The sequence below is a fragment of the Ottowia cancrivicina genome, assembly GCF_029813755.1.
GTDB classification, from domain to species: domain Bacteria; phylum Pseudomonadota; class Gammaproteobacteria; order Burkholderiales; family Burkholderiaceae_C; genus Ottowia; species Ottowia massiliensis.
The window spans coordinates 54,598-109,933 of the sequence record NZ_JARVII010000004.1 but is presented as its reverse complement, the minus strand read 5'-3'; the positions used below and the strand labels follow the sequence as shown (position 1 = coordinate 109,933).

Sequence of the window (55,336 nt, the reverse complement as noted above, 5' to 3'; positions counted from 1 at the left end):
CGGGAAAGAGGATGACGTCGCGGATGCTGGGGCTGTCGGTCAGCAGCATCATGGTGCGGTCTATGCCCACGCCAATGCCGCCCGTGGGGGGCATGCCGTATTCGAGGGCGCGCACGTAATCGGCGTCGTAATACATGGCTTCATCGTCGCCCGCGTCTTTGGCGCTGGCTTGCTGCTGAAAGCGTGCGGCCTGGTCTTCGGCGTCGTTGAGTTCGCTGAAGCCATTGGCCATTTCGCGGCCGGTGATGTACAGCTCGAAGCGCTCGGTCACTTCGGGGCGCGCGTCGTTGGCGCGGGCCAAGGGGCTGATTTCGGTGGGGTGCTCCATGATGAAGGTGGGCTGCCACAGCTCGGACTCCACGGCTTCTTCAAAGTACATCACTTGCAGCGCGGGCAGGCTGCGCCGGGAAAGCTGGTCTTTTTCTTCGCTCAGGCCCAGCTTTTTCAGGCGCGAGATGAGCGCGGCGGCGTCATCAACGTGCGCGCCAATGTCGGTGTGCGCGTGCAGCGCTTCGCGGATGGTCATGCGGGCAAAGGGCTGGCTCAAGTCCACGCTGCGGCCCTGGTAAGTCAGTTGCAGCGTGCCCAGCAGCCGCTGCGCGAGGGTGCGGAACAGGCGCTCGGCGCAGTCCATCTGGTCCAGATAGTTCCAGTAGGCGGCGTAAGACTCCATCATGGTGAATTCGGGGTTGTGCCGCACGCTGACGCCTTCGTTGCGAAAGCTCCGGTTGATTTCAAACACGCGCTCGAAGCCGCCGACGATCAGGCGCTTGAGATACAGCTCGGGCGCGATGCGCAGAAACATGTCTTGCTCCAGCGCGTTGTGGTGGGTGACGAAGGGCTTGGCGTTGGCGCCGCCCGGAATGGGGTGCAGCATGGGCGTTTCCACTTCCATGAAGCCTTCATTGACCATGAATTCGCGCAGCACGGCCAGCGCGCGGCTGCGCAGGGCAAAGCGCTGGCGGGCGCTTTCGTCCATGATGAGATCGACGTAGCGCTGGCGGTATTTCAGCTCCTGGTCCTGCATGCCGTGGAATTTGTCGGGCAGCGGGCGCAGGCTTTTGGTGAGCAGGCGCAGGCGCGTGGCGTGAATGGAAAGCTCGCCTTTCTGGGTTTTGAAAACATAGCCTTCGGCGGCGATGATGTCGCCCAAATCCCAGCGCTTGAAGTCGGCATAGGCTTCTTCGCCCACGTCTTCGCGCGTCACATAAATCTGAATGCGGCCCGTGGCGTCTTGCACGGTGGCGAAACTGGCTTTGCCCATCACGCGCTTGAGCATCAGGCGGCCGGCGATGCTGGCGCTGATTTTTTCGCCCGCCTGCAGCTCATCGCCCGTTTTGCCGCCGTGCGCGGCCTGCAAGGCTGCTGCGCGGTCCTGCGGCTTGAAATCATTGGGAAAAGCCACCGCGCCGCCAGCGGCCTGGCGCTCGCGCAGGGCCTTGAGCTTTTCACGGCGCTCGGCAATGAGCTTGTTTTCGTCTTGCGGCTGTTCGCGGGCGGGCGCGGCATTGGCGTGATCGGCTTGGGTCATGGCGGCGGTCGGTTCTTGCGAAGGAAAAACGGCGAATTTTAGGAGGGCGTTCAGGAAAGGCCGCTTTGGCGGCAGCCTTGGGCGGGCGGCGATGGCATTCGCCCTGCACGTCCGCAGCGCGCGTATTTTTCAGGGTTTTCACCAGGCGGAGCGCCGTTTGCGCCTCTTCCTTCCGTATAAACCCGCCCGTGTTTACCCGCCCGGTGTTTACCCGCCCGGTGTTTACCCGCCCGGTAATTACCCGCCCGGTATTTTCCCTTCCCCTCGTTTTCATGGATTCCGCCAGCCTTGCGGATTTCTAGAATGGTTTGGCGCGGGCTGATGAATGCACATGAGCGCCCGCGCGTTTCGTCCATGAAACCAGGAGACACGCGATGAATGATTCCATGGCCGCGCGCATCAGCCGCAGCCCCAAATATCAGAAGCTCAAGCGCACGCGCAGCCGCTACGGCTGGGCGCTCAGTATTCTGATGCTGATCGTTTTTTACGGCTATATCTGCCTGATTGCATTTGACAAGGCATTTTTATCGCGCCCCATTGGCAGCGGCGTCATGAGCATTGGCATTCCGCTGGGTCTGGCCGTGATTGTTTTTTCCGTCGCCATCACCGGCCTGTACGTGCGCCGCGCCAATGGCGAGTTTGACCGGCTCACGCAGGAAATCATTCGTGAAAGCCAGGAGGAGGGCGCAAAATGAAAAACCGGTTTTCCACCCGTTCCATTATCCATTTTGTTTTTGCCGCGCTGGCTTTTCTTGCAGCAGGCGCGGCCCATGCGGCTGGCGATGTGGGCGAGACGGCCAAGCAGGCCACCAACTGGACGGCCATCATCATGTTCATGATGTTCGTGCTGGCCACGCTGGGCATCACCAAATGGGCGGCCAAGCGCACGCGCTCGGCGTCTGACTTCTACACCGCAGGCGGCGGCATCACTGGCTTTCAAAACGGGCTGGCCATTGCGGGCGATTACATGTCCGCCGCCGCCTTTCTGGGCGTTTCGGCCGCCGTGATGAGTTCGGGCTATGACGGGCTGATTTATTCCACCGGCTTTCTGGTGGGCTGGCCCATCATGACCTTTTTGCTGGCCGAGCGGCTGCGCAATCTGGGGCGCTTTACGTTTGCCGACGTGGCGGGCTACCGCTTCAGGCAGGGGCCTTTCCGCGCCTTTGCCGCCAGCAGCACGCTGGTGGTGGTGGCGTTTTATCTGATTGCGCAAATGGTGGGCGCGGGCCAGCTCATCAAACTGCTTTTCGGGCTGGATTACTGGATTGCCGTGGTGCTGGTGGGCACGCTGATGATGGTTTATGTGTTTTTCGGCGGCATGGCGGCGACCACCTGGGTGCAAATCATCAAGGCCGTCATGCTGCTGGCGGGCGTGAGTTTCATGGCTTTCATGATCATGCTGAAATACGGTTTCAACCCCGAAGCGCTTTTTGCCGATGCCGTGCGCGTGCGAACGGATATTGCCTCGCGATTGCCGGGCGCCACGCCCGAATCGGCGCAAAAAGCCGGGCTGGCCATTATGGGGCCGGGCGGATTCATTAAAGACCCCGTATCGGCCATCAGTTTCGGCATGGCGCTCATGTTTGGCACGATGGGGCTGCCGCATGTTTTGATGCGCTTTTTCACCGTGCCCAATGCCAAAGAGGCGCGCAAAAGCGTGCTCTGGGCCACGACCTGGGTGGCTTATTTCTTCATTCTGATTTTCATCATCGGCTTTGGCGCCATTACCCTGGTTTTGACCAATCCCGAAATGGCCAATACCGAAACCGGCATGATTCACGGCGGCGCGGGCGCATCCAACATGGCGGCGGTGCTGGTGGCCAAAAGCGTGGGCGGCAATATGTTCTACGGCTTCATTTCTGCCGTGGCTTTTGCCACCATTTTGGCCGTGGTGGCGGGGCTGACGCTTTCGGGCGCCACGGCGGTGTCGCATGACTTGTACGCCACGGTGTTCAAGGGCGGCAAAGCCCGCGTGGCAGACGAGCTGCGCGTCACGCGCATCACCACGGGCGTGCTGGGCGTGATTGCCGTGCTGCTGGGCATTTCGTTTGAAGGGCAGAACGTGGCCTTCATGGTGGCGCTGGCCTTTGCCATTGCCGCTTCGGCCAACTTTCCGGTGCTGCTGCTGTCGGTGATATGGCGCGGCTGCACCACGCGCGGCGCAGTGGCCGGGGGCTTTCTGGGCCTGATTTCGTCGGTGGCGCTCACCGTCGTCTCGCCCTCGGTGTGGGAGAACGTGCTGGGCAACCCGCCCGGCTCGGCGCTGTTTCCCTACTCGTCGCCCGCGCTGTTCAGCATGAGCCTGGGCTTTATCGGCGTCTGGCTGTTTTCAGTGCTGGACGGCAGCGCCCGCGCGCGTGAAGAGCATCAGGCCTTCGAGGCGCAGCAGGTGCGCTCCGAAACCGGCCTGGGCGCTGCGGGCGCCACGGCGCATTAGCGCCCTGCGCCGCGCCCCTTGCTCTCGGCGGGCGAGCCAGCCTGCCCGCCCGCCGGAGAACATCAAAAACAGAAGCAAATATGAGGGGTTGAAAATGCCGTCCTGCGCTCTTTTCACTAGGACATCACGCTATGAATAGAGGAGCGAAATAGCGCCGCAGCCTTGGCCTGCTTCGCGCCAGGGCTGCGGCAACGGCTTGGGAAAGCGGCTTTCCGCGCGGCGGGCGGCCTGAGGTTTTCAGAACCCGTTGTCGCCATCCAGCAGGCGGCCCAGGCCGCCGAGCACGGAGCCTTCGCCCACGTCCTTGCCGCCCGTCTGCGGGGCGGCGGCCAGCATGCGGCCCGCCATGCGCGAGAAGGGCAGCGATTGCAGCCAGACTTTGCCGGGGCCGGTCAGCGTTGCCAGAAACATGCCTTCGCCAGCGAACAGCATGCTCTTGATGCCGCCGGCGGCGCGCACGTCCATGCTCACGCCGGGGTGGAAGGCGACGACGCAGCCGGTGTCCACGTCAATGCGCTCGCCTGCGGCCAGATCGCGCTCGACCAGCGTGCCGCCCGCGTGCACGAAGACCCAGCCGTCGCCTTCAATCTTTTGCATGATGAAGCCTTCGCCGCCGAACAGGCCCGTGAGGATGCGTTTTTGCAAAAACACGCCCAGCCGTACGCCGCGCGCGCCCGCCAGAAAGCTGTCTTTCTGGCAGATGATGCAGCCGCCGTGCTCGGCCAGCCGCAGCGGCAGCACGGTGCCGGGGTAGGGGGCGGCAAAGGCCACGCGCGCCTTGCCGCGCCCCTGGTGGGTGAAGACGGTGGTGAACAGGCTCTCGCCCGTGACGATGCGCCGCCCGGCGGACAGCAGCTTGTTCATCAGGCCGCCTTCCTGCCGGGAGCCGTCGCCGAAGACGGTGCCCATTTCAATGGCGGCGTCCTTGTACATCATGGCTCCGGCTTCGGCCACGGCGCTTTCGCCGGGGTCCAGCTCCACCTCCACGAAGGGCATGTCGTTGCCCACGATGCGGTAGTCGATGTCGTCGCTTTGCATGCGCGCCAGCTGCTCGGGCAGCGGAATGGGCGGCATGTCTTGCGGCAGGCCGCTTTCAAAGGCTTCGGCGAATTCGGGCATGGCGCGGGCGGGCTGCCAGCCCGAGAGGCCCTGCCGCCAGCACAGGGCGGCCGGGTGCTGGCGCACATAAGCGAAGGCCTGGTCGGCGTCAAACGGCCCCAGGCGCTCGCTTTGGCCGGGCTGGATGAAGTACCACTGAGACAAGGGAAAGCTCCTTTCGTTGAACAAGCCAAGCTGATTGGCGTGAAGGGCCGATTGTTGGGCCTGTGAGCGCAGTTCAGCGCTTGCCCGTGGGCGCCAAAAGCGCGGCTCCGGGCGGGCTTGCGGGCGATTTGAACGGATGCCGCCTGCCAGAGAGCATCAGAAACAGGAGCGAATTCAGGGGGCCATAAATGCCGCCTTACGCAATCTCCACTAGGACATCACGCTATTGATAAAGTAGCGAAAATAACTTGCCTGTCCGCTTTTTTGAGGTGGGGCCAGGAGCAAGTTCTCAAGCCGCCCGGCCAGCGCTGCCGCGACGGCAGGCGTGATTCCGAACAAGGCCCGGGCAGGGCGGCGCCGGCAGGAGCGTTCATGGGCGCTGATGGCGGCCAGCCAGCCGCACAATGCCGCTTTTCCCTGCCACTCTTCTTTTGAAAGGAGCTTCCCATGCTGGACAAGCAAGCCATTCTGGATGCCTACCAGTTTCGCCACGCCTGCAAGGCGTATGACCCGGCCCGCAAGATCAGCGACGACGATTTCCGCTTCATTCTGGAAACGGGGCGGCTGTCGCCCAGCTCCTTTGGCCTGGAGCCTTGGCGCTTTGTGGTCGTGCAAGAGCCGCAAACGCGCGCGCTCATCCGCGACATGGCCTGGGGCGCGCGCGAAAAGGTCATGGAGTGCAGCCACTTTGTCGTCATCCTCGCGCGCCAGCCCGCCATGCTCTCGCCCGATGGCGACTATTTGCCACGCTTCATGCGCGAAGTGCAGCATTTGCCAGAAGAGGCGGTGCAGATGCGTCTGCGCTTTTTCCGCAATTTCAGCGAGAAAGACTTTGAGCTGGCCGGCCACCCGCGCGCTTTTTACGACTGGGCCTGCAAGCAAACCTACATCGCCCTGGGCAACATGCTCACGGCGGCGGCCATGATTGGCGTGGATTCCACCGCCATCGAAGGCTTTCCGCTGGAGGCCATGAACAGCGCACTGGCCGGGCGCGGCCTGTATGACCCGGCCCAGTTCAAGCTGAGCGTGATGGCCGCCTTTGGCTACCGCCTGAACGCCCCGCAGCCCAAGACGCGCCAGCGCCTGCAAGACGTGGTGCAGTGGGCGTGAAAGCCGCGCCAGCGCGCGCCTGCGCTGGCCGTTCGTGGAATCCGTGATTGATTTCACCGGCGTGATAGTTAATCTTCAAGCGCGCTGCAAGCCGCCCGCAGAGGCGGCTGCGCATGCAGGAGATACATCATGCCGGCCACCCCCCGAATCACCCCCAACACCTTCCATGCCGCGCCCCATGCGCCCGCCCGCCGCGCGCTGCTGGCAGGCGCTTTGGCCCTGGTCCTGCCGGGGCTGCCTGGGGTCCGCCCTGCGCGGGCCGCTGCGCCCCCGTCTGCCATTCAGTGGACGCTCGCCGCTGGCTACGGCCCCGGCGTTTTCATGACCGACAACCTCCGGCAATTTGCCGCCCGCCTGAGCGAAAGCAGCCAGGGCCGCCTTCAGGTGCAAGTGCAGGCGCTGGGCCAGCCCCACAGCATGGCCGACATCCGCAAGGCCACGGGCGAAGGCGCCATCACCGGCGGCCAGGTGCTGGGCAGCGCCATGAGCGCCGAATTTCCCATTGCGGGCATTGACAGCCAGCCCTTTCTCACGGCCTCTCCCCAGGACGCCCGCCGTCTGTGGAAATACCAAAAGCCCGTGCTTGAGAAAGACTTCGCGGCCCGTGGCCTGAAGCTGCTTTACGCCGTGCCCTGGCCCGGCCAGGGGCTGTATGCCGTCAGCCCCTTGAACACCGGCGCCGACTTGCGCGGCCTGCGCATGCGCACCTACAACATGACCACCGACTCGCTTGCCCAATACGCGGGCGCGCAAGCGCTGGATTTGCCCAGCGGCCCCGCCCTGGAGCAGGCGCTGCAAAGCGGCGGCGTGGACCTCATGCTGACTTCCGGCGCCACAGGCGTTGAGATGAGCGCCTGGCGGCGCTTCAAATACTTCTACGACCTGCGGGCCTACTACCCCAAAACGCTGGTTTTCGTCAGCGCCCGGGCCTTCAACGCGCTGGATGAGGCCCTGAAAAACCTCGTGCTCCAAGCCGCCCGCGCCGCTGAAGACAGCGGCTGGACGCAAAGCGAAAACCAGTCCCGGCAAGCCCTGCAAACCCTGCAGCGCAATGGCATGGAAGTGCTGGCCGCGCCCCCCGGCCTGAAGCTTTTTTTCGACCGCTTTGGCGAGCGCTACGCCATAGACTGGCTCAAGCAAGCAGGCGGCAGCGAAGCCAGCCTGGTTTTCGCCCCCTACCACGCCAACAAGTGAGCGGCAGCGGGCGCCAGCGCGCGAAAGCCGCCAGCCTTTGGGCCAGCGTTTGGGCTTGCTTGCGCGCCTTGCGCCCATCCTGATGCGCTGCCGCGCGCGGCCAAGGTTTTGGAAACCTGCTCTAAGCTCGGCGCCAGCTCAAGGAGGCTGTAAAGATGGAATCCATTCCCAAAACCGCTCTGGTCGTGGGCGCCACGGGGGCCGTGGGCCGCGAGCTGGTGCGGCAAATATGCGAGATGCGGCCCGATTACGGGCGGGTGATTGCCTGGGTGCGCAAGCCGCTGAATTACCGCCACGCCAAGCTGTTTGTTGAAGAAATCGACTTCGACCACATGGACGCGCTGCCGCCCGAGCAGGTGCATGACATTTACTGCGCCCTGGGCACGACGCTGAAGCAGGCGGGCAGCGAAGAAGCCTTTTTGCAAGTGGATGTGGAATACCCCAAGGCGCTGGCCCAATGGGGCCGCAAGGCGGGCGCGCGCTGCTTCGTGCTGGTTTCCGCGCCCGACGCCAGCCGCAACTCCAAACACTTTTACCTGCGCGCCAAGGCCAAGGCTGAAAAGGCGGTGCGGGCGGCCGGTTTTCGCAGCCTGGTGATTGCGCGCGCGCCGCTGATTGACGCGCAGCGCCAGGACTTTCGCTGGACGGAGCTGCTGGGCATTGCCGCCTTTGGCCTGTTTGGCCGCCTGCTGCCGGGCAAGTACGACAAGTACCGCCCCATGTCCGCCGGGGCCATTGCGCAGGCCATTCTGGCGGCCACGCAGGAGCCGCGGCCCGGCGAGCAGGTGGTGTATCCCTACGAGTTCTTCCTGCCGCCGCGCGCCGATGACAACGCAGACGACGATGACGAGGCCGTGATGGGATGAAGCGGATGGAAGGAACAATGGAGAAAGCGCCAAATTAGCTCCTGAATCAATAGCTGCAGGTCCTAGATGAATAAGCGCAGAACCTATTTCTAGCCCGCCTGAATTTGCTCCTCTTTCTGATATGAAACCCCATGCCGCCCGGCCGGGCGGCTGCAAAGGCTGACCGATGAATCTGGATTACGACACGCTCAGCATCATGCTGTTCGCGCTCTTTGTGGGCCTGCTGGCCGCTGGCGTGCCGCTGGCGGTGACGCTGGGGCTGGCGGGCACGGCGGTGGTGGCGCTGGCCGACCTGGGGCTGTCTTCGGTGCCGCTGAACGTGTATAGCAGCGTCTCCAAATACCCGCTGCTGGCCATTCCGATGTTCGTGCTGGCGGGCATCATTTTCGAGCGCGCGGGCATCGCTGGCTCGATGGTGCGGCTGGCTTCGGCCATCGTCGGCCCGCGCCGGGGCGGGCTGGCCGTGACCACCATTTTGGTGGCGATGGTGCTGGGCGGCATTTCCGGCTCCGGCCCCGCCGCCTCATCCGCCGTGGGGGCGGTAATGATTCCGCAGATGCTGCGGGCGGGCTACCCGCGCGGCTACGCGGCCTCGGTGGTGGCGGCGGGCGCTTCCACTGACATTCTCATTCCGCCTTCCATTGCTTTTGTCATCTACAGCATGCTGGTGCCCGCCGCTGGCGTGCCCGCGCTTTTTGCCGCCGGCCTGCTGCCGGGCGTGCTGGCAGGCGTGGCGCTGATGGCCGGCGCGGTGTGGCTGGCGCGCGCGGGGCGGCTGGGCAACGAGCAGGACCTGCCCCGCCCGCCGTTCTGGAAAAGCCTGCGCGAAGCCATCTGGGCGCTGATGGCGCCCGTCATCATTCTGGGCAGCCTGCGCACCGGCGTGGTCACGCCCACGGAAGCGGCCGTGCTGGCCGTCACCTACGGGCTGCTGGTGGGCGTGCTGGTTTACAAGTCGCTCAACTGGCGCGCCATTTATGAAGTGCTGGTGGAGTCATGCGAAGTTTCCGCTGTCATCCTCACCATCCTGGCGCTGGCCTCGGTGTTTGCCGTGGCGAGCAACGCGCTGGGCACCTTCGAGCACATGGCGGCCTTTCTGGTGCGCTCGGTTTCGTCTGAAACCGCGATGCTGCTGGCCATCAACGTCATCTTGCTGCTGGCGGGCATGTTCATCGACGGCATTTCCATCTTCTTCATCTTCCTGCCGCTGTTTCTGCCCATCATGGCCCACTTCGGCTGGGACCCGGTGTGGTTCGGCGTGCTGATGACGCTCAACATCGCCCTTGGCCAGTTTCACCCGCCCGTGGGCCTGAACCTGGTGGTGACCTGCAAGCTGGCCAATGCCTCCATGGAATCCACCACCCGCTGGGCCTTCGCCCTGGCGCTGTTCATGCTGGCCGTGCTGCTGCTGTGCACCTTCGTGCCCGCCGTGTCGCTGTGGCTGCCGAAGGCGCTGGGGTATTGAGGATGGATACGGTTTTTTCTGCAAGAAGAACACAAATCCATAAGAGCTTGGGCGCACCTGCACGGACATCCATATTGATTCACCATGCCGGAAAATAAGACATTGATAGCGAATTCAGTCTTTTCCTATTACGAACGCAATGGCAACGCGCCAGGTGAAATCGAAGGCCAGGCAACCGGTTTGCATGAAAGCAAAAGAGCTAAAAAAAAATCCAGCCCCCGCCCGCTGAAAGGCCGGCCCAAGCCGTTCAAGACCACATCATTATTCATCCCCACGCTTGAACTGGATTGCCAAATTTCCTTCGGGGCTCGGGATGCGTATAGCGAATGCGTGAAAGAAATGGGATTTGAAACGTTCCAGAGGAATATCGACAGACATTACCTCATGGAAACGCCTTATTTCAAAAGGAAGGTCGCTGCATTTTGCGCCAAGGCAAAAGAGTATGCCGAAAATGAATATCCTGGCGCAAATGTGGAGATTCTCAATATTCTCGAAAAGGCCATGCAGGGCGACCAGACAGCAGCCATCCAGGCGGGCGCTTTGAGTCACTGGCAGACGGTGACGGTGACGGCAGGACTTCCCTTGAGTGAGTTTGATGAAACTTGGCGCCGGTACAGGTGCATAGAGCACTCGATGCGGCGGGCCGAGGCATTGTTTCATCAGGAACGGTATGCCGAAACAGCGGCAGAAATACGAAACCAGCCTGATGCATCCGTCTATTGGCGACATGGCTCGCTGGAAAAACTTGGGGAAGCAAAAGACAAGGCGCAAGCTTTGGGAGCATTGCCGGTTCCATTTTTTGAGCTGCAAATATCACTGGCAGCTGAGAAAGCGGCTTCACATCCCCTATGGCATATGGCGAGAAATGACTTGGGCATGGGGCCAGCCTCGTTCATGGCAACAGGAAGGAGTGGAACCATCAAATTGGCGTCCAAATGGATGAAAGCCTTGCAAAAGGCATGCAAATCAAAGTCGCAGCAGGATCTGCATGAATACATTTCCGAAAAAAGCGGGAGCAAGATCACTACATCCAGTCTGGAAACCTATTATGCCGACAGATATTTTCCGAATGAAGAAAAGGTTAGGGAAATTCTTTTTTTCTTGCGTGAGAAAGTGCAAGGCGATTTGCTGAGTTGTCTTTTCTTTCTGGCCCAGGAAACGCGCAGGGTTCATTTTGTCTTGAGAACCCTGACCTGGCTTGATGACCGGCGAGAAAAACAATCCGAATATTTGCCAAATTATTCGTCTGAATACATGGACGCGCCCAATGCAAGCGCATGGGCGGCGCAGTCATTTGAATACTGGACAAAAAATGGCATCAAGCAGTTACGGCCGCTTGATACTATTATCTGATTTACCTCGCAAAATGAATTTGCGTCGCACCATGAACGCCCCTTTCAGGGCTATTCATGGATGCGCTGGCAAACCTATTTTGCTTTTGGCGGATTATTGCTGCGGCCGCCGCCGGATGGATTGCCTGTTGTGCTGGGCCAGCCGCCGCCATTTCCTCGCTTTGATGCTGGCGGGTTGTTGCTGCGGCCGCCGCCGGAAGGATTACCGGTTTTGCTGGGCCAGCCGCCATTGCTTTGCTTGTAGCTCATAGATTTCCTTTCAGAGTGTAGTTGAAGATTTGTTGCGCAACGGCGCCGATTTTGTCTTCTCCAGAAAGAATATCTATTGCACTATTTATGGCAAAAATGGCGCATGGCATCGGCTGATCTACTGGGCCGCGCACACGGCGTTGATGACGGCGCTTTGGAGGCTCTAGCCCCCTTCAAACCCGGCTGATCGTGCGGCCCGAAAAGCCGAAGGCCAGCGTCAGCAGCAGGCACAGCCAGCAGAAGGTGGCCCAGGGCAGGTAGTCGAGCACGGGCACGCCCAGCGCGTGGCTGATGAACACGCCGCACACACCCCAGGGCACCAGCGGGTTGATGACAGTGCCTGCGTCTTCCACCGTGCGGGCGATGTTGCGCGGGTGCAGGCCCAGCCGCTCGTAAACGGGCTTGAAGGTGTGCCCGGCCAGCAGCAGGCTCAGGTATTGCTCGCCAATCAGCACGTTCACGCCCAGCGAGGTGGCGGCCACGCTGAAGGTGGCGCGTCCGGCCGTTGTCAGCATGTGGCTGATGCCCGCCAGCAGCGCGGGCAGCACGCCCAGCGCGTTCAGCAGCCCGCCCAGGCTCAATGCCAGGATCACGATGGTCTGCGTGAAAAACATGCTCTCGATGCCGCCGCGCGAAAGCAGCCGCCCCACATCGCCCAGCTCCAGCCCTTCGGGCGGGTGGTAGCCCTTGAAGAAAAAGCCGCCCAGCTCGCCCAGCGTCGGCCCGCCGCTGGCGTAAGTGATGAGCAGCGCCACGGCAATGGTGATGCTGATGGCGTAAATCGTGCTCACCCGCCGCAGCGCCAGCGCCACCAGCGCCACAAAGGGCAGCAGCGCCCAGCCGCTGATCAGGCCGCTGGCGGCCAGTTGCTGCTGAAAGAGCTGCACGCCCGCCAGGCCGCCTTCGCCCACTTGCGCAGGCAGCAGCCACAAAAGCAGCGCCGTGAGCAGCCAGGCGGGCACCGTGGTGTAGCTCATGTTGCGGATGTGCTCGAACAAATCGATGCCGACGATGGAGGCGGCAATGGCCGTGGTGTCGGACAGCGGCGACATCTTGTCGCCGAAAAACGCGCCCGAAACCACGGCCCCGGCCACGATGGCCGGCTGCGCCCCCAGCGCCTGCCCCATGCCCATGAAGGCCACGCCCAGCGTGGCGCAAGTGGTCAGGCTGCTGCCAATGGCAATGCCCACCACGGAAGTGAGCACGAAGGCCGACACGTAAAACAGCCCCGGCGCAATCGCCCCCAGCCCGTAGTACATGAGCGTGGGAATGGCGCCTGACATCATCAGCGCCGACACCAGCAGCCCGATGAAGAAAAACAGGTAAATCGCGCCTATGCCAGACATCACCCCGCCGGCCATGCCGCGCTGCATGTCGGCAAAGGCCAGCCCCTTGAGCCGCCCCAGCGCCAGCAGCGCGCACAGCACGAGGATGATGGACACGTGCGGCGCCCAGCCAAAGCCGATCATGGTCACGCCCATCACGGCAATGCAGGCGGCGGCAAGCAGCGCCGCTTCGGCGGGCTGCATTTCAAGCAGGGGTTTGGCGTTCATTGTTTTTGCAAAAGTGTGGAAGCTGTATCCAGCCGCCAAGCATAGTAGGGTGGCAGTGGCGGCCGCAGCTTTTGGGGCCGACTTTATTTGCTCCTGTATCCATAGCATGAGGTCCTAGTGGAATGTGCGCAAGGCAGGTTTAAAGCCCGCCTGAATTTGCTCCTGTTTTTGATCAAAAACGCGCCACGGCAATCCAGCCCGCCCGGCAGGCTTGCAAGACTTTCTGACTGGCGAAGTGCACGGCCTGACCGGGCAAGGCCTGCTGATTGGGCGCGGCGGCGGCGCACTCCAGCGCCAGCTGCCTTGCCGCCGGTGCTCCGGAAAATTTCGCTTTCCGCAGGCTTTCACCTCACGCCCGAGCGGGCACACGGCTTGGGGGCAACGGCATATGACCGCCGGGCAAACAAGGCCCGGGAGACTTTGGACAGACGCCGAGAGGGCAGAAAGCGCCCTGCCGGGTTCAGGCGGCGGCTTCGGGGCTGGCGATGTAGCCGCCCTGGCGCCAGAGGGTTTGGCCGCCGCTGGCTTTGTCGATGCCGGCCAGCATGTTGGCGTGGGCGGCGCGTTCGCTTTCGGTGGCGGCGATGACGGGCAGTTCAATGGCGGAGAGGTCTTCGCCGTCCAGCTCCAGGGTTTGGGCGGCGGCGCTTTCGTGGGCGTCGTCGGCCTGCATGAGCAGGGTTTCCTGGCCGCGCGTGAGGTTGATGTAGACGCTGGCGAGCAGTTCGGCGTCAAGCAGGGCGCCGTGCAGGGTGCGGCTGGAACGGTCCACGTCGAGGCGGTCGCACAGGGCGTCGAGGCTGTTGCGCTTGCCGGGGTAGATCTGCTTGGCCAGAGCGAGGGTGTCGGTGATGTCGCCGGTGTGTTCGGACAAGGGCGGCAGGCCCAGGCGTTCGAGTTCCTTGTTGAGAAAGCCGACGTCAAAGGGCGCGTTGTGGATGATGATTTCCGCGCCTTGCACGTAGTCGAGGAACTGGCGGGCGATTTCGGCGAATTTGGGTTTGCTGCTCAAAAAGGCGGTGCTCAGGCCGTGCACGCGTTCGGCGTCGGGGTGGCTGTCGCGCTCGGGGTTGATGTACAGGTGCAGGTTGTGGCCGGTGAGTTTGCGGTCGATGAGTTCGACGCAGCCGATTTCCACGATGCGGTCGCCGCCGGCGGCGTCCAGCCCGGTGGTTTCGGTGTCCAGAACGATTTGGCGGGCCATCAGTGGTTTTCGCGGGCGTGGTTGATGGAGTAGCGCGGAATTTCGACGGTGAGGTCTTCCTGCCCGACGATGGCCTGGCATGACAGGCGCGATTGCGGGGTGAGGCCCCAGGCGCGGTCGAGCAGGTCTTCTTCGGTGTCGTCGGGTTCGTTGAGGCTGTCCAGCCCTTTGCGCACGATGCAGTGGCAGGTGGTGCAGGCGGCGCTCATTTCGCAGGCGTGTTCGATTTCCACGCCGTGGTCCAGCAGTTCTTCGCAGATGGATTTGCCGGGGGTGGCGTCAAATTCCGTGCCGTTGGGCGCGAGTTCGGGGTGGGGCAGGACGGTGATTTTGGGCATCGTGGGCTTGGTGTGTTTGTGTCAGATGGAGTCAAGCGATTGGCCGGCCAGCGCTTTTTGGATGCCCGCGTTCATGCGGGCGGCGGCAAAGGCTTCGGTGCCCTGGGAGAGGGCGTGGGCGGCGGCGTCGATGGCGGCGGCGTCTTCGCTGTTGGCGGCGATGGCGCGCAGCGAGAGGATGAGGGCGTCGATGTCGGCGCGCTCCTGGGGCCCCAGCAGGTGGCCGTCGGCTTGCAGGGCGCTTTCGGTGGCGAGGATGAGGCGGTCGGCTTCCAGCCGGGCTTCGGCCAGGGCGCGGGCCTGTTTGTCGGCCTGGGCGGTGGCGAAGCTGTCTTGCAGCATGCGGGCAATTTGCTCATCAGAAAGGCCGTAGCTGGGCTTGACGTTGATTTGCGCCTGCACGCCGCTGGTTTGCTCGCGCGCGCTGACGGTGAGCAGCCCATCGGCATCCACGGTGAAGGTGACGCGGATGCGGGCCGCGCCCGCGCTCATGGGCGGTATGCCGCGCAGCTCGAAGCGGGCCAGGCTGCGGCAGTCTTGCACCAGGTCGCGCTCGCCTTGCACCACGTGCAGGGCCAGGGCTGTCTGGCCGTCTTTGTAGGTGGTGAAGTCTTGCGCCATGGCCGTGGGAATGGTCTGGTTGCGCGGGACGATGCGCTCGACCAGCCCGCCCATCGTTTCGATGCCCAGCGAGAGGGGGATGACGTCGAGCAGCAGCAAGTCTTGCCCGCCTTCGGCGCTGTGGTTGCCCACGAGCTGGTTGGCCTGCACGGCCGCGCCCAGGGCCACGACTTCGTCGGGGTTGAGGTTGGTGAGCGGCTCGCGGCCAAACAGGGCGGCCACGGCCTGGCGCACTTGCGGCATGCGCGTGGAGCCGCCGACCATGACGATGCCTTGCACGTCTTGCGGGGCCAGGTGCGCGTCGGCCAGCGCGCGGCGCACGGCGGCCAGGCTGCGGGCGGTGAGATCGGCGGTAGCGGCTTCAAAGTCGCTGCGGCGCACGGTGACTTCTGCCTTGGCATGGGCGGTGGCGAGCTTGATGGAGACGCTGTCTGCGCCAGAGAGTTTTTCTTTCACGGCGCGGGCGGCGTGCAGCACTTGCGCCTTGTCGGCGGGGCCGTCCAGCGTCAGGCCGGTTTGCGCGAGGATCCAATCGGCCAGGGCGCGGTCGTAGTCGTCGCCGCCCAGGGCCGAATCGCCGCCGGTGGCGATGACTTCAAACACGCCCTGCGCTAGGCGCAATATGGAGATGTCGAATGTGCCGCCGCCCAGGTCATAGACGGCGTAGATGCCTTCGGCGGCGTTGTCCAGCCCGTAGGCGATGGCGGCGGCCGTGGGTTCGTTGATGAGGCGCAGCACGTGCAGGCCCGCCAGCTGGGCGGCGTCTTTGGTGGCCTGGCGCTGGGCGTCGTCAAAGTAGGCGGGCACGGTGATGACGGCGCCGTCCAGCGCGCCGCCGAGCGTGTCTTCCGCGCGCTGGCGCAAGGTGGCAAGGATTTCGGCGCTGACTTCCACGGGCGATTTGTCGCCTTGCGCCGTGGCCACGGCCACCATGCCGGGCTGCTGCCTGAGGGCGTAGGGCAGTTTGTCCTGATGGTCAATGTCGGCCAGGCCCCGGCCCATGAGGCGCTTGGCGGAGGCCACGGTGTTGGCCGCATCCAGCACCGCGCCTTCTTGCGCAGCCCAGCCAATGCGGCGCTCGCCCTGCGCGGGGTAGTGCACCACGGAGGGCAGCAGCACGCGGCCTTGCGCGTCGGGCAGGCATTCCGGCACGCCGTGGCGCACGGCGGCCACGAGAGAGTGGGTGGTGCCCAGATCAATGCCCACGGCCAGGCGGCGCTGGTGGGGGTTGGGCGATTGGCCGGGTTCCGAAATTTGCATCAAAGCCATGAGGTGGACGTGGGAGAAGGAGGATGGAAGAAATGGGGGGAACGGGCCGGCAAAAGCGGGCGGGCGCTCAGGCCGAGAGGGCCTCGCGCTTGCGGGCCAAATCAAGGTTGAAGCGGTCAAAGAACATGAGCGCGCGCACGGACTGCACGGCGGCGGGCCAGTCCTGCTGCTGGTCAATCTGGCGGGCCAGATCGGCCAGGATGCCCTGGCGCATCTGCGCGGCCTGCTGTTCCACGCTTTGCAGGCTGGCCAGGCTGCCGGCATCGTCGATTTGCTCGCGCAGCTCCATTTGCAGCATCAAGAAGGCGGGCGGCATGGCCGTGTTGTCTTCGGCGCGGATGGGCGCGCCGTGCAGCTCGCACAGGTAGGCGGCGCGCCGGTGCGGGTCTTTCAGGCGGCGGTAGGCCTCATTGACGCGGGCTGACCACTGCGCCGCCACGCGCTGGGCGGCTGCGCCCTGGGCGGCGAAGCGGTCGGGGTGAACTTGCCGCTGCAACTCTTTCCAGCGCTCTTCCAGCGCGGCGGCGTTTTGCTCAAAGCGCGCAGGCAGGCCAAACAGTTCAAAGTCGGTGGATTGCAGGTCCATGAAAAGCTCGACAAACAAGGCTTGACAAAGGACAACGGCCCGGATGCGGGCCGCTGCCAGAAGAAAGAGGCGTGAGAAGCGAGCGGAAAAGCAGAAGGCAGAACAGGCGCGTGGCGCCCGCACAGCCCGGATGCCTCAAAAATGATAGCTGCCCGCGCTGATTCCACTAGGACAAACGGCCGATTTGGCCCTGAAATCCGGCCTTGTATCCGGCCCCGGAGCCGGAAGCCGCAAACAGGGCGCGCAGGCCGCGCCTTGCCTTCTTCACACCCGGAAGCTTTCGCCGCAGCCGCAGCGGTCGCGTTCGTTGGGGTTCTTGAAGCGAAAGCCTTCGTTCAGCCCTTCGCGCACGTAGTCCAGCTCGGTGCCGTCCATGTAGGCCAGGCTTTTCGGATCGATCATGAGCTTGATGCCGTGGGCCTCGAACAAGGTGTCGCCGGGGGCGATTTCATCCACGTATTCAAGCTTGTAGGCCATGCCTGAGCAGCCCGTGGTTTTCACGCCCAGGCGCACGCCCACGCCCTTGCCGCGCCGGGCGAGGTAGCGCGCCACGTGCTGCGCGGCGGCTTCGGTGATGGTGATGGACATGAGTGTTTCCTTTTGGTGCCGGTCAATAACGAACCGCTTAACGAACCGCTGCCGGGCGGCTTACTGCGCCGCCGCAGCCTGTTTTTGGCGATAGTCGTTCACGGCGGCCTTGATGGCGTCTTCGGCCAGGATGGAGCAGTGAATCTTCACGGGCGGCAGGGCCAGCTCTTCGGCGATCTGGCTGTTTTTGAGCGCGGCGGCTTCGTCCAGCGTTTTGCCCTTGACCCATTCGGTCACGAGCGAGGAGGAGGCGATGGCCGAGCCGCAGCCGTAGGTTTTGAAGCGCGCGTCTTCAATCACGCCGGTGGCGGGATTGACCTTGATTTGCAGCTTCATCACGTCGCCGCAGGCGGGCGCGCCCACCATGCCGGTGCCCACGCTGGCGTCGCCTTTGTCGAAGCTGCCAACGTTGCGGGGGTTTTCGTAGTGGTCGATGACCTTGTCGCTGTATGCCATGTTTGTGGCTCCTGAAAAAAATGTGGGATGAAAAAAGCGGGCGTTTTCAGAACCCCGGACAGGTTCTCAGTGCGCGGCCCACTGCACGCTTTGCAGATCAATGCCTTCCTTGTGCATTTCCCACAGCGGGGAAAGCTCGCGCAGCTTGGCCACGTTTTCACGGATGGCCTCGATGGCGTAGTCCACCTCGGCCTCGGTGGTGAAGCGTCCGACGGTCAGGCGCAGCGAAGAGTGCGCCAGCTCGTCACTGCGGCCCAGGGCGCGCAGCACGTAGCTGGGCTCCAGCGTGGCGGAGGTGCAGGCCGAGCCGCTGGAGACGGCCACGCCCTTGATGCCCATCATGAGCGACTCGCCTTCCACGTAGTTGAAGCTGATGTTCAGGTTCTGCGGCACGCGGTGCTCCAGGCTGCCATTGACGAAAGACTCGTCGATGCTGGTCAGCCCGTCCAGCAGGCGTTTTTGCAGGCGCGCGGCGTGCTCGTTGTCTTTTTGCATTTCAGCCTTGGCGATGCGGTAGGCCTCGCCCATGCCCACGATCTGGTGCGTGGGCAGCGTGCCCGAGCGCAGGCCGCGCTCATGGCCGCCGCCGTGCATTTGCGCTTCCAGCCGCACGCGGGGCTTGCGGCGCACATAGAGCGCACCGATGCCTTTGGGGCCATAGGTTTTGTGCGCGGTCAGGCTCATCAGGTCGATGGGGAGCTTTTTCACGTCGATTTCCACGCGGCCCGTGGCCTGCGCGGCATCCACATGCAGCAGCACGCCGTGCTCGCGGCAGATGGCGCCGATGGCGGCGATGTCCTGAATCACGCCGATTTCGTTGTTCACGAACAGGATGCTGGCCAGGATGGTGTCGGGCCGGATGGCGGCCTTGAAGGCTTCCAAATCGAGCAGGCCGTCGGGCTTGACGTCCATGTAGGTCACTTCAAAGCCCTGGCGCTCCAGCTCGCGCATGGTGTCCAGCGTGGCCTTGTGCTCGGTTTTCAGGGTGATGAGGTGCTTGCCCTTGCTCTGGTAGAAGTGCGCCGCGCCTTTGAGGGCGAGGTTGGTGGACTCGGTGGCGCCGGAAGTCCAGATGATTTCGCGCGGATCGGCGCCAATGAGGTCGGCCACATGGCCGCGCGCCTTTTCAATGGCGGCCTCGGCTTCCCAGCCCCAGGCGTGGCTGCGGCTGGCGGCGTTGCCAAAGTGTTCGTAGAGCCAGGGCACCATGGCGTCCACCACGCGCGGGTCGCAAGGCGTGGTGGCGCCGTAGTCAAGGTAAATGGGGTTTTTCTGTGGGGTGTTGCTCATGGTGTTTCTGGCTTGTCGTTCGGAATGGAAATCAATGTCTCGATGATCGCGGGTTTGCCTGACATTGTGGGCGTTATGGATTTGGCTTTTGCCAATGACGCTGATTGACGCACTCTATTTGGCGGCCGCTCCGCCCAGTGCAAAGACGGAATTGGGCGCCGTCACGCGGATGGGTTTGACAACCGGCATGGCAGAAATGGGCCGCTTGACGGCCTGCCGGTCATCAATGGCAATGCCGTTGGCATGCTGGTCTTCCACCAGCTTTTGCAAGGTGACGGAAGCCAGAAATTCAAGCACATGGGCGTTCAGCGCCGTCCACAAATCGTGCGTCATGCACTGCGTGCCATTGGTGCCGCAGTTGGCCTTGCCGCCGCAGTGGGTGGCGTCGATGGGTTCGTCCACGGAGGTGATGATGTCGGCCACCGTGATGTCCACCGCCTTGCGTCCCAGCGAATAGCCGCCGCCGGGGCCGCGCGTGGACTCGACCAGGTAATTGCGGCGCAGCTTGCCAAAGAGCTGCTCCAGGTAAGAGAGCGAAATGCCCTGGCGCTGGCTGATGGCGGCGAGCGTGACGGGGCCGGTGTCCTGGCGCAACGCCAGATCAATCATGGCGGTAACGGCAAAGCGTCCTTTGGTGGTCAGGCGCATGGTGTTTTCCTTGAAGAGGCGGGGGAAGAGATCGTGGGTGACTCATTCCCGAGTAATTTCCTCAAGTATATCTCATTCCTGACTGAAATGAAGGGGCAATTGCCGTGCAGGCCACGTCATCCGGTGTATTCACATAGGCGCTCCTTCCGGGCGGGCTGGAGAGCGTGGTTTGCCCCGCTCGTTTGCAGGTAAATTGGCATCAAAAAAATGAGCGAATTGATGGCAATGAAACTGGCGCTTGCGCCCGTTCCACTAGGACGTCTTGCTATTGAACAAGGAGCGAATTCGAGGCCCGCTCCGGCACTCCGTCACACCCTGCTGCGCTGCTGGCGGGCGCGCGCCAGGGCGCGGGCGGCTTCGCGCGGGTGCAGGCCATACATCTGCGCAAAGTCTGTTTCGCTTTGGGCGCTGGCTTCAAAAGCGCGCAGCAGCGCTTCGTCTTTGGCCATTTGCGCGGCGGCTTCTTCCAGCGCGGCTTGCAGCATGGCGTTGGCTTGTTCGTTTTTCTTGCTGTGCATGGCTTGCGCGTAGTCGTCGCGCGTGAGGCCGCTGGCCTGCCACGCCTGCGCGATGCGGCGGCGCAGCTTGGGGCCGAGGTCTTCGGCGCTGCGCTGCTGGCGGCGGCGGAACACTTCCAGCAGCGCCTGGTAAATGTGTTCGGGCGCGGGCGCTTCCACGGCCTGGCCTTGCAGGTCGCGGCGCGGCAGCCCTTGCGCCACGGCGTTGAGGTAGCGGGTGGAGCGGGTGTGAATGGCCAGCGCCTGCCCCAGCTCTTCGGCTTTCAGTTCGGCGGCGTGCAGCGCCAGCAGGTCGTCGTAGATGCCGCGCTTGAGCGGCTGGGGCGTTTGGCCGAACAGTCCGGGGTGCCACTGGGCCAGCTGGGCCAGCAGCGGATGGGTGCGGCGCGCGGCGGTTTTGCCGCCGGTCTGCGCTGCTTGGCTTGTCTGGCTTGTTGGGTCGGTGGCAGGTGTTTCGTTGGTCATGGCTTGAAAAACAGAAAACGCCCAAGGCGGGCGTTGCGGAGTGAAGGGCGGCTCAGGCTTGCCGCGAGCGCAAAAAGATGCGCGAGAGGGTGTGGCTGGTTTGGTCGCGGTGCTCGCCGTCGGCGCTGTGCAGTTCGGCCAGGGCGCCGTGCAGCATTTTTTGCGTCAGCCCGCGTGAGAGGGCTTCGAGCACGGCGTCGATGTCTTCGCCTTTGGCCAGCCGCTTGCGGGCGCGGGCCAGTTCGGCGGCGCGCCAGGCGTCGGCTTGCGCGTTGATTTTCTGGATGAGGGGCACCACGCCGCTTGTTGGGCTGCGCTGGTCCAGCCAGTGAACGAAGCTGCGCACGCCCGCGTCGATGATGGCCTCGGCCTGCGCCACGGCGGCCTGGCGGCTGGCGTGGGCGGTTTGCACGACCTGGGCCAAATCGTCCACGGTGTAGAGGTAAACGTCATCGAGCTGCCGCACTTCCGGCTCGATGTCGCGCGGCACGGCCAGATCGACCATGAACAGCGGGCGGTGGCGGCGTTTTTTCAGCGCCCGCTCCACTGCGCCCAGGCCAATGATGGGCAGCTGGCTGGCGGTGCAGCTGACTACGGCGTCAAATTCATGCAGGCGCTCGGGCAGCTCGGCCAGGCGCAGCCCTTCGGCGCCAAAGCGCGCGGCCAGTTTTTCGCCGCGCTCCAGCGTGCGGTTGGCAATGGCCAAGCTTTTGGGGCTGTGCGCGGCAAAGTGCGTGGCGCAAAGTTCGATCATTTCGCCCGCGCCCACGAACAGCACGCGGATTTGCGCCAGGTCTTCAAAGAGCTGCCCGGCCAGGCGCACGGCGGCGGCGGCCATGCTGATGCTGTGCGCGCCGATTTCGGTGCTGCTGCGCACTTGCTTGGCGACGGCAAAGCTGCGCTGGAAAAGCTGGTTGAGCGTGACGCCCAGCGCGCCTGCGCTGTCGGCGGCGCGCACGGCGTTTTTCATCTGGCCCAGAATTTGCGCTTCGCCCAGCACCATGCTGTCCAGCCCGCTGGCTACGCGAAAGGCGTGCCGCGCGGCCTGGTCGTCTTGCAGCACGTAGGCGTGCTGGCGCAGGGCGTCGGCGGGCACGTCGCCCGCGCTGGCCAGCCAGGAGAGGGTGCGGTCGATTTGCGGCGCGTCGCTGGCGCAATAGACCTCGGTGCGGTTGCAGGTGGAGAGAATGGCGGCTTCGGGCTGGCGCGCGTGGAACTGGCGCAGCGCGTCCAGCGTGGGCGCCAGGCGGTCCACGGCAAAAGCAAACCGCCCGCGCAAATCCAGCGGGGCGGTGTGGTGGTTCAGTCCCAAAGCCCAGACAGCCATAAGGCTGCGGATTATAGAAATCGGGCCTTTTTCACGTGGCGCTGGCCCCGGCAGCCAGGGGCCGGCTTGAAACGCATCAAAAACGGTCTGGCCGGGGCGGCGGCTGGATGCTGGCTACGCCGCCGCACAGCATCAAAAAGAAGAGCAAATTCAAGGCACCGCAAAAGCCGTCTACCGCAATGAATACGGGGACCTCATGCTATCGAACAAGGAGCGCCATCAGGAAGTGGCGCCGCCTTGCGCCGCACCGGGTTGCGCATCTGCCAGCGCCTGGCCGCGCGCCGGGCAGAACAGGTCCACGGCATCGCTCACGATGCCATCCGTGCCCAGGCTGATGAGGCGGCGGGCCTCAGCCTCGTCATTGACGGTGTAGCTCAGGCAGCGCAGGCCGAGCGCCTTGGCTTCGGCCACCAGCGCGGGCGTCCAGAGCTGGTGATTGCACACCAGCGCCACGCATTGCAGCGCCTGCGCGGTGGCCTGCCAGCCGGGCGGCAGCGTGTCCAGCAGCAGGCCGCGCGGCAGGCGGGGCGCGGCGCGCTGGGCTGCCTGCAAGGCCGGCACGCTGAAAGACGTGAGCAGCGGCGGCACGGGCGCGTCAGCCCAGAGGGCGGCAGCGCAGGCGGCCACGGTCTGGCCGGTGATTTCGTCCTGCCCCGGCGTGGGCTTGATTTCCAGATCGAGCAGAACGCCATTGGCCAGACACCAGCGCGCCACGTTTTCCAGCGTGGGCAGCGGCTCGCCTGCGTACTGGCGCGAGTGCCAGCCGCCGGCATCAAGCTGCGCCAGCTGGCCCCAGGGCCGCTCGCCTGCCGCGCCGTGGCCGCTGGTCGTGCGCTCCAGCGTGGCGTCATGCATCAGAAAAGGCACGCCGTCTTGCGACAGCTTCACGTCGCACTCGGCCATGCGCCAGCCGTGCGCCGCGCCCAGCCGGAAGGCGGCCAGGGTGTTTTCCGGCGCCAGCTTGCCTGCGCCGCGATGGGCAATCCAGAAAGGGTAGGGCCACATGGAAGAACTCAAAAGGATATCGCTTCAAAAAAGAGAGCGCCCCGCGCTGATTCCACGGGGACTTGCGGGCAATTCGGGCCTGAAGCTGGAGCGGCTCGCAAAGAGCCGCCCAAAGCGCCCTCACTCCTGCACGCGCTTGCCCGTGGCTGCATCAAACCAGTGCAGCCGGTTTTCCAGCGGCGCCAGGCGGATGACGTCGCCCACGGCGGGCGGCGCGTCGGTTTCATTCATGCGCAGAATCGTCCACTCGCCGCCCAGATGGCCATAGATCAGGCGCTCGGCGCCCAGCATTTCCACGGTTTCCACCCTCATTTCCCAGCCATCGGGATGCAGGCGCAGGTGCTCCGGGCGGATGCCGAGAATGCGGCCCTCCGGAATGCCCTCTGCACTCTTGAGCAGATTCATGGGCGGCGAGCCGATGAAGCTGGCCACGAAGGTGCTGGCCGGATGGTGATACACCTCTTCGGGCGTGCCGAACTGCTCCATGCGGCCCGCGTTCATCACGATCATGCGTTGCGCCAGCGTCATGGCTTCCACCTGGTCATGGGTGACGAACAGGCTGGTGATGCCCAGCTCGCGGTGCAGTTTTTCGATTTCCAGCCGCGTCTGCGCGCGCAGCTTGGCATCCAGGTTCGACAGCGGCTCGTCAAACAGAAACACCTTGGGCTGGCGCACGATGGCGCGGCCCATGGCCACGCGCTGGCGCTGCCCGCCCGAGAGCTGGCGCGGCGTGCGCTCCAGCAAGTGCCCCAGCTCCAAAATGGCGGCGGCCTTGTCCACGCGGGCGCGAATTTCCTCTTTGGGCACCTTGGCAATTTTCAGGCCGTAAGCCATGTTTTCAAAAACGCTCATGTGCGGATACAGCGCGTAGTTTTGAAAAACCATCGCAATATCCCGCTGCGCCGGCTCCAGTTGATTGACGACGCGCCCGCCAATTGAAATCGTGCCCCCGCTGATTTCTTCCAGCCCCGCCACCATGCGCAGCAGCGTGGATTTGCCGCAGCCCGAAGGGCCGACGATGACGATGAATTCGCCATCGGCAATATCGGCATTCACGCCATGAATCACCTGATTGGCCTTGGGGCCTGCGCCGTAGCGCTTGATGACGTTTTTGAATTCGATGGATGCCATTTTCTGTTTTGCTTCGGGGCAGAGGTGTGGGTATTGAGGGCCAATGGCTGATTCATTCGCGCGCCGGGAGCGCAAATCATTTTTCGGAATCCACCAGCCCCTTGACGAACCAGCGTTGCATCAGAATGACCACCAGCGCGGGCGGCAGCATGGCGAGCATGGCCGTGGCCATGACGGCATTCCATTCGGTATAGGCATCGCCGCCGGTAATCATGCTTTTGATGCCCATCACCACGGGATACATGTCGCTGCTGGTGGTGACCAGCAGGGGCCACAAATATTGATTCCAGCCGTAAATGAACTGAATGACGAACAGCGCGGCAATGCTGGTTTTTGAAAGGGGCAGCAAAATGTCCTTGAAAAAACGCATGGGGCCTGCGCCGTCAATGCGGGCGGCCTCAATTAATTCATCGGGCACCGTGAGAAAAAACTGGCGAAACAAGAATGTGGCCGTGGCCGAGGCGATCAGCGGCACCGTCAGCCCTGCATAACTGTTGAGCAGGCCCAGATCGGAAACCACCTTGTAGGTGGGCAATATGCGCACTTCCACCGGCAGCATGAGCGTGATGAAAATCGCCCAGAAAACCAGCCCGCGCAGCGGAAAGCGGAAATAGACGATGGCAAAGGCCGACAGCAGTGAAATAATGATTTTGCCAATGGCAATCACCAGCGCGCTGACCAGGCTCACCCACATCATGGGCCAGACAGGCTCGATTTTTGTGCCGTAGCCGCTGACGCCGCCAAACAGCGCCAGGCGGTAGCTTTCCAGCATGTTGCCGCCCGGCGTGAGCGACATGGGCACGTTTTGCACGATGGCTTCTGCCGTCTGGGTGGAGGCCACGAAGGTGATATAGACCGGCAGGGCGATGATGAGCACGCCCAGCACCAGCACAAGGTGCGACAGCAGCGTGGCGGCGGGACGGTTTTCAACCATTTTCTTTTTTCAGTTTTTTTGATGGTGTCTGGCGGCGGTTCATGTGGGCGGCCATAACGTTTTATTGATATTGCACGCGCTTTTCGATAAAGCGGAACTGGAAAATGGTCAGCGCCACGACCATGATCATCAATACCACCGATTGCGCTGCCGATCCGCCCAGATCAAGCGCCTTGAAGCCATCGTGATAAACCTTGTAAACCAGAATGGATGTGTCCTGGCCCGGCCCGCCTTGCGTGGCGGCATCGACAATGCCGAAAGTGTCGAAAAAGGCATAAACCACGTTCATGACCAGCAAAAAGAAAGTGGTGGGCGAAAGCAGCGGAAATTGCACCGACCAGAAACGCCGCCACGGCCCCGCGCCGTCAATGGCCGCCGCCTCGATCAGGGATTTGGGAATGGATTGCAGGCCGGCCAGAAAAAACAGGAAGTTGTAGGAAATCTGTTTCCACACCGCCGCCATCACGATCAGCGCCATGGCGTGGCCGCTGTTCATCAGGTGATTCCAGTCCAGCCCGGCGGCCCGCAGCCAATAGCTGACCATGCCGATGGACGGCGCGAACATGAAGAGCCACAAAACCCCGGCCACGGCGGGCGCCACCGCGTAAGGCCAGATGAGCAGGGTTTTGTAGATGGCCGCGCCCTTGACCACTCGGTCGGCCATCACGGCCAGCATGAGCGAGAGCGCCAGCCCCAGCGCCGCCACGAGCGCTGAAAACAGCAGGGTGATTTTGAAAGAGGCCAGGTACGAGGCGTCTTGCCAGAGGTGGCGGAAGTTTTCCAAGCCCACGAATTCGACGCTGGCGCCGAAAGCGTCTTCCTGCTGCACGCTTTGCAAAAGCGCCTGTCCGGCGGGCCAGAAAAAGAAAATGATGACGATGGCCAGCTGCGGCGCAACCAGCAGCCAGGGCAGCCAGGTGGAGCGGAAAACAACGCGCTTTTCCATGTAAATGAAGCAGGTTTTTTTGTTGCCTGTGTAACTGGCTGGCGGCCAGCCCAAACCGCGCATTCTATGCGGGGCATGCCTGGCACGGGGCCGCCGCGCGGCCCGCGCAAAGAAGGCCAGGAAGGCACAGCGGCAGGCGGCGCAATCCTGGCGGGGCCGCTCTGGAGAGACGCGAAAAACGGGCGGCCCTGCGTTCAGGGCGGCCCCGCGTTCCCTCCCGCCGGGGCGGCGCGCGGGCGCTTCAGGCCCTCACTTGTGTGCTTTCTGGAAGCGCTCCAGCTGCTCGTTGCCGCGCTTGACGACGGCGTCCAGCGCCTGCTTCGGGCTTTGCTTGCCGCTCCACACGCCTTCCAGCTCTTCATCGACGATGGTGCGAATCTGCACGAAGTTGCCCAGGCGGATGCCGCGCGACTTGTCGGTGGTCTGGCGAATCATCTGCTGCACGGCCACATCGGTGCCGGGGTTTTCCTTGTAGAAGCCCGATTTCTCCGTCAGTTCATAGGCGGCGATGGTCACGGGCAGGTAGCCCGTGCGCTGGTGGCTCCTGGCCGCCACTTCAGGCTGCGCGAGGAAGGCGAAGAACTTGCCCACGCCCTTGTATTCGTCAGCCTTCTTGCCGCCCATCACCCACAGGCTGGCGCCGCCGATCACGGTGTTCTGCGGCGCGCCTTGCACGTCGGGGTAGTAGGGCAGGGTGCTGATGCCGCTGGCGAATTTGGCGTTGCGCTTGACGTTGGCGTACAGGCCCGAGGAGCCGGTGGTCATGGCGCATTCGCCCGAGACGAAGGTGGCGTCGGCCAGATTGCCCCGGCCCTTGTAGATCAGCAGGCCGTCCTTGGCCATGCCAGCCAGGTTTTCAATGTGGCGCAGGTGCACCGGCGAGTCCACGGCCATGCGTGCGCCCGTGCCGCCAAAGCCGTTGTTTTCCGTGGCAAAGAGCACGTTGTGCCAGGCCGAAAAGCTCTCCAGCTGCGTCCAGCTCACCCAGCTGGTGGTCAGGGGGCACTTGTGACCGGCGGCCTTGAGCTTTTGCGCGGCCTCCTTCACTTCGGGCCAGGTTTTGGGCGGCTTGTCAGCGTCCAGCCCGGCGGCCTTGAAGGCGTCCTTGTTGTAGAAGAAAACGGTGGTGGAGCTGTTGAAGGGAAAGCTCAGCATCTGCCCATTGGGCGCGGTGTAGTAGCCGGCCACGGCGGGCACGTAGGCTTTGGGGTCGAAGGCCAGGCCCGCTTCTTTCATGACCTCGGCCACGGGCTTGATGGCGCCCTTGCTGGCCATCATGGTGGCCGTGCCCACTTCAAACACCTGAAGAATGTGCGGCGCGTTGCCCGAGCGGAAGGCGGCAATGGCGGCCGTCATCGACTCGCCGTACTGCCCCTTGTAGGTGGGCGTCACGCGGTATTCCTGCTGGCTTTCGTTGAACTCCTTGGCCAGGTCATTGACCCACTCGCCCAAAGCGCCTGACATGGAATGCCACCACTGGATTTCCGTCTGCGCATGGGCGGGCAGCGCGCAGGCAGCGCCCAGCGCCAGGGCGACGGCATGGAATTTGGCGCGGAAATGCAAGGACATGAACAAAGTCTCCGGTTGAAGTGAAAAAGCGCAACAGGGCAGGCCAAGCTGCCCGGAAACGGGTTCCAAAGCGGAAATATGTCACAGCCCGTTGCAGCAAAAGCACGGATTGTCACGCAATGCGCGAAGGCGCGGCACGCGCCGCGCGCCATCTCTGCGCGCCATTCCCGCGCATCTCTGCCTGCGCGCATGTTCCAGGCGGCTTTGCCGCGCTCGCAGGTGGGCTGCTGGCGTAGCCGGCGCATGGGCTGGCGCTTCCTGGCCGTCCCATTCCGTCAGGCGGAATCATCAAAAACAGAAGCGAAATCAAGGGGCAGGAAATGCCGTTTCGCGCAGTATCCACCAGGACATCATGCTACGGATAGAGTAGCGAAACAAGCGGCTGAAATAGCGCATCGCGCCCAGCAACCGGCTCATCGCGGCCGCGTTGTTCGCGCCTTGCTGCACGCGTGCAGGCCATGAACGGGCTTCAGCCCGCCAGACGCGCCAGGCTGTCAGCCAGCTGGCGGGCGGCGCGGGCGTAGCCCGCGGGGGTGAAATGCACGCCGTCGGGGGCCATCAGGCCCTCGGCCTGCCAGCGGCGCGCCGTGCAGGGGCCGCCCATTGCGTCTTGCCAGGGCCACCAGGCGGCCTGGGCGGCCTGCGCCTGGCGGCGCTGCATGCGCTGCGCCAGGCCCAGCCACAGGGGGCGGCCGCAGTCGCTCTCTGTCTCTGCCTCTGTCTGGAGCGCGCCGGGGCGCAGCGCGTCAGGCGCGCCCAGCAGGAGCAGACCCGCGCGGGGGAGGGCGCGGCGGGCGGCGTCCAGCACGCGCGCCCAGGCGGCTTCAGCGCGGGCCGGATCGGGGCGCGGATCAAAAGCCTCATTCGTGCCAAAGGCGAAGATGAGCAAATCAGCCCGCATGGCCAGCAAATCTTGCGGCCAGCCGCTTCGCCAGCGTTCGGCGTGGGTGATTTGCGCGCCGTTCAAACCCAGCGCCGAGACGGTGACGCCCGCGCCGCCGTTTTCAAAACCCATGGGGCCGAGTTCCCACACATCGCCCGCCTGGGCCGTGATGCGCAGCGGCGGCTCAGCCCGAAAGGCCATGGCGCGCCAGCCCTGGCCATGCGGCGCTTCAGGCGCTTCGGCATACGCCAGACCCTGCGCATCCTCAAACCGCAGCGGGCCGCTGGCGCGCGCGGGCCGCGCCAGCGCCGTCACGCGCTGCGGCCCTGCGTAGCCTGCTGCGGGCGTGAGCAGCAAACGCCCCCCGCCAGGCTCCGAGTGCGCCAGCACGCCGCCCAGAGGAAAGCCGCTGCCTTCCTGCCGCGCCGTCAGCACGCGCCAGCCGCTGGCGGCGCATTGCATGACGGCGGCCCGCTGCCCCGCCACGGCAACGGGCCAGACCCAGCCCGCCCCCGCGTTGCCCCACCGCTCTTGCAGCGCGGCGCGCAGCCCGCCCGTGAAAAAGTCGCCCGCCGTATGCGAATCGCCAATTTGCACAATGCGAAAAACCTCGGCGCGCCCTTGGCGCAGGCTGCGCAGCTTGTCGATCCACGGCTGGCGCGCGGGGCCAAAGTTTTCCAGCCAGTCGCGGCGATCAGGCGCGGCGGAAGCGGCAGGCTGTGCAGCCACGGGCGGCAGGCACGCAAACGCAGCCCAGCTGATGACATGGCGGCGGTTCATGACCCGGCCCGCATCTCGCCCGAAACTGGCCGCCCAAGTGGATGAAACGCTTGCAAACCCTGTGTCATGAGCGCTGCTTTTGAAGCGGCTGGCTTTTGGAAATCCGGTGACAGCGCTTCACCAAGTTTGCTGCGGTCTGAAGATCGGGCGCTTTCGCACCAAGCCCTATACGCTCAAAATTCATGGCAAGGCCGGGCGGTTCATTCAGGCTTTGCACGGGCAATGGGCCTATGCGTATCGCTATCGCGCTTCAGGCCGTCGCACTGATGAGCTGGCGTCGTGGATGCAGCCCTGCAACTTCCAGCGCCCTCACGCAGCTACCAAACACAAGCCTTCCCCGGCCCCGCTAACGCGAGGCGTGGTCTTCCACGGCGATGCCGCGCTCGCGCAACCAGCCCCGCACTTTCTCGCGCTGGGCCTTGGCGCTGGCCATCAGCAGGTTTTCAGGCGTGTTGAAAAACGCGTACTGGAACGTGTAGCCCCAGCGATCTGTGGCGCGCGGATCCACGCCCAGTTCAAGAAACCGCAGCACATCGCCATAACTGTTGATGGAAGCGGCCTTGTGCACCAGCGTTTCATCATTGTTATTGCGCACATGAATATTCGCGCCCGCATCGAGCAAAAGGCGCACATTGGCTTCGGTATTGGGGCCTAAAGCAGCAAACAGCGGCGTTTCTCCCAATTTGTTTTTTCCTTCGGTGGAAGCGCCGCGTTTGAGCATGGTTTTGAGCCAGTAACTGTCTTCCAGTATGGCTGCCATATGCATGGGCGTATCACGCGCCTGCCCCAGATGGCTGGGGGAAGCGCCCAGCTCCAGCAAATTGTCGAAGGCCGTCCGGTTGCCTTCTTTCATGGCCACGCCCAGCAAAGACATTTCGCGTGCATTGAGGCTATCGGGATCGGCGCCATCGGCAATCAGCTCGCGCGCGCGGGCCATATCGCCGCTGGCCGCCGCCGCATAAAGAGCCGCAGCCTTGGGAGAGCCGAAATTTTCAGAGTTCATTTGAGTTCCTTGCTGGCCACAGGCGGCTGTCGCCAGGATGATTGAAAAAAACAATGCCAGTAATACTGGCAAACGCCTGGAAAAATGGATGAAAGGGGTTTGCGGCATGGGGGTGCCCCGTCACGTCAGCATTGAAGCGGCCATGGAGAGTCAACGCTCCGATAAAGACAAAAACGCCCGGCGTTTCCGGCGGGCGTTGATGATGACACAGGTGATCAAAAAACCGGCTTTTCTCTTTGAATAGATTGCTTACCACCAGTTTGCGGGGTTGAGCTTGCTGTCTGCAAGCCATTTTGCGCCTTCAGCCACTTTGCCAGCCGCCCAATTTGCGCCGTCTGCCACTTTGCCGGCAGCCCATCGCGCTCCATCCACGGCTTTTCCGGCCGCCCATTTGGCTCCATCAACGGCTTTTCCTGCCGCCCATTTGGCCCCATCTACGGCTTTGCCAGCGGCCCATAGAGTTGCATCGCGGGCCAATTGAATGCCATCACCCAATTTTCCAGTGGCCCATTGAATGCCGTCGCCCAGCTTGTCCAGCCCACGGCCTGCCAGGTCGCCCGCTTTATCCATCAGCGTGTTGATGCCTTGGCCAGCCGTTTCAACAAAAGAGGCCACCTTGTTGAAGCCTGATTCCAGGCCCACTTGCTTGCCCGTATTGCGTATGAACTTGCCAACGAGGGTGGAGCCTTCCATGACGACATCACCGGCAAAGTCGGCTCCTTGCCTGACTGCGCTGCCGGTGATGTCCAAGGCGGCATCGGCGGCTTGCCCCGTCAAACGCACGCTGCCTTCAATCAACTGGCCTTTCGCCAGATCGTTTTTGACAACTGCCGACATCTCGCCGCGCGTTTCGTGCAATGCACCAACAGCTTCAGAACCAAAGTCAAATCCATTCTTGCCCGCAGAGGCCAGCAGATTGACCTTTGCCTCGGAAAGATTTTCAAAGACATTCAGGATAGGCAGCGGATTTGATTTTTCATATGCAGCGTTTTCACGCAGGGCTTCCACGTAGGACGTGTTGTCCTGTCCGCCGCCGTGCAGATTGACTGGCCCCATAAGGCCCGATTTATCTGTCGTTTGGGAGGGTTTTACATGCAATTCATGCCCCACCGCATCAGGCAAGGAGCCGCCCAGAATGCTGGTAATTCCAAATTGCTGCCAGCCTTTTGTGGCTTCGCTTTTTTGCTGCGCCGTTGTCAGCAAATCGCCATCGACGACATAGCGGCGAATTTGCCCGTTGTCTGCCATCGCCGCGCGAACTTCATTGGGGTTGCCTTGCAGGGCGCGAATGGTGTTGTCGCTCAAACCCGCCGCATTGAAAGTAACGCCGGGCGCGCCCGTTGCCAGCATGGCGGCGGAAGCCAGGCCGCCTCCCAGCGAATGCCCCGTGAAAACCACATTGCCTTTGCCGAATATTTTTTCGGCATTCTGGGCCAGGGCAACCGCTTGTTGATATTGCTCGGTTTCCAGGCCGGCGCCCTGCCCGGCATTGGTGGTGAGATCGCCGCCTGCGCCCGGACTCCAGTTGTCAGTGCCGCGATAGGCCACCACATATTGGCCTTGTGCATTTTGATAAATGGCCGCGTCAAATCCGGTCGTGGGGTCATGCAGGTCAGTGGCAGAGATGGGGATGCGATTGCCTTGCGCATCCACCAGGTGATCGCCTTCGGGCCTCAAACGCCGCCATCCGGCATTCTCCAGTTCGCGTTCAGACTGGGTGCCTGTTTTGTCCGGAGCGTCGGATTTGTAGGCATCGTTGGACATCATGGCCAACTGCAAATCCCGTTCGCGCTGCGGAGCCGTGCCCCTGACGCTGCTGGCAAAGGTTCCGTCGCCTACGGGATAGCCACGGCTGTGATCGACCTGGCGGGCGGATGAAGCGGCAGCGTCCATCGGGCGTGTGCTGACTGCGTGAAAGTTTGGACTGCTCGGACTGATTCGCATGGTTTTTGCTCCCATTCGTGATTGGTAGTTGAAACGGCAGACATGGTAAGGACAATGTGCACGGTTGCCTAGCTAGGGTGGTTACCGGGGGGTAGGCGCCTTTCCAGGCAGGATCGTCTGTCGGGATGGATTAAAAACAGGAGCGAAATAAAAGGGATTGAAATGACATTCTGCGCAGTTCCCACTAGGACCTCATGCTATTGATAAAGGAGCGAAATCGTGTGCCTTCTCCGATACGGTCTTTTCGCCTCCTTTCAGGCGGACCGTGAACCGGCTTTCGGGGCTGGGTTGCGGGTTCACCCCAGACTTGAGGCGTGCAGAAAAAAGCCGCCGGAGCTTCGCGCTGCGGCGGCTTTGCGCATGGCATGAGGTGCGGCGCTTGGCCGAAGGGCCGCGCGCCGGGGCAGGTTTAGAACCGCCAGTTCACGCTCAAGCGCCAGTCGCGGCCCGGCTCCAGGATGGAGCTGTGCTGGGTGCGGTAGAGGCGGTTGGCCACGTTGTGCACGCTCAGGTTCACGTTGAAGCGGTCGTGGCCCAGCGGCTGCCAGTTGGCGTAGAGGCTGTGCAGCGCCACTGATTTGAGCGTTTGGCTGCCGGTTTGCACGCCCGCGCGGTTGACGACAGGCACGGTGAGGCTTTCGGTGAACTGGCCGCGCCAGCCGATTTCAAGGCGCGGCTGGGCGAAGCGGTAGCTCAGCTGCGTGTGCCACTGGCGGCCTGTGGGCGTGTAGTTGAGCATGGAGTACATGCCGCCCAGGCTGCCTTCCAGACGGGGCTTGCTGTGCGTCATGGCCACGCGCGCCTGCCAGGGGCCGTCGCGCCAGCCCGCTTCCAGCTCGTAGCCCCGGTTGATGAGCTTGCCCACGTTGTCTTGCTCGTTGCGGGCGTTGTTGCCCAGGTAGTCGTGCGTGACCTGGCGGAACACCGCGCCCGAGGCAGTGAAGGGGCCGCTTTGCCACTGCGCGCCGATTTCGGCATTGACGGCACGCTCGGCCTTGACGCCGTCGGCCACGCCGCGCGAGAGGTTGAGGAGCATGGCCTCTTGCAGGCGCGGGCTGCGGCTGGCTTGTGCCACGCCGGCATGCAGGCTCCATTGCGGGCTGATGTCCCAAATGGCGTTGATGCTGGGGTTGAGCTGGCCTTTGCTGGCGCTCTTGCCCCGGGCTGTGGTCAGGCTGAAGTGGTCATAGCGCAGGCCGGTGGTGATGGTGAACGGCTCGAAGGCCCAGATGCCTTCGCCATACAGGCCCCAGTCGGTTTTTTTCTCGCCAGTGTGGCTGACCAGGTTGTTGACTTCCTCGCGGCGCACGTTCACGCCGTATTTGATGCGGTGGTCTTGCCAGGCCGTGACAAAGCCCGCATTGGCGCCCGTGCTCTTGACGTTGGAGTGGTTGTAGGGCGAAGTGGCGCGGCAGCCGCCCAAAGGCCCCAGCGCGCGCTTGGAGTCATCCATCTTGGTGTGATAGATGTTGGCGTCGGCCTTTTGCGCAAAGCCCAGGTTGCGGCCCTTGTATTCGAGGTTGGTGGTGTCGTATTTCAGGTCGCCGTCATACAGCGGGCAGCCCGCCAGGCCGGCCACGTTCAGGCGCAAGGTGCGGTTGCCGCTTTGGCCTTCATGGCGCTGGCTGATGGAAAGGCGGTGATCAGGCGCGAGATTCCAGCCAAGCTTGAGCAGGTATGAGCGCTGGTCCACGGCGGAGTGCTCAACCTTTTTGCCGCCGCCGTCTTTGTAGTCTTTCTGGTTCACGCCGTTGAGCATGAGCAGGCCGTCAAAGCGCTCGCCAAAGCGGCCATAGCCGGCCAGGGATGCGCCTGCGCCCTTGTTGCTTTGCGCGCTGGCGCTCACGCGCGCGCCAAAGTTCTGGCCGGGGGCGAGCAAATCGGGCGCATCCACGGTGGTCATGCGGATGGCGCCAGCTGTCACGCCGATGCCCGCGCTGGCCGCGCCCGCGCCTTTTTCCACTTCAATGCTCTTGAGCAGCGCAGGGTCGAACATGAAGCGGCCCTGGTGGTGAAAGACTTGCGAGCTTTGCCCGGCGTTGTCCACGGTGAAAGTGAGGTGGTTTTCACCCAGGCCGCGAATGCTGAACATCTGCGAAGCGCCGTTGCCGCCGCTGACGTGCACGCCGGGCTGCTGCGAGAGCACGTCTTTCATGTCCACCACGGTGTTTTTATCGACCGTCTGGCGGCCCTTGACGCCGCCAGCGGCGCTGCTGGCCGTGACCTGCACGGTATCGAGCGTGTAGCCGGAGGCGCTTTCTTCGCCGTCTGCCGTCTGCGCGCCCTTCGTGGATGCTTTCGCCACCCTGACGGGTTCCCCTTTTGCTGCGCCCTGCGCCAGCGCCATGCCAGCGGGCAGCATCAGCAGCGCCACGGAAATGGCGCTCAGCCGCGCCGGAATGCCAATGGACATGAAATTCACCTTTCAAAAGAACATGTTCAAGAAACATTCGCATTCTATGTAAAAAGATATTTGTTTGCGTTAAGTTAAACATTGCGGCGTTTCTTTTCTGCCGCCGCCTTGCATGCCGCTTGCTCACGCCGTTTGCTCATGCTGACTGCTTTCCGTTCACGTCCGTCCGGCCTCCGCACGGCCCGCCGCCAGCGCCAGCGGCTGGCCGCGAAGGCGCTGTGGGCCTGCGGTGCGGCGCTGGCGGCGGGTCATGCGGCGCTGGCTGTCTGGCGCATGGCTGAACTGGCGCAAGGGCCTCAGCCTTCATCGGCGCGGGTATGGGCCACGCTGGGCCTGACGCTGGCTTCCTGCTTCTGGCCGCTGGCGTGCCGATGGCAAGCGGCCCGGCGTAGCGTCTGTCTCTGGGCGCAGCAGGGCGCGCGGGCAGGTGATTTGCTGTGCATGGGCATGCTCTGCGCGCTGCTGCCCGAGCTGGCGTTTCCGCTATCGCCTTTGCGACTGCAACTTGGGCTGCCCCTGCCCATCGTGGCGACAGCGGCAGTCTTTTCGGTTTTGCTGCTTCTGTATCTGGCCTGGCTGGCTCCGCCGCGACAGGCTTTGCGTCACATCGCGCCCGCTGCCTTGCTCCTGCCGCTGGGGCTGACGGTGATGGCCAGCGATGTGAACGTGGGGCTGGACGATTCGCCCGTGCAGCGCCATCTGGCGCTCGTGTATCAGAAACGCGCTTGGCGCGTGCCAAGCGGCACTGGGCTCCCAGACCCATCCAGCGCCCGCGCCCGCGTTCGCCGCGTGGCCTATGAAGTGCTGGCCGCTCCCCTGCTTTCACCGGGCGGTGCGCAAGGCGCGCTCCGTCAATGGCTGCCGGTGGACATCGGCCTCTACAGTCAGGCGCAGCCAGACCAGCCCATCTGCCTGGCTTGGCATGCCGGGGCGCTGGGCGCACGCTGGCTCATGACTGCGCCCGCCAGCGCCTGCCAGCCGGGCATTACGGACCAAGCAGAAGAAAACCTGCCGCCAGCCTATGGCCCTAACCGTGGCATGGGCGCGCCTTCCGGCGCGGCGCGCGGGCTACCATCAGCCGCTGCCCATGACTGAATCCATCTCTTCCGCACTTTCCCCTTCCCCGGCGCAGGCGCGGCGTTTGCCTGGCGATCAGTTCGTCTGGTACGTCGTCTTGCTGGAGGCGCTGACCTTTTGCGTGCTGTTTGGCGCTTTCGCTTTCGCGCGCGTGGCGCATCTGGAGCTGTTCAACGCTTCGCAACAGCGGCTGAATGTCAGCGCGGGCGCCATCAACACGGCGCTGCTGCTGACGGCCAGCTGGTGCGTGGCGCGCGCCGTGCTGACCGTGCGCGAGGGCGGCAAAACCGCCGGGCTGCTATGGCTGGCGGCTGGCTGGGCCTTGGGCGCAGGCTTTGTCGTTTTCAAGCTGCATGAATACGCTGACAAGGCGGCCGAAGGCATCGGGCTGTCCACCAATCTGTTTTTCGACTTCTATTTCATCCTCACCGGCTTTCACCTGCTGCACGTGCTGGCAGGGCTGCTGGCACTGCTGCTGGTGGGGGCGGGTCTGGCGCGGCAGCCGAAAAACGCGCCCAGCGGCTACGCGCTGGAAACGGCGGCGGCCTTCTGGCACCTGGTCGATCTGCTGTGGCTGGTGCTGTTTCCGCTGGTTTACGTGATGCACTGAAAGGGCCTGGCCATGAAACTGCGCCTGATTGATCTCGTGTGGCTGCTGCTTCTGGCGGCCACGGCCACAACCTGGTGGCTGGACGCCAGCGGCAAGCTGGACACGCCAGCTCACACGCCCGTGGTGTGGTTCATCTTTGGCTTGGCCTGGCTCAAGGGGCTGGGGGTGATTCTGGAATTCATGGAACTGCGCCACGCCCCCGCCCTGTGGCGCAACGCGCTGCTGGCCCTGTTCACGCTGATGGTGGCGCTGATTCTGCTGGCCTGGGCCGTGGCCTGAGAATCTGTTCACAATCTTTTAAGCAGCGCGCCTGGCTGGGCGGATAGCCGAAGTGGCGGGTGAAAGCCTGGCTGAAATTGCCGGGCTGGCCGTAGCCCACGCGCCAGGCGGTTTTAGTCACGCGGCAGCCGGCTTGCAGGTGGCGCAGGGCCAGCGCCATGCGCGCGCGGGTGTGAAAGTCTTGCGGGCTGCCGCCCCAGGCCTGGCGGAAGCTGCGGCGCAGGCGGCTTTCGCTCATGTGCAGCTCGTCGGCCAGGCGGCGAATGGAAATGCTTTCATGCGCGTGCGCCAGCAGCCAGCGGCGGGCCTGCTCCATGCGGGCGGCCTCCTGCGGACGCAGCAAGCGAGGGCTTTCGGCTGGGGGCGCGGCGGACAGGGGCGTGGGGCCGCTGGCGGGCAGCAGGCGCAGTTGCTCGTGCAACAGGGCCAGCGCGCCAGCGTGCAGGGCCAGCAGCCTGCCCGGCGTGTCTGGCGCCGGATGGACGGCCTGCCAGGCCAGGGCGCGGGCATGGGCCAGGGCGGCGGCGCTGGCGGGGCGGCAGGCCAGCAGGCGCACGCCGCTGGCATGGCGCAAAAGCTGGCGGGCGGCGGCCTCGCCCAAGTAGGCGGTGAGCAGCTCTTCGTCCAGTTGCAGGCGCAGTTGCTCGACGTGTTGCTCGGCGCTTCCGCTGTAGCGGCGCTCGCCTTGGGCGTCGATGAAGCTGGAGATGGTGACGCTGCCGCAGTCAAAGCGAAGCTGCTGGCCGCGCCGCTCTTCAAAAGACGAGTGGCCTTGCAGCCCGAAGGTCAGGCTCAGCAGCGGGCGCGGCAGGCAGCGGCGGCTTTTGTCCTATTAAGTGGATTAAAAGCGCAATGCGACTGCGTTGGCGTATTGTCTGTATGCCCTGCGGCTCGCGCTTTGTAGCATTTTTATTTTAATCCGCTATAAATTTGCCTATCGGCTTTATCCGTTCTCCGGTACGCATTCCTGCCGATGGAATTTCGGCCATGAAAGGTGCATGCTCATCACTTGGACGCAGCGGTGGTCTTTTGATAACCGGTATCGTCTGGTCAAATAATGCCTGATTTCAAAATATTCTGATTCATAACACCCTTTTTCGCGGCAGGGCTGCCCCATTCTTTGCGCTGCCGAAATGTCTATTGCCGCATATTCGTGCGGCAACCACGCCAAAAAAACCGCCATACAAACCAGCGTTGCCAGTTGGCAGCAGACAACCCGCTTCCGTGCCCGAAATTCGTGCCGGAAAAAGGTGCGCAGCAGCGACAGGGAAACGGCGGCAAACAAGCCCGACAACGCCGCCGCTGCCGTAAGGACAAAAAGCTCGTCCTGCACGGCAAACGCCAAAGCCATCAGCAGGCAGGCAGATGCGGATTTTTTCATTGCAGTATCCTTTTAGGTGGGCGGTGGCGGGTGCAGGCTGCCTGAAACCGCCCTAGCCCAAAATCTTCTCCACAATCTCGCGCACGTCTTTGGAAAGGTCGGGCATATTGGCGAGTGCCTGCAATTGCTGCCGCATTAGGGCTTGGCGCTGCGGCTCAATGCGCTGCATCATCTTCCACCAGGTCGCGCTCGGGCCGGTAGCGGGTGGCAATCAGGGTCAGGCCCGGGGCCAGGCTCACACTGTCGCTGTGGCAGTCGCCCAGCGCGGGCGGCAGGCGGGTGCGGCTCCAGGGGCCGCGCCGCTCGGCGTGTGCGTCTGCTGGGGTAAGGCGGCATGTGGGCAGGGGCATGTCGGTTTTGCATGTGAATCTGGCTGGTTTGCATATTTTCATGAATGCGAACATTTCCCAGAATGCGGGCATTGCCTTGTCTTGGGTTGTTTTATGCGTTTCGCCTGTTTTGCCTTGTCACTCCTTGCCGTTTCTGCGCGCCTGGCGGCGCAGGCGCTGCCGGACTCATCCGGTTCGCCCGGCTCACCTGACGCACATGATGCTGGCGAGACGCTGCCCGCCGTGACCGTGACGGTGAACAAGCAAAGCCAGCCTCTGGACGCAGTGGCCGCTGGCGTAACGGCTTTTGCGGGCGAGGAGCTGGCCAGCGAAGGCGTGCGCGATTTGCAGGGCGTGGCGCAGATGACGCCCGGTCTGACTTTTCAGCCTGTGGGGCAAAGCAGCCCCAGAGCCTGTTCACGGTCTGTCCGTGGGCGCAAAAGCACGGACTCGGGCGGTCTGCGGCGTTGCAAATCCTCGCCGGGCCACAAGGCCCGCCTGCGGTTTGCGCCTTGCAGCCCATCCCGATCCGCACTTTTGCACCTCACGACCAGACCGTAAACAGGCTCTAGCGCCGCCGGTGATGCGCGGCATGACGGCCAACATCGTCGGCTTTTCGTCCGCCGTTGCGCTGCTGGTGGATGGCGTGCCCACGCTGCGCGGGCAGGGTTTTGGCGACAGCCTGCTGGGCGCGCAAAGCGTGGAGGTGCTGCGCGGCCCGCAGTCCACTCTTTACGGGCGCAACGCGCAGGCGGGGGTGATCAGCGTCGTCACGCGCCAGCCGGGCGATGCGCCCTATGCCCTGCTGTCAGCTGAAGGCGGCAGCCGCCGGCGCGCCGTGCTGCGCGCCGATGTCAGCCGCGCTTTGAAGCCGGGCCGCGCGTATCTGGGCGTTGCGGGCGAGTTCATGCGGCAAGACGGCTTCATTCGCAACCTGCACACGGGCCGCCGCGAAGACGGCCGCCAGCAGTACAACGGCCGCCTCACACTGCGCCTGACACCCTCGGCGCGCACTGAAATCAACCTGCGTGCCAGCGCCCGCCGCGATGACGATGGCGCCAGCGCCTGGGGCGCTGTGGCCGCGCCGCGCGCCACCGTGCGCTCGGGTTGGCCGGGCAGCAATACCTCGCGCGGGCATACGCTGTCGGCTGATGTGACGCACGACTTCGGCGGCGGGCTGCGCCTGCGCTCCATCACCGCCAGCAATGTGTTTGAAGACCGTTTGCAGCAAGACACCGACTTCATGCCCGCCGACTTGATGCACGTGCAGCGCCAGCACCGTTTCAACACACTCTCGCAGGAGTTGCGCCTGCAAGGGCGCAGCGGGCGCGGCGGCGGCTGGCTGCTGGGCCTGTATGCCGATCGCGACCGCGACCGCCTGGGCTTCGTGCAGAAAACGCCCCTGGCCCTTACGCCCACCCGCGCCTGGCAGCGCGGGCATACGCTGGCGGCCTTTACGCACTGGAACATTCCGCTGACGGGGCCGTGGACGCTCACGCTGGGCGCGCGCATCGAGCGAAGCCGCCTGCGCTTTGGTTTCGAGAACGCGCCTGCGGCGCAAACCCTGTCGCAAAGCGGCACGCGGATGTCGCCCAAAGTGGCCGTGCAATACGCCGCCCGCGACGCCTTGCTGTGGGCCAGCGTGGCGGACGGTCTCCGCGCCGCCGGTTTCAACGCCTTTGCTCCAGTCCAGTGGCGCAGCTACGGGCCTGAGCGCGCACGCTCCTTCGAGCTGGGCGTCAAGGGCCAGCCAGGGCGCCGCCTGCGCTACACCGCTGCCCTGTACTACACGCGGCTGCACAACATGCAGGTGCAGCAAATGGGCGCGCCGGGGCAGGTGTTCATCACCAATGCGGCCAGCGCCACCTCGCGCGGAGCCGAGCTGGAGGCCGAATGGCTGCCCGCCCGCTCCTGGCTGGTGCAGGCGGGCGTGGCGCTCAACCGCACGCGCTTCGGGCATTTTTCTGACGGGGCCAATCGTTATGACGGCCATCACAACCCCATGACGCCCGCCGCCACCGCCCACCTGGGCCTGCGCTATGACCCCGGCCCTTGGTACGCGCAAATGCGCCTGAGCGCCATCCGCCGCATCTGGCTGGATGCGGCCAACTTGCACTATCAGAGCGGCCATGCCCTGCTGGACCTGAGCGCGGGCTGGCGCATGGGGCGCACCGAAATCAGCGCCTGGGTGCGCAACGCAGGCAACCGACGCCATGACGCGCGGGGCTTTCCCTTTGCCAACATCGTCATCTACAGCCCGCCGCGCGAGCTGGGGTTGCGGGTGATATGGCGGCTGTGAGGCGGCATCCAGGCTGCTGCAAAGCCCATGAAAACGTGCGCCGGCCGCTGCCCGGCCCTGCCCGGTCAATAGCCCCGCTCAATAGCAAAACGCCTTCTTCGTCCGCCTGGCCATGCCTCTGCCATCTTCACGCGCGCGAGCGTCTTTTTTCTGGCCGCAATTCGTCTTCGGCCTGCTGCACCTGGCTTTGAGCAGCCCCATGATCTATCTGGCGCTGGGTTTGCCGCTGCTCATGCGCCAGCATGGCTGGAGCGGGCTGGAAATCGGTCTGTTCCAGCTTGCGGGCGTGCCAGCGGTCTTCAAGCTGCTGCTGGCTGCGCCGATCGAGCGTGCGCCTGATGAGCGTGCAACGCCTGCTTATCAGGCGCGGCGCTACCGGGCCTGGAGCCTGGCGCTGGGCGCGGGCTACGGCGCGGCGCTGCTGGCGCTGGCCTTCGCGTCCATCCATAGCGCCCGCCCGGTGCTGTTCGCCTTGTTGCTGGCTTGCGTGCTGCTGGCGACTTGGGCTGATGTGCCCGTCAGCGCCTTGCAAATTCGCGTATTGCCGCCCGCCGAGCGCGCGCGGGCTGGCGGCGTGCGCTCGGCCGCCATGTTTGGCGCGGCCGTGCTGGGCGGCGGGGTGATGCTGGTGCTCTCGCAGCGCCTGGGCTGGAGCGCGCCGTTTTACGGCATGGCGGGCCTGCTCGCGCTGGCATTGGCGCTGCTGCCCACGCTGCGCATGGATGGGGCGGGCGAGGACGATGGCGGCGCGCGGCCTTCGGCAGAAACAGGGGTGCAGGCATCGCCCGCCACGTGGCCTGCGCTGCTGCGCGGCTTTCTGGCGCAGCCGGGCGCCTGGCGCTGGCTGGCGTTGCTGTCGGGGTGTTTTCCTCTTGTCGGTGCAGCTTGGGTTTACCTGAAGCCCATGCTGCTGGGCCAGGGCTTTGCTGCCGAACAGGTGGCCTGGATTGTGGGCGTGGGCGGCGGCGCGTTGGGTGCGGCGGCCAGCTTGCTCACCGGCTTGCTTGCGCCAGCGGCGCGGCTGCCCGCCTTGCTGCCGCGCGCTACCTGGTTTGGCGCGGCTGCGCTGGCAGCGCTGGCCGCCTGCCTGGCCTGCCAGGCCAGTGCTGCGTGGCTCATTGCCGCCAGCGGCTGGCTGGCTTGCGCCACGGGCATTTCGGCCAGCGTGGCTTTCGGCTTGATGATGGAACGCGCGCGCCCCGCCTGCCAGGCGGCGGACTACGGCCTGCAAGCCAGCTTCTTCGCTTTGGGGCGCTTGGCGCTCATGCCGCTGGCCGGCTGGCTGCTTGACGGCGCGGGCAGCGCTGCGCTGGTGGCCGCGCTGGCTGTCGCTTCCGCTGGCATGGCTGCGCTGGCAGGGCGCTGGATGGATGCGCTCGCGCGAGGGCTGGTGCATCAAAAAAAGGAGCGAATAAAGGCCCTATGAAAACGGCCTCGGCGCACATTCATCCAGGACCTCATGCTATGGATAAAGGAGCTAAAAAAGGTCCGCCCAGAACAACTCCTGTACCGCTTTCGGGCCGCCCGCTTTCGCGGGGCGGGGGCGAATTGCCAGCGGCTTTCCCAGCTTTTTTCTTTTCACACCCTTCCATTCCTTTGCCATGACACAGCCATTGCCCGATCCGCGCTCCAGCCTCTCGCACTTCACTGCGCAGGAAGTGCAGCATTACGACGGCCGCATTCCCTCTCTTGTGCCTGGCTATGCCGTGCTGCACCACGGCGGCGCGGCCCTGCTGGGGCAGTGGCTGCCTGATGGCGCGCGCGTGCTGGCCGTGGGCGCGGGCACCGGCGCGGACTTGCTGGCGCTGCACCAGATGGCGCGGCAGGTGGGCAAATCGTGGCGCTACACCGCCGTGGAGCCGATGCCCGAGATGCTGGCGCTGGCGCGGCAGAAGTGCCTGGCGGCGGGCGTGCCGCAGATCGACTGGCACGGCGGCTTTCTGGACAGCGCCCCGCAAGCGCCGCACGACGCCGCTGTCTGCCACCTGGTCATGCACTTCATTGAAAGCCTGGAGGGCAAGCGCCAGTTGCTCGAAGGCATTGCCCGGCGCCTGAAGCCCGGCGCGCCGCTGCTGCTCAGCGATTTGATTGCCGCCCAGCCTGATGAGCGCGAGGCGCTGATTGAGTGCGTGACGGCCCTGGGCCTGCCCGCCGAGAAGGCGCAAGTCATGCGTTCCCGCCTGCAACAAGACTTTTTTCCGCTCACGCCTGAAGCGTTTGCCGCGCTGGCCGGGGGCTGCGGCTTCACGCCGCCCAGCCTGTTTTTCCGCGTGCCTGATTTCGCTGGCTGGGCGCTGCGGCGGGCGTGAAGGGGGGCTGCACAGGCTCTTGACGGCGGGCTGCGGGCGGGGCTTAGGCCTGCGGCTTTGCCTGCCGCTGCGCCCATTCGGCGGGCGTGAGGGTTTTCATGGAAAGGGCGTGCAGGGCTTCGCTTTTCAGGCTTTCGCCCAGGGCGGCGTAAACCTGCTGGTGGCGCTGGATGGGGCGCTTGCCCTCAAAGGCGGGCGAGACGATGAGGGCGAACCAGTGCCGGCCATCGCCTTGCACTTGCAGGTGCTCGCAGGGCAAAGCGGCGGCGATCAGGGTTTGGATTTCTTCTGCGTCCATGTGGGCGTTCCTTTGTGAAAGTGGGAGCGGGAGGTGTGAAAGAAGGCGCTTCAGCTGCGCAGCTTGTAGCCGCTTTTGAGCAGGGCCAGCGCCAGCAGGGAGCAGGCGGCGCTGGCGGCGGCCGTCACGCCCAGGGCCAGCCAGGGCGAGACGTCGCTTATGCCGAAAAAGCCGTAGCGAAAGCCGTCAATCACGTAGAAAAACGGGTTCAGGCGGCTGGCGCTTTGCCAGAAAGCGGGCAGCGAGTGAACGGAATAGAACACGCCCGAGAGCATGGTCAGCGGCATGACGAGAAAGTTCTGGAAGGCGGCCATCTGGTCGAACTTTTCGGCCCACAGCCCGGCAATCAGCCCCAGCGCGCCCATCAGCGCCGCGCCGCACAGCGCAAAAGCCAGCGCCCACAGCGGCTGCGCAAGCGAAAAGCGCGCGAACAGCCAGGCCGCCGCGCCCACGCCCAGGCCCACGGCCAGCGCGCGCACGATGGACGAGCCGACGTAAGCGGCAAACCAGGCGCGGTGCGACAGCGGCGCAAGCTGCACAAAGACCAGGCTGCCCGTGATCTTGCTCTGGATGAGGCTGGAGGAGCTGTTGGCGAAGGCGTTTTGCAGCACGCTCATCATCACCAGCCCCGGCGCGAGAAAGGCGGTGTAGCTCACGCCTTCATACACCTGCACATGCGCGTCGAGCACGTGGCTGAAGATGAGCAGATACAGCAGCGCCGAGAAAACGGGCGCGCCAATGGTTTGCAGGCCCACTTTCCAAAAGCGCAGCACTTCTTTGTAGAACAGGGTTTGCCAGCCGGTCATCAGAGGGAGCCTTTGGTTTTTTCAGCGCGCGGCCATCACGTTCAGGAACACGTCTTCCAGATCGGCGTGGCGCACTTCCACGTTTTCGGCCAGCAGGCCGGCCTGGCGCACGGCGGCCAGCGCCTGCTCCACGTCGTCAGCGCTTTGCACGTTCAGCTGCACCACGCGCCCTGTCACGCGCGCTTGCGGCAGCAAGGCGGCGGGCAGGCGCTCCAGAACGCCGGCCTGCCCCGCATCACCCGCCGCGCCCGCCACGGTGAAGCTGAGCTGGCTGGCGCGGGTGCTGGCCAGCAGTGCGGCGGTGTCGTCCAGCGCCACCAGGCGGCCCTTGCGCAGCATGGCAATGCGGCCCGCCAGCGCCTGGGCTTCTTCCAGATAGTGCGTGGTCAGCATGATGGTGTGGCCCTCGCGGTTCAGGCGCGCGATGAACTGCCACAGGCTCTGGCGCAAGTCCACATCCACGCCCGCCGTCGGCTCGTCCAGCACGATGACGGGCGGGCGGTGCACCAGCGCCTGCGCCACCATCAGCCGCCGCTTCATGCCGCCGGAAAGATGGCGCGGCTGGGCGTCGGCCTTGTCGGCCAGGCCCAGATGGGCCAGCAGCTCGTCAATCCACGCCTCATTGCGCCGGATGCCGAAATAGCCCGATTGCAGGCGCAGCGCCTCGCGCACGCTGAAAAAGGGGTCGCTCGCCAGCTCTTGCGGCACCACGCCCAGCAGGCGGCGCGCGCGCAGCGGCTCGCGCTGCGCGTCCACCCCCAGCACCAGCGCCCGCCCGCTGCTGGCGCGCGCCAGCCCGGCCAGAATGCTGATGAGCGTGGTTTTGCCCGCGCCGTTAGGCCCCAGCAGGCCCAGAATGCCGCCTTCGGCCACGTCAAACGACACCTCATCCAGCGCCACAAAGGCGGGCGCGCCGCCGCGCAGGGGCGCGTAACGCTTGCTGACGGACTGAAAGGAGAGGGCGGCGGGCATGGGGCGCGGGATTGTAGGAGCAGCCGCCCGCCCGCGCGGGAGCAGGAAATCAGGGCTGCTTCCGTCCGCCCGTGGGCGCAAAAAGCCCATCCCGATCAGGGCCTGAACAGGCGTTGAGAGCGGGTTTCAGGCCTTCGCTCCGTAGAATCACGCATTCTGCGCGGACGGTCCGCGCGCCCCACGTGACTCCACGTCAAAAACTCCAAAAAAGAAAGCGCCTACGGCCTCTCCGGCGGGCGCGCGTTGCCGCCATGAATCGAAGCCAGACCATCGTCTTCATTGATCTGGTCGGGAGCGCCAGCGCATTTGAAACACTGGGCAATGAGCAGGTTGCCGGCGCCATGGCCAGGCTCACCCGCTGGATCAGCCGCGTGTGCGAGAGCTGCGGCGGAGAAATCATCAAACGGCTGGGCGATGGCGTGCTGGCCGCCTTTGACAGCCCGGCTGCCGCCATTCGCGCCAGCATGGCCGTGCAAAGCAGACATGCCCGTCATCTGAACCGCTGGCCGCCGCCCATGCGCAGGGGCCTGCGCGTGGGCATGGCCGCTGGCGAAGTGGTGCGCCTGAGCGATGACGTTTACGGCGAGGCGCTGAACCTGGCCGCGCGCCTGTGCGAAATGGCCGGCGGCGGCCGCATTCTGGCCGCGCGCGAAGTCATGGAGGGCATTGGCCCGCAAGCGCGGCCGCCGCGCAGCCGCCCGCTGGGCAGCCTGGCCATACGCGGCCTCAGGCAGCCGCACGCGGTGTTCCAGATTGAGTGGGACGACGGCGCCAGCACCGACTTTCTCACCATCTCCGGCGCCATCGACGCTGGCAGCGCAAGCGGCATGCCGCCGCTTCCCAAATACGCCATCACGCTTGCAAGGGAAGGCGCGTCGGCCACTTTCCGCTCCGGCGGAATGCCCGTTCTGCTGGGGCGCGCGCCACAGTGCCACTTCGTCATCGCCGACCCGCGCGCCTCGCGCCAGCATGCCCGGCTGGAATACAGCAACGGCAACATCTCCCTGGCCGACACCAGCACCTACGGCACCTGGGTGTGCTTTGACGACGGCCAGCACACCGAGCTGGCCTTGCGCCGCAGCAGCTGCGTTCTGCACGCCAGGGGCCACATCTCGCTGGGCATGCCGTGCTTTGAAGCGGGCGCGCTCGTCATTGGCTACCAGCTCCGCCAGGAAGCGGCCTGAAATCCCGCAGGGGCCGGAGGCGGGAGCGTGTTTGAGCGGCATTTTCCGCTCCTTTATTCGTAGCATGATGTCCTAGTGGAATGTGCGCAAGGGCCGTTTTTAGCACCTTGAATCAGCTCCTGTTTTTGATGTTCCAGGCGCTTTTTCCTTGCGCGATCCGCTGGGCGGAGCAAACCGCGCGCGTTGCCTCGCCCGGGTTTGCCGCGAAGCGCAGCCCTCCAGCCTGAAAATCCTGGCCCGCGCAACGCTATTTCAGGACGTTTCATGAGCTTTTCCCTTCCTCCCATTGTTTTTGTCGGCGGCGGCAACATGGCCAGCGCCATTGCGGGCGGGCTGCTGCGCCAGGGCGCGCCTGCGGCGGACATCACCGTGATTGAACCGCTGGCCGCCCAGGCGCAAGCTCTGCGCGAGCGGCTGGGCGTGGCTGCGCTGCCAGACGCCGAAGCGGCGCGGGCCGCGCTGGCGCAGGCCGCGCTGGTGGTCTGGGCCGTCAAGCCCCAGGTGCTGGCGCAGGCGGCCGAGCCGGTGGCTCCGCATGCGCGGCAGGCGCTGCATCTTTCGGTGGCGGCGGGCATCGGCACGGACAGCCTGGCCCGCTGGCTGGGCACGCCGCGCGTGATTCGCGCCATGCCCAACACGCCCGCGCTGGCGGGGCGGGGCATGACGGGGCTGTATGCCCGGCCCGAAACCAGCGAGGCCGACCGCGCGCTGGCCTGCCGCGTGATCGACGCCACGGGCGAGCATTTGTGGGTGAGCGAGGAGCCGCTGCTGGACGCCGTGACGGCGCTGTCAGGCTCCGGCCCCGCCTACGTTTTCTATTTTCTGGAGGCCATGCAGCAAGCGGGCGTGCAGATGGGGCTGCCCGCCGCCGACGCGCTGCGCCTGGCCATTGCCACGTTCAGCGGCGCCAGCGCGCTGGCCGCCCAGTCTGGTGAGCCGCCCGCCGCGCTGCGCGAGCGTGTGACGAGCAAGGGCGGCACCACTTTCGCCGCCCTTTCAGCCTTGCAGGCGGCGGGCGTGGATGCGGCTTTCATCGCCGCCATGCACGCGGCGCGCCAGCGCGCGCAGGAGCTGGGGCGCGAGTTCGGCGGCTGAAAGACGGTTTTTTTGAAGGGCGCGCCGCCGCCCTTCGCTTTTTTGTGTTTTCGCCATGACTGCCTACGTTTTTCCTCTGCCTGCGCGGCCCGCCGTGGCCGTGCGCGGCGCTTCGTCGCTTTACGCCGTCTCGCGCATCTTCTGCGTGGGGCGCAACTACGCGGGGCATGCGCGCGAAATGGGGTCTGACCCCGCGCGCGAGCCGCCGTTTTACTTTTGCAAATCGCCCGCTGCGCTTGCGCCCAGCGGCGCGGCCGTGCCTTACCCGCCGGGCACGGACGAGCTGCACCACGAGGTGGAGCTGGTCGTGGCCATCGGGCGAAGCGCCTTGCGCATTGCGCCTGAGCAGGCGCTGGACTGCGTGTGGGGCTACGCCTGCGGGCTGGACATGACGCGGCGCGATTTGCAGGCTGCCGCCAAGGCGAAAGGCCGCCCCTGGAGCCTGGCGAAAGACTTTGAAAACGCCGCCGTCATCTCGCCGCTGGCGCCAGCCAGCGCCATCGGCCATCCGCAAGCGGGGCGCATTCATCTGAGCGTGAACGGCCAGCTGCGCCAGCAGGGCGATCTGGCCGAGATGATCTGGAGCGTGCCCGAGGTGATTGCCAATCTCTCGCAGTACTACCGCTTGCAGCCGGGCGACCTGATCTACACCGGCACGCCCGAGGGCGTGGGCGCGGTGCGCGCGGGCGACGCGCTGGCCGGCGGCATCGAGGGCGTGGGCGAGGTGGCGCTGACCATCGCCTGACTGCGGGAACCCGGCATGGAACAGGTTCCCGGCGCACATGCCCCTGCTGACGTGTCGCCTTTGGCCGCCGGGCCGGGGCGGCAGCCATGAGAATCGGCGGCTTTCATTTGCAAGGGTTTCGCAACATGCACACCGAAGACCTCTCGCGCTGGACGCATACGCACGACTTCAACCCACACGGCCAGGAGCAGAAAAAAGCCGAGCGCGGCACGCGCCTGGTGCTGGCGCTGACGGTGGCGGCCATGCTGCTGGAAATCGGCGCGGGCTGGTGGACTGGCTCGATGGCGCTGCTGGCCGATGGCTGGCACATGAGTTCGCACGTGCTGGCCATTGGCCTGTCGGCCTTTGCCTACGCGGCCGCGCGACGGCTGGCCAAAGACACGCGCTTTGCCTTCGGCACCTGGAAGATTGAAGTGCTGGCGGGCTTTGCCAGCGCCATCTTGCTGGCGGGCGTGGCGGCGCTGATGGTGGCCGGCTCGCTGGAGCGGCTGCTGGCGCCGCAGCCTATCCGCTACGCGGAGGCCATCGCCGTGGCGCTGCTGGGGCTGGCGGTGAACGTGGCCAGCGCCTTTATTCTGGGCGGCGCGCACGATCACGGGCACGGCCATTCGCACGGGCACGGCCATTCACATTCACACGCGCACGGGCACGATCACGATCACGGCCATTCGCACGATCACGGCCATGAAGACCTGAACCTGAAGGCCGCCTACATCCACGTGATAGCCGATGCGGCCACGTCGGTGCTCGCCATTGCCGCGCTGGCCTGCGGCTGGGCCTGGGGCTGGGCCTGGATGGACCCCGTGATGGGCATCGTGGGCGCGGTGCTGGTGGGCGTGTGGGCCAAGGGTCTGATAGTGGAAACGGGCAAGGTGCTGCTCGACCGCGAGATGGACGCGCCCGTGGTGGCCGAAATCCGCGAAGCCATTGAAAACCCGCCCGACGCGGGCTGCACCCGCGTGAGCGACTTGCACGTGTGGCGCGTGTCCAAAGACGTTTACGCCTGCGCGCTGACAGTGGTCACGCACGACCGTGCGCTCACCGCCGACGCCTTGCGCCAGCGCATCGCCATTCACGAAGAAGTGGCGCACAGCACCATCGAGATTCAGCACTGCCCGGGCGGCGCGCGCTGCTGAACCGCTTTTCTTGCCACCCGAATTGACGGGGCCGGCGCCGATGGTGAATTGCGCGCGCCCTGTCCGCTTGCAGGCGCTTCCCAATTGAAAAGCTTGCTCACATAATCGGGGCCTTTTTCCGTTTCGGCCTTTTTCCGTTTCGCCACGCCGCAAGCCGCCTTTCGCTTCTCCGGCGCGCGCCCAGTTCTGCCAAGGGCTACGCATGACACACGCACTGCGCCTTTATTTCCCTCCTGCCGTCGTGCAGCGCGGCAAGCGCATGGATTCCGCTTTTGCCGGGGCCTGGACGGGCGCTTTGCCCAAGGCGGTTTTGCAGTTCAGCTTTCCGGCTTTTGCGCCGCTGCCCATTTCCCCTTACGCCCCGCTTGCCTTGCCTGACGCGGCGCAGCGCTTCATGCGGAGCGTCTTGCGCGCCCTGCGCACGCAGCACCTGCTTTGGCAGGCGTGGCATCTCTACTTCCGCCAGATCAGCCAGATTCAGGAGAACATCATGGCAACCGCCAAAACACCATCCAAAAAACCGGCCGCCAAGGCCGAGGCCGCCGATGCGCCAGCGTCCGCCTCCAAAGCCGTAGCAGCGCCCAAGGCTCCCGTCGCAAAAAAGAGTGTCGCCAGCGCCGCCGCCAAGGCGGAAAAGCCCGCTGCCAAAGCCGCTGCGGCCAAGAAAGAAGCTGCGCCCAAGGCCCCGGCGGCGGAATCCGGCGTGAAAACGGCTGAAAAACCCGCTGTGAAAACAGCTGCCAAAACAACGGCCAAGCCCGCAACGGCCAAGCCCGCAACGGCCAAGCCCGCAACGGCCAAGCCCGCCGCCAGCGCGGCCGCTGAAGCGGAAAAGCCCGCAAAGAAAGCCGCTCCTGCCAAGCCCGCAGCGGCGGCCCAGCCTGCGTCCGAAGCCCAGGCCGCCGCTCTGGCCGCCAAGCCGGCAGCCAAGAAACCTGCGTCCCGCTCCAAGGCTGGCAGCGCCAAGAAAGCCGCCCGGCCGGCTCCCAAGACCACGCTGGCGCCTCATGCGCCCTGGCCGCACCACTTTCCCACAGGGGCCAAGCCCTGAGAACCGGTTCAGTGACCGTGGGTGCGGAAAGCGCGGACTTGGGCGCAGCCCCGGCGTTTTGCGGTGTTGCAAGTCCTCGCCGGGTTGCAAGGCGCGGGAGGCGGGCAAGAAGGCGTTTTTCGCTCCTTAATCAATAGCAAGACCTCCCCGCCAAATAAGCGCAAGGCCCCTTTTCAGCTTTCTGAATTCGCTCCTTTTTTTGATGTGCCCAGCCGCCCGCCGCCTTTGCGCGGCGGGCGTTTCGTTTCTGGCTCCGGCCCGCTTTGCTTCCGCCCGCTTCAATCCGCCTGGCCCCGCTCTTTTCCTGCCCACCGTTCGCTTTCATGACCACCCCTGCGCGCCTTGAGCTGCAAGGCATTACCAAGCAATACCCCGGCGTTCTGGCCAATGACCGCGTCTCGCTCACCGTGCAGCCGGGCGAAATTCATGCCGTGCTGGGTGAAAACGGCGCGGGCAAAAGCACGCTGATGAAGATCATCTATGGCGCCGTCCAGCCCGATGCGGGCGAAATGCGCTTTGACGGCCAGCGCGTGCGCATTCACAGCCCGCAGCAGGCGCGCCAGCTGGGCGTGGCCATGGTGTTTCAGCACTTCAGCCTGTTTGACTCGCTCACCGTGGCCGAAAACGTGTGGCTGGGGCTGGACAAAGCCATGCCGCTGGCGCAAGTGCAGCGCCGCATTGGCGAAGTGGCCGCCGCCTACGGCCTGCCGCTTGACGCGCGCCGCCCCGTGCACTCGCTCAGCGTGGGCGAAATGCAGCGCGTGGAAATCATCCGCGCCCTGCTGGCCAGCCCGCGCCTGCTCATCCTGGACGAACCCACTTCCGTGCTCACCCCGCAGGCCGTTGAAAAGCTCTTTGCCACGCTGCGCCAGCTGGCCGCGCAAGGGTGCAGCATCCTCTACATCAGCCACAAGCTGCACGAAATCCGCGCACTGTGCAGCGCCTGCACCGTCATGCGCGGCGGCAAAGTGGCGGGCGTGTGCGACCCCCGGCAGGAAAGCAACGCCTCACTGAGCCGCATGATGATTGGCGCCGAGCCGCCCGCGCTGGAGCAGCGCCCGCACGCCATTGGCCAGCCCGTGCTGCAAGTGCGCGGCCTGTCGCTGCCCGCCGCAGCGGCCTTTGGCGTTGATCTGCAAGACATCTCGCTGGACGTGCATGCGGGCGAAGTCGTCGGCATCGCCGGCATTTCCGGCAACGGGCAAAGCGAGCTGCTGGCCGCTCTTTCCGGCGAAGACACGCGCGCGCCGCAGGCGGCCATCCGCATTGCGGACCAGCCCGCCGGGCATCTGGCGCCTGGCAAGCGCCGCGCGCTGGGCCTGCACTTCGTGCCCGAAGAGCGGCTGGGGCGCGGCGCCGTGCCCGAGCTGGGCCTGGCGCACAACCTGCTGCTCACCCGCCGCGAAGCCGCCGGCCCGCTGGGCTGGCTGCGCATGGGCCAGCTGACGGCGCAGGCGCAAGCCATCATGAACCGCTTTGGCGTCAAGGCCGCCAGCCCGCACACGCCCGCGCGCGCCCTCTCGGGCGGCAACCTGCAAAAGTTCATCATGGGCCGCGAAATGGACGCCCGCCCCCGGCTCTTCATCGCCGCCCAGCCCACCTGGGGCGTGGACGTGGGCGCGGCCGCGCAAATTCACGACGCCCTGCTGACGCTGGCCGCCAGCGGCTGCGCCGTGCTCGTGTTCAGCGAAGAGCTGGACGAGCTGCTTGCCCTGTGCAACCGCCTGCACGTCATCGCCCGTGGCTGCCTCTCGCCCTCGCTGCCCCGCAGCCAGGCCAGCGTGGAACGCGTGGGCGCATGGATGAGCGGCCTGTGGGAAGCCGAAGCCAGCCCCGCAGCGGCCTGACTGCGCCCCTGGCCCCTCCAGCCACCCTCGCCTGCATCAGAAACAGGAGCAAATCCATGGGCATGAAAACGGCTTCTGCGCAGTATCCACCGGGACATCATGCTATGAATGAAGGAGCGAAACAGCGCCTGCACATCCAGCTCCGCAACTGAAGCCAGGCCATGAACGGACCTGCCGCGCGCTCACAGCGGCATGGGCGCGCTTTCCAGCGCCACGCGCTGGGTGTCTGACAGTTGCAGCAGCTCGTGCGTGCGGTCGGCCAGGTACCAGCTGGCGCGCAGCAGGGCTTCTTGCGTGGCGCAGGCCATGTTGGGGGTGATGCGCAGGCGCGGCACGTTGCGCAAAGGGGAATCAGCGGCGATTTGATCGGGTTCGCTCAGGTCCAGCACGCAGGCGCCCAGGTGGTTGCTGCGCAGGGCCTGGGCCAGCGCGGGCAAATCGAACAGGGCGGGCGCGCTGATGCTGGTCCAGAACTGGCCGGTGCGGCAGACGGCCAGGGCGCTTTCGCTGACCATGCCGCGATGGCGCGAGGCAAAGGCCATTTGCACGGCCACCGCGTCGGCGGTGGCCAGCAGCTCGGTGAATGTGACGGGCTGCACGCCCAGGCGCTGCCACAAATCGGCCGTGCGGTGCAAGGCAGGGTCAAAGCCGATCACGCGCGCGCCCAGGGCGGTGAGCAAGGTGGCCAGCAGGTGCGCGGTGGGCGTCATGCCCAGCAGGCCGATGACGCTGTCATTGATTTCGCGGCCCCGCAGGGGCACGCCGTCCAGGGGCATGACGGGCTGGGGCGCGCCATTGCGCATCATCATCATCAGGTTGCCCAGCTGGAATTCGGCGTTGGCGCGCACGTTGGCGTTGATGGCGCGCAGCACGCGCACGCGGCGGCGGCGGCAGGCTTCGTCGTCTATGTTTTCGGTGTCGCCGTGCAGGCAGGCCACCACGGCCAGGCAGGGCGCGAAGTCCAGCAGCGCGCTATCCACCCGCACTTCGGGCGTGACGAAAAGGGCGCGCGTTTTGTACAGCCGCCGGTGCAGCTCGGCGCGGTCGTGCGCGAGCATGGGCTGGTAGCTGACCTGGTGCCTGTCAGATAGCCACAGCTGCGCATCGGGCGCCAATTCATCCAGCAGCAAAATCTCCATGTTTTGGCTCCTTGCCTTTTTCCGTCTGGTTACGTCCCTGTGTTGAAGACTGTAACTTTATCATTCACGATTTTTCCACGCACGCGCTTTTACTCATGCCTTTTTCTACTGTGCAAACCGCCGTTTTCCCTGTTGCCGGCCTGGGCACGCGCTTTCTGCCGGCCACCAAGGCCAGCCCCAAGGAAATGCTGCCCATCGTGGACAAGCCCCTGATCCAGTACGCCGTGGAAGAGGCCTGGGCTGCGGGCGTGCGGCACATGGTGTTTGTCACGGGCCGCAGCAAGCGCGCCATTGAAGACCACTTCGACACCGCCTACGAGCTGGAAAGCGAGCTGGAAGCGGCGGGCAAGGCCGAGCTGCTGGCGCTGGTGCGCGCCGTGCAGCCCGAAGGCATGCTGTGCAGCTACGTGCGCCAGCCGCGCTCGCTGGGCCTGGGGCACGCCGTGCTGTGCGCGGCGCACATCGTGGGCAACCATCCTTTCGCCGTGCTGCTGGCCGATGACCTGATGGTGGGGCCGCCCGGCGGCGCGCCCGTGCTGGCGCAAATGACGCAAGCCTTCACCCGGCTGGGCCGCTGCCTGCTGGCGGTGCAGGAAGTGCCGCCCGAGCAGGTGCGCCGCTACGGCATCGTGGCCGGGCAGCCGGCGGGCGAGCGCCTGCTGGCCATTGACCGCATCGTGGAAAAGCCCAGCCCCGAAGAGGCGCCCTCGCGCATGGGCGTGGCGGGCCGCTACATCCTCACCCCGCGCATCTTTGACGAAATCCGCAAGCAGCCGCGCGGCGTGGGCGGCGAAATCCAGCTCACCGACGCCATTGCCCGCCTCATGCAAAGCGAGCGCGTGTATGCCTACCAATACGAAGGCGCGCGCTACGACTGCGGCAGCAAGGAAGGCTTTTTGCAGGCCACCGTGGAGCTGGCCCTGCAACACCCGAAGATGGGCGAGGGCTTTCGCCGTTATCTGAAGGGCCTCACGCTCTGACGGGCCTTGCCTTGCGCCAAGGGCGGGCCAGACAATCGGAAAGAAGCTTTTCTTGCTCCTTGCGATCTGCTCTTCTTTTTGCTTCCTGGCAGCCTTGCCTGCCGTGCTCCGCCTGATTTCTTTCCAACCTTGCTGCCCGCTTTGGCGGGCATTTTTTGTTTCTGGAGCCAAGTCATGAAAGTCGGCATCCTCACTGGCGGCGGCGACTGCCCCGGGCTGAACGCCGTCATCCGCGCCACCGCCAAATCCCTGCTGCGCCACGGACGGGCTGAAGTCATCGGCATCGCCGACGGCTTTGCGGGCCTGATGGAAGGGCACACCCGGGCGCTGGATTGGGCAGCCGTCAGCGGCATCCTCTTTTCGGGCGGCACCATTTTGGGCACCAGCAACCGGGCCGATCCGCTGGCCTCGCCCGCCAGCGCCGCACACGCCTGCGCCACGGCGCGCGCGCTGGGGCTGGATGCCATCGTCGCCATCGGCGGCAACGGCACCATGACCATTGCCAACGGGCTGGCCGCGCACGGGCTGAAATTCGTGGGCGTGCCCAAAACCATCGACAACGACATTGAAGGCTGCGCTCGGAGCTTTGGCTTTGACACCGCCGTGGCCACCGCCACCCGCGCGCTGGAGCAGGTGCAAACCACCGGCCAGAGCCACGGCCGCGTGATGATTGTGGAGACGATGGGCCGCTACGCAGGCTGGATTGCGCTGGAAGCGGGCATCGCCGGCGCGGCCGATGCCATCTTGCTGCCCGAAATCGACTTCAACCCCGCCGCCCTCGTGCGCCTGTGCCAGCGGCGCGAGCGCTGCCGCGCGCACACCGTCATCTGCATCGCCGAAGGCGCCAAGCCGGCGGGCGGC

General features: G+C 64.7%; 53 protein-coding genes (2 of these 53 running past the window's edge). 23 read left to right on the top strand and 30 right to left on the bottom strand.

The genetic code is table 11. The features are described from left to right. A protein-coding gene (lysS, locus tag QB898_RS03615; protein ID WP_279523828.1) for a lysine--tRNA ligase crosses the window boundary here: on the bottom strand, nt 1-1,531 show its 5' portion. It extends 20 nt beyond the left edge of the window; the window shows 1,531 of its 1,551 coding nt (coding positions 1-1,531); the start codon lies at nt 1,529-1,531; its stop codon lies off the left edge, out of view. A 374-nt stretch (nt 1,532-1,905) separates the two neighbouring features. Between lysS and QB898_RS03610 the strand changes: the two genes are divergently transcribed. Both QB898_RS03610 and QB898_RS03605 read left to right on the top strand, forming a co-directional pair. Further along, nucleotides 1,906-2,226: a DUF485 domain-containing protein gene (locus tag QB898_RS03610; protein ID WP_279523827.1), complete on the top strand. Its 321-nt coding sequence runs from the start codon at nt 1,906-1,908 to the stop codon at nt 2,224-2,226. Further along, nucleotides 2,223-3,968: a cation acetate symporter gene (locus QB898_RS03605; RefSeq protein WP_279523826.1), complete on the top strand. Its 1,746-nt coding sequence runs from the start codon at nt 2,223-2,225 to the stop codon at nt 3,966-3,968. The genes QB898_RS03610 and QB898_RS03605 overlap by 4 nt, the downstream gene beginning before the upstream one ends. Nucleotides 3,969-4,205: 237 nt before the next feature. On the opposite strand, the gene QB898_RS03600 is transcribed toward QB898_RS03605, so the two are convergent. Beyond that, nucleotides 4,206-5,231, bottom strand: coding sequence for a TIGR00266 family protein (locus QB898_RS03600; protein WP_346429795.1), 1,026 nt, complete (start codon nt 5,229-5,231; stop codon nt 4,206-4,208). A gap of 447 nt (nt 5,232-5,678) precedes the next feature. On the opposite strand from QB898_RS03600, the gene QB898_RS03590 reads away from it, so the two are divergent. The 5 genes from QB898_RS03590 (at nt 5,679) to QB898_RS03570 (ending at nt 11,219) form a co-directional block, all read left to right on the top strand. After that, nucleotides 5,679-6,341: an NAD(P)H-dependent oxidoreductase gene (locus tag QB898_RS03590; protein WP_102283156.1), complete on the top strand. Its 663-nt coding sequence runs from the start codon at nt 5,679-5,681 to the stop codon at nt 6,339-6,341. A gap of 129 nt (nt 6,342-6,470) precedes the next feature. Continuing rightward, the gene (locus QB898_RS03585) at nt 6,471-7,535 is read left to right on the top strand and encodes a TRAP transporter substrate-binding protein (protein ID WP_279523825.1); all 1,065 of its coding nucleotides are present in this window, start codon (nt 6,471-6,473) and stop codon (nt 7,533-7,535) included. A gap of 155 nt (nt 7,536-7,690) precedes the next feature. After that, nucleotides 7,691-8,401, top strand: a complete 711-nt coding sequence (locus tag QB898_RS03580; protein ID WP_279523824.1) for an NAD(P)H-binding protein — start codon at nt 7,691-7,693, stop codon at nt 8,399-8,401. A 166-nt stretch (nt 8,402-8,567) separates the two neighbouring features. Further along, on the top strand, nt 8,568-9,866 hold the full coding sequence (locus tag QB898_RS03575; RefSeq protein ID WP_050715669.1) for a TRAP transporter large permease: 1,299 nt from the start codon (nt 8,568-8,570) through the stop codon (nt 9,864-9,866). Between the two features lie 84 nt (nt 9,867-9,950). Beyond that, complete coding sequence (locus tag QB898_RS03570; protein ID WP_279523823.1) at nt 9,951-11,219, top strand: hypothetical protein; 1,269 nt, start codon at nt 9,951-9,953, stop codon at nt 11,217-11,219. 421 nt (nt 11,220-11,640) lie between these two features. Here the strand turns inward: QB898_RS03570 and QB898_RS03565 are convergent, their stop codons facing one another. From QB898_RS03565 to QB898_RS03475, 18 genes are all read right to left on the bottom strand, one after another. Continuing rightward, entirely contained in the window at nt 11,641-13,020 is a 1,380-nt protein-coding gene (locus QB898_RS03565) for a Na+/H+ antiporter NhaC family protein (protein ID WP_279523822.1), read from the bottom strand. Nucleotides 13,021-13,480: 460 nt separating this feature from the next. Continuing rightward, complete coding sequence (gene dnaQ, locus QB898_RS03560; protein ID WP_279523821.1) at nt 13,481-14,224, bottom strand: DNA polymerase III subunit epsilon; 744 nt, start codon at nt 14,222-14,224, stop codon at nt 13,481-13,483. Beyond that, a complete protein-coding gene (fdx, locus tag QB898_RS03555; protein ID WP_050714821.1) occupies nt 14,224-14,562 on the bottom strand; it encodes an ISC system 2Fe-2S type ferredoxin in 339 nt (112 codons plus the stop codon). The genes dnaQ and fdx overlap by 1 nt, the downstream gene beginning before the upstream one ends. Nucleotides 14,563-14,583: 21 nt before the next feature. After that, on the bottom strand, nt 14,584-16,452 hold the full coding sequence (gene hscA / locus QB898_RS03550) for a Fe-S protein assembly chaperone HscA (protein ID WP_279523820.1): 1,869 nt from the start codon (nt 16,450-16,452) through the stop codon (nt 14,584-14,586). 67 nt (nt 16,453-16,519) lie between these two features. Further along, nucleotides 16,520-17,038: a Fe-S protein assembly co-chaperone HscB gene (gene hscB / locus QB898_RS03545; RefSeq protein WP_279523819.1), complete on the bottom strand. Its 519-nt coding sequence runs from the start codon at nt 17,036-17,038 to the stop codon at nt 16,520-16,522. Nucleotides 17,039-17,302: 264 nt separating this feature from the next. Continuing rightward, nucleotides 17,303-17,626, bottom strand: a complete 324-nt coding sequence (gene iscA / locus QB898_RS03540) for an iron-sulfur cluster assembly protein IscA (protein WP_102283850.1) — start codon at nt 17,624-17,626, stop codon at nt 17,303-17,305. Nucleotides 17,627-17,686: 60 nt separating this feature from the next. Next, the gene (iscU, locus tag QB898_RS03535) at nt 17,687-18,082 is read right to left on the bottom strand and encodes a Fe-S cluster assembly scaffold IscU (RefSeq protein WP_050714817.1); all 396 of its coding nucleotides are present in this window, start codon (nt 18,080-18,082) and stop codon (nt 17,687-17,689) included. Nucleotides 18,083-18,148: 66 nt separating this feature from the next. Beyond that, the gene (locus QB898_RS03530; protein WP_102283851.1) at nt 18,149-19,372 is read right to left on the bottom strand and encodes an IscS subfamily cysteine desulfurase; all 1,224 of its coding nucleotides are present in this window, start codon (nt 19,370-19,372) and stop codon (nt 18,149-18,151) included. A 114-nt stretch (nt 19,373-19,486) separates the two neighbouring features. Further along, nucleotides 19,487-20,020, bottom strand: coding sequence for an Rrf2 family transcriptional regulator (locus tag QB898_RS03525; protein WP_279523818.1), 534 nt, complete (start codon nt 20,018-20,020; stop codon nt 19,487-19,489). 308 nt (nt 20,021-20,328) lie between these two features. Beyond that, complete coding sequence (locus QB898_RS03520) at nt 20,329-21,003, bottom strand: ProQ/FINO family protein (protein WP_279523817.1); 675 nt, start codon at nt 21,001-21,003, stop codon at nt 20,329-20,331. Nucleotides 21,004-21,055: 52 nt separating this feature from the next. Then, entirely contained in the window at nt 21,056-22,330 is a 1,275-nt protein-coding gene (gene hemA, locus QB898_RS03515; RefSeq protein ID WP_279523815.1) for a glutamyl-tRNA reductase, read from the bottom strand. Between the two features lie 219 nt (nt 22,331-22,549). Beyond that, on the bottom strand, nt 22,550-23,335 hold the full coding sequence (gene ugpQ / locus QB898_RS03510; RefSeq protein WP_279523814.1) for a glycerophosphodiester phosphodiesterase: 786 nt from the start codon (nt 23,333-23,335) through the stop codon (nt 22,550-22,552). Between the two features lie 120 nt (nt 23,336-23,455). Further along, entirely contained in the window at nt 23,456-24,466 is a 1,011-nt protein-coding gene (locus QB898_RS03505; RefSeq protein ID WP_279523813.1) for a sn-glycerol-3-phosphate import ATP-binding protein UgpC, read from the bottom strand. A 76-nt stretch (nt 24,467-24,542) separates the two neighbouring features. Then, nucleotides 24,543-25,400, bottom strand: a complete 858-nt coding sequence (gene ugpE / locus QB898_RS03500; RefSeq protein ID WP_279523812.1) for a sn-glycerol-3-phosphate ABC transporter permease UgpE — start codon at nt 25,398-25,400, stop codon at nt 24,543-24,545. 61 nt (nt 25,401-25,461) lie between these two features. Continuing rightward, nucleotides 25,462-26,346: a sn-glycerol-3-phosphate ABC transporter permease UgpA gene (ugpA, locus tag QB898_RS03495; RefSeq protein ID WP_050716379.1), complete on the bottom strand. Its 885-nt coding sequence runs from the start codon at nt 26,344-26,346 to the stop codon at nt 25,462-25,464. 249 nt (nt 26,347-26,595) lie between these two features. Then, a complete protein-coding gene (gene ugpB / locus QB898_RS03490) occupies nt 26,596-27,915 on the bottom strand; it encodes a sn-glycerol-3-phosphate ABC transporter substrate-binding protein UgpB (protein ID WP_279523811.1) in 1,320 nt (439 codons plus the stop codon). A gap of 469 nt (nt 27,916-28,384) precedes the next feature. Beyond that, nucleotides 28,385-29,578 (bottom strand): GDSL-type esterase/lipase family protein, encoded by a 1,194-nt coding sequence (locus QB898_RS03485; protein ID WP_279523810.1) that lies wholly within the window; start codon nt 29,576-29,578, stop codon nt 28,385-28,387. 346 nt (nt 29,579-29,924) lie between these two features. After that, on the bottom strand, nt 29,925-30,581 hold the full coding sequence (locus QB898_RS03475) for an ankyrin repeat domain-containing protein (RefSeq protein ID WP_279523809.1): 657 nt from the start codon (nt 30,579-30,581) through the stop codon (nt 29,925-29,927). A gap of 37 nt (nt 30,582-30,618) precedes the next feature. Between QB898_RS03475 and QB898_RS03470 the strand changes: the two genes are divergently transcribed. Next, nucleotides 30,619-30,825 (top strand): hypothetical protein, encoded by a 207-nt coding sequence (locus QB898_RS03470; protein ID WP_279523808.1) that lies wholly within the window; start codon nt 30,619-30,621, stop codon nt 30,823-30,825. Nucleotides 30,826-30,830: 5 nt separating this feature from the next. Here the strand turns inward: QB898_RS03470 and QB898_RS03465 are convergent, their stop codons facing one another. Beyond that, nucleotides 30,831-32,345 carry a Tle-like phospholipase domain-containing protein gene (locus QB898_RS03465; protein ID WP_487345373.1) on the bottom strand — a complete coding sequence of 505 codons (1,515 nt, stop codon included), beginning with the start codon at nt 32,343-32,345 and terminating at the stop codon, nt 30,831-30,833. Between the two features lie 589 nt (nt 32,346-32,934). Further along, nucleotides 32,935-34,938 carry a TonB-dependent receptor plug domain-containing protein gene (locus QB898_RS03455; RefSeq protein WP_279523805.1) on the bottom strand — a complete coding sequence of 668 codons (2,004 nt, stop codon included), beginning with the start codon at nt 34,936-34,938 and terminating at the stop codon, nt 32,935-32,937. A 138-nt stretch (nt 34,939-35,076) separates the two neighbouring features. On the opposite strand from QB898_RS03455, the gene QB898_RS03450 reads away from it, so the two are divergent. Genes QB898_RS03450 through QB898_RS03440 form a run of 3 tightly spaced genes read left to right on the top strand, consistent with a single transcriptional unit; the run spans nt 35,077 to nt 36,904 of the window. After that, nucleotides 35,077-36,033: a hypothetical protein gene (locus QB898_RS03450; protein WP_279523804.1), complete on the top strand. Its 957-nt coding sequence runs from the start codon at nt 35,077-35,079 to the stop codon at nt 36,031-36,033. Beyond that, nucleotides 36,026-36,625 carry a cytochrome c oxidase subunit 3 gene (locus tag QB898_RS03445; RefSeq protein WP_279523803.1) on the top strand — a complete coding sequence of 200 codons (600 nt, stop codon included), beginning with the start codon at nt 36,026-36,028 and terminating at the stop codon, nt 36,623-36,625. The genes QB898_RS03450 and QB898_RS03445 overlap by 8 nt, the downstream gene beginning before the upstream one ends. Nucleotides 36,626-36,637: 12 nt before the next feature. Beyond that, nucleotides 36,638-36,904, top strand: coding sequence for a cytochrome C oxidase subunit IV family protein (locus QB898_RS03440; protein WP_279523802.1), 267 nt, complete (start codon nt 36,638-36,640; stop codon nt 36,902-36,904). Here the strand turns inward: QB898_RS03440 and QB898_RS03435 are convergent. The 4 genes from QB898_RS03435 to QB898_RS03420 form a co-directional block, all read right to left on the bottom strand. Next, nucleotides 36,858-37,682 (bottom strand): helix-turn-helix transcriptional regulator, encoded by an 825-nt coding sequence (locus tag QB898_RS03435; protein WP_487345372.1) that lies wholly within the window; start codon nt 37,680-37,682, stop codon nt 36,858-36,860. The two genes, QB898_RS03440 and QB898_RS03435, sit on opposite strands and share 47 nt — an antisense overlap. A 165-nt stretch (nt 37,683-37,847) precedes the next feature. Continuing rightward, a complete protein-coding gene (locus QB898_RS03425; RefSeq protein WP_279523799.1) occupies nt 37,848-38,285 on the bottom strand; it encodes a hypothetical protein in 438 nt (145 codons plus the stop codon). Between the two features lie 52 nt (nt 38,286-38,337). Then, nucleotides 38,338-38,421: an aminopeptidase N C-terminal domain-containing protein gene (locus tag QB898_RS13390; protein ID WP_369406078.1), complete on the bottom strand. Its 84-nt coding sequence runs from the start codon at nt 38,419-38,421 to the stop codon at nt 38,338-38,340. Nucleotides 38,422-38,440: 19 nt separating this feature from the next. Further along, nucleotides 38,441-38,635, bottom strand: coding sequence for a hypothetical protein (locus QB898_RS03420; protein WP_146006916.1), 195 nt, complete (start codon nt 38,633-38,635; stop codon nt 38,441-38,443). A gap of 114 nt (nt 38,636-38,749) precedes the next feature. Between QB898_RS03420 and QB898_RS03415 the strand changes: the two genes are divergently transcribed. The 4 genes from QB898_RS03415 to QB898_RS03400 all read left to right on the top strand — a co-directional run bounded on the left by QB898_RS03415 (nt 38,750) and on the right by QB898_RS03400 (nt 43,222). Next, nucleotides 38,750-39,175, top strand: coding sequence for a hypothetical protein (locus QB898_RS03415; RefSeq protein WP_279523798.1), 426 nt, complete (start codon nt 38,750-38,752; stop codon nt 39,173-39,175). A 31-nt stretch (nt 39,176-39,206) separates the two neighbouring features. Beyond that, nucleotides 39,207-40,913: a TonB-dependent receptor gene (locus QB898_RS03410; RefSeq protein WP_346429794.1), complete on the top strand. Its 1,707-nt coding sequence runs from the start codon at nt 39,207-39,209 to the stop codon at nt 40,911-40,913. A gap of 112 nt (nt 40,914-41,025) precedes the next feature. Beyond that, nucleotides 41,026-42,339 (top strand): MFS transporter, encoded by a 1,314-nt coding sequence (locus QB898_RS03405; protein WP_279523796.1) that lies wholly within the window; start codon nt 41,026-41,028, stop codon nt 42,337-42,339. A gap of 175 nt (nt 42,340-42,514) precedes the next feature. After that, nucleotides 42,515-43,222, top strand: a complete 708-nt coding sequence (locus QB898_RS03400; protein ID WP_279523795.1) for a class I SAM-dependent methyltransferase — start codon at nt 42,515-42,517, stop codon at nt 43,220-43,222. A gap of 43 nt (nt 43,223-43,265) precedes the next feature. On the opposite strand, the gene QB898_RS03395 is transcribed toward QB898_RS03400, so the two are convergent. From QB898_RS03395 to QB898_RS03385, 3 genes are read right to left on the bottom strand one after another with little or no spacing between them, the layout of a single operon-like run. Then, entirely contained in the window at nt 43,266-43,520 is a 255-nt protein-coding gene (locus QB898_RS03395; RefSeq protein WP_050714798.1) for a BolA family protein, read from the bottom strand. 50 nt (nt 43,521-43,570) lie between these two features. Further along, nucleotides 43,571-44,326, bottom strand: a complete 756-nt coding sequence (locus QB898_RS03390) for an ABC transporter permease (protein ID WP_050714797.1) — start codon at nt 44,324-44,326, stop codon at nt 43,571-43,573. A gap of 21 nt (nt 44,327-44,347) precedes the next feature. Then, nucleotides 44,348-45,298 (bottom strand): ABC transporter ATP-binding protein, encoded by a 951-nt coding sequence (locus QB898_RS03385; RefSeq protein WP_279523794.1) that lies wholly within the window; start codon nt 45,296-45,298, stop codon nt 44,348-44,350. Nucleotides 45,299-45,549: 251 nt separating this feature from the next. Here QB898_RS03385 and QB898_RS03380 point away from each other — a divergent pair, with 251 nt between their 5' ends. The 6 genes from QB898_RS03380 (at nt 45,550) to QB898_RS03355 (ending at nt 52,356) form a co-directional block, all read left to right on the top strand. Beyond that, nucleotides 45,550-46,482 (top strand): FHA domain-containing protein, encoded by a 933-nt coding sequence (locus QB898_RS03380; RefSeq protein WP_279523793.1) that lies wholly within the window; start codon nt 45,550-45,552, stop codon nt 46,480-46,482. A gap of 264 nt (nt 46,483-46,746) precedes the next feature. After that, a complete protein-coding gene (gene proC, locus QB898_RS03375; RefSeq protein WP_279523792.1) occupies nt 46,747-47,577 on the top strand; it encodes a pyrroline-5-carboxylate reductase in 831 nt (276 codons plus the stop codon). Nucleotides 47,578-47,632: 55 nt separating this feature from the next. Then, nucleotides 47,633-48,322 carry a fumarylacetoacetate hydrolase family protein gene (locus tag QB898_RS03370; protein ID WP_279523791.1) on the top strand — a complete coding sequence of 230 codons (690 nt, stop codon included), beginning with the start codon at nt 47,633-47,635 and terminating at the stop codon, nt 48,320-48,322. Between the two features lie 125 nt (nt 48,323-48,447). After that, a complete protein-coding gene (gene dmeF / locus QB898_RS03365) occupies nt 48,448-49,458 on the top strand; it encodes a CDF family Co(II)/Ni(II) efflux transporter DmeF (protein ID WP_279523790.1) in 1,011 nt (336 codons plus the stop codon). Nucleotides 49,459-49,660: 202 nt separating this feature from the next. Then, the gene (locus tag QB898_RS03360) at nt 49,661-50,509 is read left to right on the top strand and encodes a hypothetical protein (RefSeq protein WP_279523789.1); all 849 of its coding nucleotides are present in this window, start codon (nt 49,661-49,663) and stop codon (nt 50,507-50,509) included. A 323-nt stretch (nt 50,510-50,832) separates the two neighbouring features. After that, the gene (locus QB898_RS03355; RefSeq protein WP_279523788.1) at nt 50,833-52,356 is read left to right on the top strand and encodes an ABC transporter ATP-binding protein; all 1,524 of its coding nucleotides are present in this window, start codon (nt 50,833-50,835) and stop codon (nt 52,354-52,356) included. A gap of 182 nt (nt 52,357-52,538) precedes the next feature. On the opposite strand, the gene QB898_RS03350 is transcribed toward QB898_RS03355, so the two are convergent. Further along, entirely contained in the window at nt 52,539-53,495 is a 957-nt protein-coding gene (locus QB898_RS03350; protein WP_082202882.1) for an NAD(P)-dependent oxidoreductase, read from the bottom strand. Nucleotides 53,496-53,590: 95 nt separating this feature from the next. Here QB898_RS03350 and galU point away from each other — a divergent pair, with 95 nt between their 5' ends. Further along, entirely contained in the window at nt 53,591-54,475 is an 885-nt protein-coding gene (gene galU, locus QB898_RS03345) for a UTP--glucose-1-phosphate uridylyltransferase GalU (RefSeq protein ID WP_050714789.1), read from the top strand. Between the two features lie 174 nt (nt 54,476-54,649). After that, nucleotides 54,650-55,336, top strand: partial view of a 6-phosphofructokinase gene (locus QB898_RS03340; protein WP_279523787.1) — the 5' portion only. 381 nt of this gene lie beyond the right edge of the window; 687 of the gene's 1,068 nt are visible here — the first part of the coding sequence; its start codon is at nt 54,650-54,652; the stop codon falls past the right edge of the window.

Coding starts and splice junctions, on each gene's coding strand:
- iscU (WP_050714817.1), bottom strand. CDS start 18,082: ATGGCATACAGCGACAAGGTCATCGACCACTACGAAAACCCCCGCAAC.
- QB898_RS03605 (WP_279523826.1), top strand. CDS start 2,223: ATGAAAAACCGGTTTTCCACCCGTTCCATTATCCATTTTGTTTTTGCC.
- QB898_RS03400 (WP_279523795.1), top strand. CDS start 42,515: ATGACACAGCCATTGCCCGATCCGCGCTCCAGCCTCTCGCACTTCACT.
- galU (WP_050714789.1), top strand. CDS start 53,591: ATGCCTTTTTCTACTGTGCAAACCGCCGTTTTCCCTGTTGCCGGCCTG.
- QB898_RS03465 (WP_487345373.1), bottom strand. CDS start 32,345: ATGTCCAACGATGCCTACAAATCCGACGCTCCGGACAAAACAGGCACC.
- QB898_RS03395 (WP_050714798.1), bottom strand. CDS start 43,520: ATGGACGCAGAAGAAATCCAAACCCTGATCGCCGCCGCTTTGCCCTGC.
- QB898_RS03450 (WP_279523804.1), top strand. CDS start 35,077: ATGCTGACTGCTTTCCGTTCACGTCCGTCCGGCCTCCGCACGGCCCGC.
- QB898_RS03440 (WP_279523802.1), top strand. CDS start 36,638: ATGAAACTGCGCCTGATTGATCTCGTGTGGCTGCTGCTTCTGGCGGCC.
- QB898_RS03505 (WP_279523813.1), bottom strand. CDS start 24,466: ATGGCATCCATCGAATTCAAAAACGTCATCAAGCGCTACGGCGCAGGC.
- QB898_RS03585 (WP_279523825.1), top strand. CDS start 6,471: ATGCCGGCCACCCCCCGAATCACCCCCAACACCTTCCATGCCGCGCCC.
- QB898_RS03485 (WP_279523810.1), bottom strand. CDS start 29,578: ATGAACCGCCGCCATGTCATCAGCTGGGCTGCGTTTGCGTGCCTGCCG.
- QB898_RS03575 (WP_050715669.1), top strand. CDS start 8,568: ATGAATCTGGATTACGACACGCTCAGCATCATGCTGTTCGCGCTCTTT.
- QB898_RS03420 (WP_146006916.1), bottom strand. CDS start 38,635: ATGCCCCTGCCCACATGCCGCCTTACCCCAGCAGACGCACACGCCGAG.
- QB898_RS03565 (WP_279523822.1), bottom strand. CDS start 13,020: ATGAACGCCAAACCCCTGCTTGAAATGCAGCCCGCCGAAGCGGCGCTG.
- QB898_RS03405 (WP_279523796.1), top strand. CDS start 41,026: ATGCCTCTGCCATCTTCACGCGCGCGAGCGTCTTTTTTCTGGCCGCAA.
- QB898_RS03425 (WP_279523799.1), bottom strand. CDS start 38,285: ATGAAAAAATCCGCATCTGCCTGCCTGCTGATGGCTTTGGCGTTTGCC.
- iscA (WP_102283850.1), bottom strand. CDS start 17,626: ATGTCCATCACCATCACCGAAGCCGCCGCGCAGCACGTGGCGCGCTAC.
- dmeF (WP_279523790.1), top strand. CDS start 48,448: ATGCACACCGAAGACCTCTCGCGCTGGACGCATACGCACGACTTCAAC.
- QB898_RS03410 (WP_346429794.1), top strand. CDS start 39,207: ATGACGGCCAACATCGTCGGCTTTTCGTCCGCCGTTGCGCTGCTGGTG.
- QB898_RS03525 (WP_279523818.1), bottom strand. CDS start 20,020: ATGCGCCTGACCACCAAAGGACGCTTTGCCGTTACCGCCATGATTGAT.
- QB898_RS03370 (WP_279523791.1), top strand. CDS start 47,633: ATGACTGCCTACGTTTTTCCTCTGCCTGCGCGGCCCGCCGTGGCCGTG.
- QB898_RS03350 (WP_082202882.1), bottom strand. CDS start 53,495: ATGGAGATTTTGCTGCTGGATGAATTGGCGCCCGATGCGCAGCTGTGG.
- dnaQ (WP_279523821.1), bottom strand. CDS start 14,224: ATGGCCCGCCAAATCGTTCTGGACACCGAAACCACCGGGCTGGACGCC.
- QB898_RS03455 (WP_279523805.1), bottom strand. CDS start 34,938: ATGTCCATTGGCATTCCGGCGCGGCTGAGCGCCATTTCCGTGGCGCTG.
- fdx (WP_050714821.1), bottom strand. CDS start 14,562: ATGCCCAAAATCACCGTCCTGCCCCACCCCGAACTCGCGCCCAACGGC.
- QB898_RS03580 (WP_279523824.1), top strand. CDS start 7,691: ATGGAATCCATTCCCAAAACCGCTCTGGTCGTGGGCGCCACGGGGGCC.
- ugpA (WP_050716379.1), bottom strand. CDS start 26,346: ATGGAAAAGCGCGTTGTTTTCCGCTCCACCTGGCTGCCCTGGCTGCTG.
- QB898_RS03385 (WP_279523794.1), bottom strand. CDS start 45,298: ATGCCCGCCGCCCTCTCCTTTCAGTCCGTCAGCAAGCGTTACGCGCCC.
- QB898_RS03390 (WP_050714797.1), bottom strand. CDS start 44,326: ATGACCGGCTGGCAAACCCTGTTCTACAAAGAAGTGCTGCGCTTTTGG.
- ugpB (WP_279523811.1), bottom strand. CDS start 27,915: ATGTCCTTGCATTTCCGCGCCAAATTCCATGCCGTCGCCCTGGCGCTG.
- QB898_RS03360 (WP_279523789.1), top strand. CDS start 49,661: ATGACACACGCACTGCGCCTTTATTTCCCTCCTGCCGTCGTGCAGCGC.
- QB898_RS13390 (WP_369406078.1), bottom strand. CDS start 38,421: ATGCGGCAGCAATTGCAGGCACTCGCCAATATGCCCGACCTTTCCAAA.
- QB898_RS03530 (WP_102283851.1), bottom strand. CDS start 19,372: ATGAGCAACACCCCACAGAAAAACCCCATTTACCTTGACTACGGCGCC.
- QB898_RS03570 (WP_279523823.1), top strand. CDS start 9,951: ATGCCGGAAAATAAGACATTGATAGCGAATTCAGTCTTTTCCTATTAC.
- QB898_RS03470 (WP_279523808.1), top strand. CDS start 30,619: ATGATTGAAAAAAACAATGCCAGTAATACTGGCAAACGCCTGGAAAAA.
- ugpE (WP_279523812.1), bottom strand. CDS start 25,400: ATGGTTGAAAACCGTCCCGCCGCCACGCTGCTGTCGCACCTTGTGCTG.
- QB898_RS03445 (WP_279523803.1), top strand. CDS start 36,026: ATGACTGAATCCATCTCTTCCGCACTTTCCCCTTCCCCGGCGCAGGCG.
- hemA (WP_279523815.1), bottom strand. CDS start 22,330: ATGGCTGTCTGGGCTTTGGGACTGAACCACCACACCGCCCCGCTGGAT.
- ugpQ (WP_279523814.1), bottom strand. CDS start 23,335: ATGTGGCCCTACCCTTTCTGGATTGCCCATCGCGGCGCAGGCAAGCTG.
- QB898_RS03590 (WP_102283156.1), top strand. CDS start 5,679: ATGCTGGACAAGCAAGCCATTCTGGATGCCTACCAGTTTCGCCACGCC.
- QB898_RS03380 (WP_279523793.1), top strand. CDS start 45,550: ATGAATCGAAGCCAGACCATCGTCTTCATTGATCTGGTCGGGAGCGCC.
- QB898_RS03355 (WP_279523788.1), top strand. CDS start 50,833: ATGACCACCCCTGCGCGCCTTGAGCTGCAAGGCATTACCAAGCAATAC.
- hscB (WP_279523819.1), bottom strand. CDS start 17,038: ATGGACCTGCAATCCACCGACTTTGAACTGTTTGGCCTGCCTGCGCGC.
- QB898_RS03475 (WP_279523809.1), bottom strand. CDS start 30,581: ATGAACTCTGAAAATTTCGGCTCTCCCAAGGCTGCGGCTCTTTATGCG.
- QB898_RS03610 (WP_279523827.1), top strand. CDS start 1,906: ATGAATGATTCCATGGCCGCGCGCATCAGCCGCAGCCCCAAATATCAG.
- QB898_RS03520 (WP_279523817.1), bottom strand. CDS start 21,003: ATGACCAACGAAACACCTGCCACCGACCCAACAAGCCAGACAAGCCAA.
- hscA (WP_279523820.1), bottom strand. CDS start 16,452: ATGGCTTTGATGCAAATTTCGGAACCCGGCCAATCGCCCAACCCCCAC.
- proC (WP_279523792.1), top strand. CDS start 46,747: ATGAGCTTTTCCCTTCCTCCCATTGTTTTTGTCGGCGGCGGCAACATG.